57 protein-coding genes and 1 pseudogene are annotated in these 54824 nt (G+C 42.0%); 10 read left to right on the forward strand and 48 right to left on the reverse strand.

Annotation, left to right across the window (positions count from 1 at the left end):
• The 4 genes and pseudogenes from WR49_RS12490 to WR49_RS12505 all read right to left on the reverse strand — a co-directional run.
• A pseudogene (locus tag WR49_RS12490) lies at positions 1-287 on the reverse strand (site-specific DNA-methyltransferase); the annotation flags it as partial.
• Positions 288-384: 97 nt separating this feature from the next.
• On the reverse strand, positions 385-1296 hold the full coding sequence (locus WR49_RS12495) for a DUF4391 domain-containing protein (RefSeq protein ID WP_046224231.1): 912 nt from the start codon (positions 1294-1296) through the stop codon (positions 385-387).
• A gap of 10 nt (positions 1297-1306) precedes the next feature.
• Entirely contained in the window at positions 1307-4621 is a 3315-nt protein-coding gene (locus WR49_RS12500) for a helicase-related protein (RefSeq protein ID WP_046224232.1), read from the reverse strand.
• 5 nt (positions 4622-4626) lie between these two features.
• On the reverse strand, positions 4627-4863 hold the full coding sequence (locus WR49_RS12505) for an HTH-like domain-containing protein (protein ID WP_197078534.1): 237 nt from the start codon (positions 4861-4863) through the stop codon (positions 4627-4629).
• 514 nt (positions 4864-5377) lie between these two features.
• On the opposite strand from WR49_RS12505, the gene WR49_RS12510 reads away from it, so the two are divergent.
• Positions 5378-5680, forward strand: coding sequence for a hypothetical protein (locus WR49_RS12510; protein ID WP_014386665.1), 303 nt, complete (start codon positions 5378-5380; stop codon positions 5678-5680).
• A gap of 283 nt (positions 5681-5963) precedes the next feature.
• On the opposite strand, the gene WR49_RS12515 is transcribed toward WR49_RS12510, so the two are convergent.
• The 5 genes from WR49_RS12515 to WR49_RS12535 all read right to left on the reverse strand — a co-directional run bounded on the left by WR49_RS12515 (position 5964) and on the right by WR49_RS12535 (position 9138).
• On the reverse strand, positions 5964-6677 hold the full coding sequence (locus WR49_RS12515) for a tetratricopeptide repeat protein (RefSeq protein WP_165862957.1): 714 nt from the start codon (positions 6675-6677) through the stop codon (positions 5964-5966).
• Between the two features lie 285 nt (positions 6678-6962).
• Positions 6963-7685: an NYN domain-containing protein gene (locus tag WR49_RS12520; RefSeq protein WP_041154780.1), complete on the reverse strand. Its 723-nt coding sequence runs from the start codon at positions 7683-7685 to the stop codon at positions 6963-6965.
• 62 nt (positions 7686-7747) lie between these two features.
• Positions 7748-8467: a hypothetical protein gene (locus WR49_RS12525; protein WP_032073007.1), complete on the reverse strand. Its 720-nt coding sequence runs from the start codon at positions 8465-8467 to the stop codon at positions 7748-7750.
• A 145-nt stretch (positions 8468-8612) separates the two neighbouring features.
• Positions 8613-8873 (reverse strand): hypothetical protein, encoded by a 261-nt coding sequence (locus WR49_RS12530; RefSeq protein ID WP_046224235.1) that lies wholly within the window; start codon positions 8871-8873, stop codon positions 8613-8615.
• Between the two features lie 19 nt (positions 8874-8892).
• A complete protein-coding gene (locus WR49_RS12535) occupies positions 8893-9138 on the reverse strand; it encodes a hypothetical protein (protein ID WP_046224236.1) in 246 nt (81 codons plus the stop codon).
• A 231-nt stretch (positions 9139-9369) separates the two neighbouring features.
• Between WR49_RS12535 and WR49_RS12540 the strand changes: the two genes are divergently transcribed.
• A complete protein-coding gene (locus tag WR49_RS12540) occupies positions 9370-10464 on the forward strand; it encodes a hypothetical protein (protein ID WP_046224237.1) in 1095 nt (364 codons plus the stop codon).
• A 36-nt stretch (positions 10465-10500) separates the two neighbouring features.
• On the opposite strand, the gene WR49_RS12545 is transcribed toward WR49_RS12540, so the two are convergent.
• The 11 genes from WR49_RS12545 to WR49_RS12610 form a co-directional block, all read right to left on the reverse strand.
• On the reverse strand, positions 10501-10776 hold the full coding sequence (locus WR49_RS12545; RefSeq protein ID WP_014386655.1) for a hypothetical protein: 276 nt from the start codon (positions 10774-10776) through the stop codon (positions 10501-10503).
• Between the two features lie 208 nt (positions 10777-10984).
• Positions 10985-11311 (reverse strand): hypothetical protein, encoded by a 327-nt coding sequence (locus WR49_RS12550; protein WP_226977600.1) that lies wholly within the window; start codon positions 11309-11311, stop codon positions 10985-10987.
• A gap of 83 nt (positions 11312-11394) precedes the next feature.
• Positions 11395-12027 (reverse strand): hypothetical protein, encoded by a 633-nt coding sequence (locus WR49_RS12555; RefSeq protein WP_128740502.1) that lies wholly within the window; start codon positions 12025-12027, stop codon positions 11395-11397.
• A gap of 303 nt (positions 12028-12330) precedes the next feature.
• Positions 12331-12630 (reverse strand): hypothetical protein, encoded by a 300-nt coding sequence (locus WR49_RS12565; protein WP_046224239.1) that lies wholly within the window; start codon positions 12628-12630, stop codon positions 12331-12333.
• A 360-nt stretch (positions 12631-12990) separates the two neighbouring features.
• Positions 12991-13245 (reverse strand): hypothetical protein, encoded by a 255-nt coding sequence (locus WR49_RS12575; RefSeq protein ID WP_046224241.1) that lies wholly within the window; start codon positions 13243-13245, stop codon positions 12991-12993.
• A 215-nt stretch (positions 13246-13460) separates the two neighbouring features.
• Positions 13461-13880 carry a hypothetical protein gene (locus tag WR49_RS12580; protein ID WP_342749707.1) on the reverse strand — a complete coding sequence of 140 codons (420 nt, stop codon included), beginning with the start codon at positions 13878-13880 and terminating at the stop codon, positions 13461-13463.
• Complete coding sequence (locus tag WR49_RS12585) at positions 13858-14142, reverse strand: hypothetical protein (RefSeq protein ID WP_104975143.1); 285 nt, start codon at positions 14140-14142, stop codon at positions 13858-13860. Before WR49_RS12585 ends, WR49_RS12580 begins: the two co-directional genes overlap by 23 nt.
• Complete coding sequence (locus WR49_RS12590) at positions 14135-14962, reverse strand: RHS repeat-associated core domain-containing protein (RefSeq protein WP_231574709.1); 828 nt, start codon at positions 14960-14962, stop codon at positions 14135-14137. The genes WR49_RS12585 and WR49_RS12590 overlap by 8 nt, the downstream gene beginning before the upstream one ends.
• A gap of 410 nt (positions 14963-15372) precedes the next feature.
• Positions 15373-19521 carry an RHS repeat-associated core domain-containing protein gene (locus WR49_RS12600; protein ID WP_052715034.1) on the reverse strand — a complete coding sequence of 1383 codons (4149 nt, stop codon included), beginning with the start codon at positions 19519-19521 and terminating at the stop codon, positions 15373-15375.
• A gap of 535 nt (positions 19522-20056) precedes the next feature.
• On the reverse strand, positions 20057-21142 hold the full coding sequence (locus WR49_RS12605) for an AAA family ATPase (RefSeq protein ID WP_046224244.1): 1086 nt from the start codon (positions 21140-21142) through the stop codon (positions 20057-20059).
• The gene (locus WR49_RS12610; protein ID WP_046224245.1) at positions 21139-22248 is read right to left on the reverse strand and encodes a hypothetical protein; all 1110 of its coding nucleotides are present in this window, start codon (positions 22246-22248) and stop codon (positions 21139-21141) included. The genes WR49_RS12605 and WR49_RS12610 overlap by 4 nt, the downstream gene beginning before the upstream one ends.
• Positions 22249-22597: 349 nt before the next feature.
• On the opposite strand from WR49_RS12610, the gene WR49_RS12615 reads away from it, so the two are divergent.
• Positions 22598-22972: a hypothetical protein gene (locus WR49_RS12615; RefSeq protein ID WP_052715035.1), complete on the forward strand. Its 375-nt coding sequence runs from the start codon at positions 22598-22600 to the stop codon at positions 22970-22972.
• Positions 22973-23611: 639 nt separating this feature from the next.
• Here WR49_RS12615 and WR49_RS12630 read toward each other — a convergent pair.
• From WR49_RS12630 to WR49_RS21635, 3 genes are read right to left on the reverse strand one after another with little or no spacing between them, the layout of a single operon-like run.
• Complete coding sequence (locus WR49_RS12630; protein WP_014386860.1) at positions 23612-23854, reverse strand: hypothetical protein; 243 nt, start codon at positions 23852-23854, stop codon at positions 23612-23614.
• A gap of 25 nt (positions 23855-23879) precedes the next feature.
• Entirely contained in the window at positions 23880-24830 is a 951-nt protein-coding gene (locus tag WR49_RS12635) for a DNA-methyltransferase (RefSeq protein ID WP_046224247.1), read from the reverse strand.
• A 39-nt stretch (positions 24831-24869) separates the two neighbouring features.
• Entirely contained in the window at positions 24870-25133 is a 264-nt protein-coding gene (locus WR49_RS21635) for a hypothetical protein (RefSeq protein ID WP_226977602.1), read from the reverse strand.
• 379 nt (positions 25134-25512) lie between these two features.
• On the opposite strand from WR49_RS21635, the gene WR49_RS12645 reads away from it, so the two are divergent.
• Positions 25513-25788 (forward strand): hypothetical protein, encoded by a 276-nt coding sequence (locus WR49_RS12645; protein ID WP_014386858.1) that lies wholly within the window; start codon positions 25513-25515, stop codon positions 25786-25788.
• A 4-nt stretch (positions 25789-25792) separates the two neighbouring features.
• Here the strand turns inward: WR49_RS12645 and WR49_RS12650 are convergent, their stop codons facing one another.
• The 12 genes from WR49_RS12650 to WR49_RS12710 all read right to left on the reverse strand — a co-directional run bounded on the left by WR49_RS12650 (position 25793) and on the right by WR49_RS12710 (position 35258).
• The gene (locus WR49_RS12650) at positions 25793-26308 is read right to left on the reverse strand and encodes a hypothetical protein (RefSeq protein ID WP_046224248.1); all 516 of its coding nucleotides are present in this window, start codon (positions 26306-26308) and stop codon (positions 25793-25795) included.
• The gene (locus WR49_RS12655) at positions 26305-26757 is read right to left on the reverse strand and encodes a thermonuclease family protein (protein WP_231574710.1); all 453 of its coding nucleotides are present in this window, start codon (positions 26755-26757) and stop codon (positions 26305-26307) included. The genes WR49_RS12650 and WR49_RS12655 overlap by 4 nt, the downstream gene beginning before the upstream one ends.
• Before the next feature lie 67 nt (positions 26758-26824).
• On the reverse strand, positions 26825-27235 hold the full coding sequence (locus tag WR49_RS12660; protein ID WP_131815226.1) for a hypothetical protein: 411 nt from the start codon (positions 27233-27235) through the stop codon (positions 26825-26827).
• A gap of 197 nt (positions 27236-27432) precedes the next feature.
• Positions 27433-29007 (reverse strand): hypothetical protein, encoded by a 1575-nt coding sequence (locus WR49_RS12665; protein ID WP_046224250.1) that lies wholly within the window; start codon positions 29005-29007, stop codon positions 27433-27435.
• A gap of 18 nt (positions 29008-29025) precedes the next feature.
• Positions 29026-29901, reverse strand: coding sequence for a DsbA family protein (locus WR49_RS12670; protein WP_032073044.1), 876 nt, complete (start codon positions 29899-29901; stop codon positions 29026-29028).
• Positions 29902-29913: 12 nt separating this feature from the next.
• Positions 29914-30876 carry a signal peptide peptidase SppA gene (gene sppA, locus WR49_RS12675; protein ID WP_014386852.1) on the reverse strand — a complete coding sequence of 321 codons (963 nt, stop codon included), beginning with the start codon at positions 30874-30876 and terminating at the stop codon, positions 29914-29916.
• Between the two features lie 2 nt (positions 30877-30878).
• Positions 30879-32015, reverse strand: coding sequence for a hypothetical protein (locus WR49_RS12680; RefSeq protein ID WP_146194536.1), 1137 nt, complete (start codon positions 32013-32015; stop codon positions 30879-30881).
• Positions 32015-32308, reverse strand: a complete 294-nt coding sequence (locus WR49_RS12685) for a hypothetical protein (protein WP_052715036.1) — start codon at positions 32306-32308, stop codon at positions 32015-32017. Before WR49_RS12685 ends, WR49_RS12680 begins: the two co-directional genes overlap by 1 nt.
• A 10-nt stretch (positions 32309-32318) precedes the next feature.
• Complete coding sequence (locus WR49_RS12690; RefSeq protein WP_014386849.1) at positions 32319-32792, reverse strand: hypothetical protein; 474 nt, start codon at positions 32790-32792, stop codon at positions 32319-32321.
• A 776-nt stretch (positions 32793-33568) separates the two neighbouring features.
• Positions 33569-33973 (reverse strand): hypothetical protein, encoded by a 405-nt coding sequence (locus WR49_RS12700; RefSeq protein ID WP_046224253.1) that lies wholly within the window; start codon positions 33971-33973, stop codon positions 33569-33571.
• On the reverse strand, positions 33963-34352 hold the full coding sequence (locus WR49_RS12705; protein ID WP_017086033.1) for a hypothetical protein: 390 nt from the start codon (positions 34350-34352) through the stop codon (positions 33963-33965). The genes WR49_RS12700 and WR49_RS12705 overlap by 11 nt, the downstream gene beginning before the upstream one ends.
• Before the next feature lie 54 nt (positions 34353-34406).
• Positions 34407-35258 carry a hypothetical protein gene (locus WR49_RS12710; protein WP_041154789.1) on the reverse strand — a complete coding sequence of 284 codons (852 nt, stop codon included), beginning with the start codon at positions 35256-35258 and terminating at the stop codon, positions 34407-34409.
• A 361-nt stretch (positions 35259-35619) separates the two neighbouring features.
• On the opposite strand from WR49_RS12710, the gene WR49_RS12715 reads away from it, so the two are divergent.
• Positions 35620-36081, forward strand: a complete 462-nt coding sequence (locus WR49_RS12715; protein ID WP_014386844.1) for a hypothetical protein — start codon at positions 35620-35622, stop codon at positions 36079-36081.
• Between the two features lie 857 nt (positions 36082-36938).
• Here the strand turns inward: WR49_RS12715 and WR49_RS12720 are convergent.
• Positions 36939-37229: a hypothetical protein gene (locus WR49_RS12720; protein ID WP_041154790.1), complete on the reverse strand. Its 291-nt coding sequence runs from the start codon at positions 37227-37229 to the stop codon at positions 36939-36941.
• 24 nt (positions 37230-37253) lie between these two features.
• A complete protein-coding gene (mobI, locus tag WR49_RS12725; protein ID WP_046224254.1) occupies positions 37254-37808 on the reverse strand; it encodes a conjugative transfer protein MobI(A/C) in 555 nt (184 codons plus the stop codon).
• Positions 37809-38279: 471 nt separating this feature from the next.
• Here mobI and WR49_RS12730 point away from each other — a divergent pair, with 471 nt between their 5' ends.
• Complete coding sequence (locus tag WR49_RS12730; protein ID WP_017086038.1) at positions 38280-39257, forward strand: ParM/StbA family protein; 978 nt, start codon at positions 38280-38282, stop codon at positions 39255-39257.
• Positions 39258-39270: 13 nt separating this feature from the next.
• Positions 39271-39546, forward strand: coding sequence for a hypothetical protein (locus WR49_RS12735; RefSeq protein ID WP_041154791.1), 276 nt, complete (start codon positions 39271-39273; stop codon positions 39544-39546).
• Between the two features lie 74 nt (positions 39547-39620).
• Here WR49_RS12735 and WR49_RS12740 read toward each other — a convergent pair whose 3' ends face one another.
• The 5 genes from WR49_RS12740 to WR49_RS21340 all read right to left on the reverse strand — a co-directional run bounded on the left by WR49_RS12740 (position 39621) and on the right by WR49_RS21340 (position 42015).
• Positions 39621-40148 (reverse strand): FlhC family transcriptional regulator, encoded by a 528-nt coding sequence (locus tag WR49_RS12740; RefSeq protein ID WP_082082774.1) that lies wholly within the window; start codon positions 40146-40148, stop codon positions 39621-39623.
• 37 nt (positions 40149-40185) lie between these two features.
• Complete coding sequence (locus tag WR49_RS12745) at positions 40186-40791, reverse strand: hypothetical protein (RefSeq protein WP_231574711.1); 606 nt, start codon at positions 40789-40791, stop codon at positions 40186-40188.
• 1 nt (position 40792) lies between these two features.
• The gene (locus tag WR49_RS12750; RefSeq protein ID WP_228209269.1) at positions 40793-41293 is read right to left on the reverse strand and encodes a transglycosylase SLT domain-containing protein; all 501 of its coding nucleotides are present in this window, start codon (positions 41291-41293) and stop codon (positions 40793-40795) included.
• A gap of 87 nt (positions 41294-41380) precedes the next feature.
• A complete protein-coding gene (locus tag WR49_RS12755; protein WP_032073043.1) occupies positions 41381-41638 on the reverse strand; it encodes a helix-turn-helix domain-containing protein in 258 nt (85 codons plus the stop codon).
• Positions 41639-41823: 185 nt separating this feature from the next.
• Complete coding sequence (locus tag WR49_RS21340) at positions 41824-42015, reverse strand: hypothetical protein (protein ID WP_140111251.1); 192 nt, start codon at positions 42013-42015, stop codon at positions 41824-41826.
• 323 nt (positions 42016-42338) lie between these two features.
• Between WR49_RS21340 and WR49_RS20815 the strand changes: the two genes are divergently transcribed.
• Positions 42339-42719 (forward strand): permease, encoded by a 381-nt coding sequence (locus tag WR49_RS20815; RefSeq protein WP_140111253.1) that lies wholly within the window; start codon positions 42339-42341, stop codon positions 42717-42719.
• Between the two features lie 53 nt (positions 42720-42772).
• Here WR49_RS20815 and WR49_RS12765 read toward each other — a convergent pair whose 3' ends face one another.
• The 6 genes from WR49_RS12765 to WR49_RS12790 all read right to left on the reverse strand — a co-directional run bounded on the left by WR49_RS12765 (position 42773) and on the right by WR49_RS12790 (position 52742).
• Positions 42773-46411, reverse strand: a complete 3639-nt coding sequence (locus tag WR49_RS12765) for a conjugal transfer protein TraG N-terminal domain-containing protein (protein ID WP_046224257.1) — start codon at positions 46409-46411, stop codon at positions 42773-42775.
• A 6-nt stretch (positions 46412-46417) separates the two neighbouring features.
• Complete coding sequence (locus WR49_RS12770; RefSeq protein WP_014386833.1) at positions 46418-47857, reverse strand: conjugal transfer protein TraH; 1440 nt, start codon at positions 47855-47857, stop codon at positions 46418-46420.
• Between the two features lies 1 nt (position 47858).
• Complete coding sequence (traF, locus tag WR49_RS12775) at positions 47859-48863, reverse strand: conjugal transfer protein TraF (protein WP_220769851.1); 1005 nt, start codon at positions 48861-48863, stop codon at positions 47859-47861.
• 119 nt (positions 48864-48982) lie between these two features.
• Complete coding sequence (locus WR49_RS12780; protein WP_046224258.1) at positions 48983-50497, reverse strand: UvrD-helicase domain-containing protein; 1515 nt, start codon at positions 50495-50497, stop codon at positions 48983-48985.
• 56 nt (positions 50498-50553) lie between these two features.
• Positions 50554-51105 carry an Lcl C-terminal domain-containing protein gene (locus tag WR49_RS12785; protein ID WP_014386830.1) on the reverse strand — a complete coding sequence of 184 codons (552 nt, stop codon included), beginning with the start codon at positions 51103-51105 and terminating at the stop codon, positions 50554-50556.
• Positions 51105-52742, reverse strand: a complete 1638-nt coding sequence (locus WR49_RS12790) for an Lcl C-terminal domain-containing protein (RefSeq protein ID WP_046224259.1) — start codon at positions 52740-52742, stop codon at positions 51105-51107. The genes WR49_RS12785 and WR49_RS12790 overlap by 1 nt, the downstream gene beginning before the upstream one ends.
• Before the next feature lie 350 nt (positions 52743-53092).
• Here WR49_RS12790 and WR49_RS12795 point away from each other — a divergent pair, with 350 nt between their 5' ends.
• Together WR49_RS12795 and WR49_RS12805 are read left to right on the forward strand one after the other, a co-directional pair.
• Entirely contained in the window at positions 53093-53908 is an 816-nt protein-coding gene (locus WR49_RS12795; protein ID WP_032073040.1) for a hypothetical protein, read from the forward strand.
• A gap of 385 nt (positions 53909-54293) precedes the next feature.
• A complete protein-coding gene (locus WR49_RS12805; protein WP_046224260.1) occupies positions 54294-54803 on the forward strand; it encodes a hypothetical protein in 510 nt (169 codons plus the stop codon).
• Positions 54804-54824 lie beyond the last annotated feature (21 nt).

The raw sequence follows: 54824 nt of genomic DNA on the forward strand, positions 1-54824 counted from the left end.
AACAAGTTCTCGGTCGTATCCCAATTGACACTTTCATCTTTGCAAGGACGAAGCGTACCTGTAGATGGAGTTTGAGCGATTTGTCGAGCTTTAGTTTTACCATTCCAAGTAAAGTTGTAGCGTTCTTCTGAATCGTCAATCTCTTCTCCTAACACTGCTCTTAGTGCTTCAAAGTCGATTTTTCCCTCAGAAAACACATCAGGGAAAAGCTGTTTTAGTTGGTCGATGTTTTGGTTAGTAATGTCTAAGCTTTTTGCTTCTGGACTACTGCCCGTGATTTTTTCCATTTCGCTCATTATTATAATTACCTATTTACAGTCGGGGATGATGCTAATCTGCTCTTCCACCTGAAATTTTCTTCAATCTTATGCGAATCAGCTCTTCTTATGCCAACTGAGAAGTGATTGCTGAAATCGCTTGTTTAACTTTTCTTGCTTGTACGTTGAGACGCATTTTCTCATTCATTTGCACCTCTTTCTTTAACTTGTTTCTAATATTGGTCAATTCAGCCTCAAGAGTAGCTAACTCTTTCAAGAGATGAGATTTTTCTTCATTACTCATCTCATTAAACGTTTCGTGTGAAATGGAATCATCAGAGTGATATACATTTTCCTCTTGTGATGAACCAAATTCACTTTTTGCTACGTTGCTGTTTCGGCGGCTTTTGGTTGAATATGAGCCTGAAATGTTACTCGCCTCCAATGCGAGTAACATTGAAATGAAATCTTGATACAGTTCGTAATAGTTGACGTTTGAAACATTTTTGAGCGTAAAGTCGTTCAAGAAATCTTTCTCATTGCGCTTCAAACCGACAACTGAAAACCATTGGCTATTGTAGTAATGTTCAATAACCAGTTTTGAACTATCAGACTGATTGATTCGCTTATCCGCTAGACTGATCGCTAACTGTCCATCTAGCTCAATCATTAATATAACGGGATAAGGGATTAAGGTATGAAATAGCTTCGCCGTGTTCTTTAACTTACCAAGATTTGAACCGTCAGCTTTTAAAGTGACTTTGAGTACCGCTACCTCGGTGTACTCAACCATTTCAGTAACATACGTAGGAATGTTCAACGTATCACGCTTAAGCGTGTTAACCCACTCTACTGATTGAACAACTTCATTGACCAACTTTTTGTCACTTGATGATAAATCGTTGTTCTCTAGGATCATCTTTTTGGTGATTCGAGTACCAAGATACGTTGAATCAGGCAAAGCTAAATGTTCATATACAACGTCAAACAGGGCTTCGCTGTTTGCATCAATTGAGTCAAAATCAATAACATTACTCATTGGTACGCCTCTACAGAATGACCATATAACTAACTACTTCAAAATCATTCACGTTTTGAGAGCTAGAAGCTGATAAAACAGTACCACCACGGCTAAACAGACTCGTTGCACCAATTTCTTCACTCTTTCCTGCGATGTTCTCTACCGCTTTGCTAAGAAGATTCTGGTAATGGTTCATCTTCATTCCCTTTTGAGTTCTCTTCTCAAACACCTGATATGCTTGAGAAGAATGTTCAATATCTTTGAACTCAGAGCCTAGTTTCTTGTATAGATCGAGTATCTGTTTTGACTGACTGAATGAAAGTAATACTTCCTCTTCGTCAGATACATAAACGAGGTAATAAGGCGCAAGTGAATAGCTCTCTTCTACCTGTACTTTGCCTTTAATGTCTTTCAGGCAGAAAATCCCCCCTGATTGAATTTCGTCTTTCAAACCTGAAAATTGACTTGATTCTGATTCAAATGAATCTTTACTGATAATGACAGGGGAAAACAAACCGTAAGGTGTTTGTTCTAAGGTTTCGGTATTACTTTTTGACTTGTCACTTAAGAAGCTTGATAAGTCCATTCTGAAATCATTCAATGTCAGATCGGTTATAGAAACCCCACCTGATATTTCTTCAAGATCCACAACAGCATTTTGCAGTTGTTCAAGCTGTTTTCTTCGGTACTCTAAATCGTTCATTCCTTTGTTGACTTTCGGATCTTGCTCTATGACGTTTTCTTCACCCGTAGCTGAAATATCGAGCAGTACCATCCGCCCACTTACTCTTGCTTCAAGGTTGATATATTCGTCTAGCTCCATATTGGGCCAGAAGTTAACAAGTTGAATGGTATCGTTGGTTGAACCTAAACGGTCTATTCGTCCGAATCGTTGAATGATACGAACGGGATTCCAGTGAATATCGTAGTTAATAAGATAATCACAATCCTGTAGGTTTTGACCTTCCGAGATACAGTCAGTAGCAATGAGAATGTCTACTTCTTCTTTAAAATCAGGATAGACCTTATCTCGCTCTTTAGAGCGTGGTGAGAAATGAGTCAACAAACTGTTCAGGTCAGTTTTGAACTTATTACCATCAGTACCACGTAAAGTCGTATCCGTTCGTTGCCCTGTAATAAGAGCTGAATGCAGCCCCAATTGCTTTGAAGCCCAATCAGACAAATTCTTGTATAGGTATTCTGCTGTATCAGCGAAAGCCGTAAAGATAATCACTTTCTTGTTATTACCATTAAACGGGTTTTGGCACTTATCAAGATAAGCCTGTTTTAGCATATCTAGCTTCGCATCTCGTACAGCGTCAATACTTTTCGAAACTCTAACAATTTCTTGAAGAAAAACTCTGTCTGCTTCAAGATCTTGAGCAAACCTCACTAGGTCTAAGTCTTGAATCCTTACTTTTGTTTTGTTGCCAATTAGGTAAGGTGCAAGCTCTGGTGATTCAAACTCAAGATCATCAATCTCTTCAATCGGTGGCGCAACAAACTCTTCTGTTAGATCACTTGTCAAAGTTGGTTTGATATTGGCGTTAAAGTTATGAATTTTTGATAGTAATCCTTCAACTTGAGCCAAAACCTTTTCTGACGTAAGAGCAAACGAGTGAATAGAACTTTCCATTCGTTTAAGTAAGTTAATACGAATAAGATGGATCAGACTCTCTTCACGATCCACTTGCTTGAATACACTCTTACCGCCCTTAACTTCTTGGTCATAGCGTCTAGCGTATTCGGCTTTCTTATCCATTCGCACGTATTTCATTGGTGAGTAAAACGCCAGTGAAAGCCTACGAATGGTCTTGTTCACTTCTTCCAATGGTGGAAACTGATCTTGTAGGTCGATTGATGATTTTAAGTTAATTGGTAAGAGTCGTGTCGGGAACTTACCAATATCTTCTGTACCATAATACTTCTCGATATGCTTACGAGAACGAGCTATTGTATAAATATCCAGTAGTTTAAAATAATCGAAGTTCATCGAGTCCAAAAGGTCTTTAGAAGTTCGTACATCTGGATCTTGTTCAGCCCAACGAGAAAAGCGTGATTGAGCTTGTCTTAACGTACTTTCGATGCTGTTAATACCGTGATCGATTAACGCTTGGTCATTCGCTTCTGTAATGAATGCGACTTGGTTTTTCATATCGTTCAAACGGTTATTTACGGGTGTAGCAGAAAGCATCAATACCTTCGTTTTAACCCCTGCTTGAATAATATCTTCTAGTAGGCGTTGGTAGCGGTTACGTCCATCTTTCTTTGGATTGTTGTTGCGGAAGTTGTGTGACTCATCGATCACAACGAGGTCATAGTTGCCCCAATTGATAGTCTCTAGATTGATATCACCTGAAAATCCGCTGTTTCGGCTCATATCAGTGTGATTCAACACATCGTAGTTGAAACGATCATTTGCTAATAAATTACGCTTATCGTTCTGAGTGTAGATAAGCCAGTTATCACGTAGCTTTTTAGGACAAAGTACAAGAACCTTGTCATTACGAAGTTCGTAGTATTTGATTACAGCTAGGGCTTCAAACGTCTTACCTAAACCAACACTATCAGCAATGATACAGCCGTTAAAATGCTCTAGCTTGTCGATTGCACCAAGTACACCATCACGTTGAAACTTATACAGTTTGTTCCAAACGATTGTGTCTTTAAAACCCGTTTTGGTTTTTAAGATACTCTCTTCTTGTAGATCGCCTACAAAGTCTTTAAAAATATTATATAACGTGATGAAGTAGATGAACTGAGGTGTATTATCTGCGGTAAGCTTTGAAAGTTCAGATTTTAATTGCTCTTTAGCATCAACTACTTGTCCTTTGCTTCTCCATACACGGTTAAAGAATCCAAGTAGCTCTTTAGCTTGATCAGAGTTAGCAAGACTTATCATATCAAAGCCATTTGTCTCAGTTAGACCAATGCCTTGCCCATTGAACTGAGCACCATTTATCGCTATTGAGTCCGAAGCTGACGAAACGTGCGTGATGTGTTGGTGAACTGCACCTGCTTGTTGCACCAATCTAACCGAAGCTTTCTCTTCCAACCAAAGAGAAAATTCCTTCGCAATCGCTTTTTGATTTAACTGATTTCTAAACTTGTTTTCTAACTCTGAACCATTGAGTGATCCGAATGGTGATGCTACATCTACCGAATCAAAGCCTTTTGCTTGCGAGAAGAGAATTCGAGCTGAATCGACTTTGCTCAAAGACTCTTTCAAATGGTCAAAAGCATAGATAGAGAAAAGCCCTGTCAATACAGAGAGCTTATCATTCATTTGAATCGTATCAGATAGCGTATCAGAAACTTTCGTTGTTACATTATCAATGAGCATAGTGATTAGATTTTCTCCGTGACTAAACCAGCAGCTTTCAGGCGGGTTGTTAGATTTCTCATCTTACTAAACTCTGTTCCATAGCTTGGTTTCAGACCTAGCTCTTCACAAAATTCTCTCGCTGTAATGTTGCTCAATTCATCGGCATACTTAATTGACTGCAAATGTAATTCAGCCATGAAGCCATTCCTTGGAGCTGAGGAAAGTGCTTGCTTGATTTTTTCTCTAATCACTTTGTCCATAATTTAATCAACCACATTCATATTATTTACGAGAGATTCTAGCAAAATTAGCTAAAATAGCTAATTGAAGATAGGGATCTTATGATCTTATTGTATTGAATAACTATGCGTACTAGCAGGAAGCTATAATCTGGTGTAGACAGCTAATAAAGGGGCATTTTTGAGTTGGAAAATGCCACGGGTAAAAATTCATCCGGTGAAGGTTTTGGACAGAAATGCGTTAGCAATTTTTCGTTTTAAGTAACTTATGGATTACTTCGTGCATAGAAAAGTCACCTAGCTAGCGCCACACCACTAATTATGAAAACATAACGAACTCACCAAAATTGAATCTAGCACTTGGATAACTAGGCTCAATGATTATTGAACGGGTGTAACAGCACAAAGCTACTTGGTAAGAATACTTCTAATGAAGGTCACACTGTTAGTAATTGAAAAGCACTAATGCCATGTTCCGTGTGTTAAGCTGATAATTCTACAGTTTATAGATGCTTACTTATAGAATGGGGATGATATGTTATTTAAAGCATTTAAGAATGCCAGACAACAAGTAATGTTAGACAAGTTAGAAGCAAGATGTGTCGAACTTGGTGTTATCAGATTTTCTTTGATTTTGGGTTGCCCTTGGTTTGAGGAGTCTTATCTTCCAAGTCGTTTCAATTTAATTAGAGACGATTTAGGATATGTAGTAGGAATCAATCCTAAGCCTATTAATGATAGAGATTATACTGATATTACTCATAGTGTTGTTACCTTTAACAATGAGCATGAAATATCACATCAAACGCACAAAGGTTGGGTGATTAGTAAGATATAATTACAACGTTCTTATTTATAAAAGTATATCAACAGGATAGAACTAAGTAGTTTATGAAACTACTTAGAGATAATTAAGATCCTGTAAATGATTCTACTTATTGTTTTCAGGGTGGGTTTTAATGGCTTTTATCATTACATACAAAGCAGCGCCGATAGCATATATAGGCCAAAATATACTAACTCCGAGAGCCTTTAAGACTCCATAACGTAATTGCGATAAAAGTATAATAACTGCCACGACCATATAAATATATATCACTATAAGCTTCCAGTGTAATTAATTAAAAAAGACCAAATAATTTCTTTTTCTTGGACTTTATATGCTTAACAAGCTTACTCGCTTCACTATCTCCTTTCTTCATTGCTTTTTCTGCATAATAAAGCGCTAGGTCATGGTTTTTTTCTGTACCAAAACCATTAAAATACATTAGTGCAGTTGTGTACAATGCATCAGGATAATTATTATCTGCTGCTAATTTTGAATAATGCAATGCCATTGCTTCATTTTTAGGAGTTCCCTTACCATCAAGTAAAAGTGCAGAATACCTAAATTGTGACTTCGCATCCCCTGACTTAGCAGCTCCTTCTAAGAAATGAGCTGATTTATTGAAGTCTTGTTTCACATTGAAAGGTGAAGTTACAAATCCTCCATATAAATGCCCTAGAAACGACTGTGCTAGTATATTTCCAGAATTTGCACTTTTTGTTAACCATTTTAAGGCATTGGTGGCATCCCCTCTATTTCCGTATTCGTATCCAGTCTCATACATACCAGCATCAATCCCATTTTTTGCAGATTGTTCATGCCAATAAAAAGCAGCATCTAAATCTTGTTTAGTACCAACACCCTTATAGAACATCTGGCCTAAATTGTATTGAGACTTACTGTGTCCTTGAGTAGCTGCCTGTTCGAAAAAAATAAAAGCATCATTAAATGCAGGAGGCTGCTTTTGGAAAGCCTCTACACCTTGTAAGTATATTTTTTCTAAATCCATGAAATACATCCATAAAACAATAATATTAGACGTGTCAACTAGCTTAGCCAGTATTTCCTTCATTTTGTCACTTGTCATCTTATGAGGTAAGAATATCACCTCTAACTAGGTGGCCAAATTCACCGTACCACTACAATACTGACACCAAATCAATAGACACTTTGTAGCATAAGAAAAAATAGGTCAAATAACCCAATATCGAAATGAGACACAGAGCAGATCTAGCTTAGAATGGGGCATTTTTGAGTTACCCGATTGCAGTATGTCGTCAGCGAAGGCAGCACATCATTTTTGTTTGCTTGCCTTTGTTATCAGCTGAAACTCCATACCAGTGCGTTTAGTGTTACGGGTTCTATAGCGCGTTGGATATTTATCAAAAAAGTCAGATAACTTCTTCAACCCGTAGTTTCGAGGGTCAAAATCTGGCTTCAGTCTCTTTAAGTACTTGCCTATTTCACCTAGTTTTGCCCAGCCCGATTCATCTCGATAGTTCTGCCAAGCTTGATGCATTAATCGCCATAATTCGCGTTCTGAGTCTTGATTAGAGCTTGGTTGTGCCTCCCCAAGATCAACATCAGCGTTTAAGTTCTCTATCGCTACAAAGTCATCACAAGCGTTTTTAAACGAAGTCGGAGTCATCGCTTTTCCTACACCGATGACGTGTATCTCCGACTCTCTTAATCTCGTAGCAAGACTTGTAAAGTCACTATCACTGGATATCAAAGCAAAAGCATCAAACCTTTGGCTGTACAAGAGATCCATTGCATCAATAATCATTAAAGAGTCTGTCGAGTTTTTTCCAGATGTATAGGCAAATTGCTGCTTAGCTTGAATCGCTAACTCATTCAAAGGCTGCTTCCAGTTTTTTAGTTGTTCAGCAGAAAAATCGCCATATGCACGTTTAACGATGATCTGCCCAAAACTAGAAAGCTCTTCAATAATCAGGTTTAGCTTTGAGTGTGGAGTGTTTTCTGAATCAATTAATACAGCGATTTTTCTGTTACCCATAATCCGTGCGTGACCATCCTTTATGTAGTTAGTTGCACTATCCAATTTTATTCCTTCCAAGGTTATTGTTCGCGCTCAAAAACAGTTACTAAGGTGCGACGCCCATTATCGTTAACAATAAGGTATGTGAATTTGGAAGTTGGATGCCCCCAAGCTTCTACATTGTCGGCAGTACCGTATTTTTTCGCTTTATGGGCCAAAACATTTGCAGGCAAATTTCGAATTCTCAACTCAGGATGTTTAAGTCGATTGACTAAACTCGCCCAGGGCTTTTTGGGATCTCCAGTGCTCAATCGCTCTTTATACTGTTCAACAGCGTGAGCGGTAACATAAACGGTCCCCATTGCTGGTGTTTCAACGGCATCATGCGTATTTGCATATTCCTGGCGATTTGCATCTAAGAGCACTGTTACACATGATTTTGGGTCGGCCATGAACTCACGACTTTGTGATACCTCTATTTGCACTCCAGCCATTCGGTTTTGAAGAAATGCTGCAAACTTTTGTGCATGTTTTTTCGTAGATTTACCACGGGCAAGCTTTTTGATTGCTCCCTTTGACACAACGAGTTTGTAGCCAGAACCAGAACCCGGCTCTCGACCCATTACTTTTTCTTCAAAGAGTAGGTATTGAATGGCTGATAATTCTGAAATCAAATCAGAATCTTCATGGGAAAAGTCGATTTTTACATCAAGAATTCCACTGCGTTTAGTGCCCACACGCCAGAATACTCGGCTCGTTTGGTCATCTAGTTTTTCAGAAAGAGTGGTTAGAATCATCATAGTCTTATCTCCGGTATTTAAGATCCCTTCCGGCATCGCCGTAAGGACCTCATTTAGTTAATATTCATACTTACTTTATCATGCTTTTTGAAAACGCAACCCCTCCCCTCCACTTTCACATGTGAAAGTCTAAGTAGAAATCCAGCTAGTACGCCCAACTGTCAAAATCTGTATGGGTGAGAATTTCACCGTCTTTGGCCGGACGAACATAAACACTTCCATAACCCCCTTCTGTTCCAATCGCGTAACACGCAATAGAAAATGCAATTTGAGGGTTAGGTATAGTGGCAACTATTTCTTCATTGATTGTTACGACAGAACAATGACCCGTGTACGAATCTGGCAACTCAGAAATTGCGGTTGCTGCATCGAGCGTTTCACTTCCATCCGATATCAGAATGCTCATATTTAGCTACCAAACTGTACTAAAATCCAAAGAAACTACCACCACCAGCAAGTCCTGCCGAATCGCCAACAACAGCAGCATAAATGGCAGCAGCTATTGCCGCAACGATGACAAACTTAACGATGGCAAAGCCAAAAGAGAACAGCCTCCATATTAAAAAGAACCCAATCACAGCAGCAATCCAGCGCCAATCAAAGGGTATATCACCTAAAGAACTATCAAGGGCTCTCTGAACTTCATATAGCCAGCCGTTTATCATATCCATAAGATCAATCTCCAGAGCATCATGCTCTTAGTGTACCGACATGACATTTTTTTAAGAGATGAGAACTTGCCCTTTTTTGTGCAAATTGAGGGACATGACAAAGAGCTACTTAGTAAAAGAGTGATCTGCTTTAGGATGGCAATCCTATTTGTGGTAAGTTGTGTTAAATAATCTACCACAATTCTATTTTGTGGTATCATTGATAACACAATTTACCAAAGGAGCACGACAATGGATATCTGGCACTATCCTCGTACACAGCTTGCTACGTTTATCCTTAACGGGATGGACAAAGGTCTTCTTCAACGTGTTTCAATCTTCGCTCCACGTAAGCGAGGAAAAACTCAATTCATTCAAAAAGATATCATTCCTATGGCTCGTGAACTTGGTGTCTTACCTATCTATGTAGATTTTTGGATGCAAAAAGACGACCCAGAAGGCATCTTCATTAAATCCGTCATTGATGCTTGTGAAAGGAATGAAGGATTTCTACATAAGCTTGGCAAAGCTCTCAACTTCAAAAAGTTAGGTTTTAGTGCAGCTGGTGGCAAAGTTGAAGTAGAGCGTTCTCAGGGAGAACTGAGAGCTGACTTGTTCGCTGTATTTCAACGCTTAAACGAGCTGGATATGCCTGTTTTACTGTTGCTTGACGAAGTTCAACATTTGGCTACTCGCAAAGAATTTGACTCGTTTACGGCAGCTCTACGCAGTTTTGTAGTGAACAGAGAGGATAACAACGTCAAATGCATCTTCACAGGTTCAAGTAGAGAGGGGTTAAGTCGCTTATTCAAAGACAACAAGGCTCCATTCTACAACTCCAGCCAAACCCAGATATTTGAAGAGCTGGATATGGATTTCGTTGAATTCGAGTTGGCCGCATTCAAAAATGTCACTGGTGGTGTCGAACTCGACAAACACAAAGCCCTAGAAATCTTAATCAAACAAAATCGCGCTCCCGCTCGGTTTGTTGAAATGTTAAAGAATATGGCCCTGAACATGGTTCATGACCTAGATATTGGTGTCCATCGTTATGACGTTGATCGTATCGAGTCAGAGGACCACTTTTCAAAAACATACGAACAACTGAAACCTATCGAAGTGGCGATCCTAAAGCTTGTTGCTGCCAATGAGTCAAAAGGTCTTTATACCAAAGCAGGACTAGACAAAGTAAAAGCTTTCACTGGCGACCCAGAAACAGACGTTACAAAATGGTCGGTGAAAAATGCAGTCACACGATTGAAGTCGCTTGAGCTAATTTACAGCCCAGAGCGTGGGAAGTTGGAAATTGAGAACCACGATTTTCGTGATTATATTCTTGAAAAATAAGTGCCTTTCGGCATGTTAAGACTATTAGCCCATGCTTCATGCGTGGGTTTTGTTTATGAGTTGTACTTCTATATTCTCAAACCCCATGTCTCTAACCTGATTTACCAGGATATCAAGCCTCCACACTCTCAAGTCACTGGTTCTTCCATGTCTAATTGCATACGCGATTCCTTTACCACTATCAATCCCAACCAAATGAAACTTGTTAGGATGCAGTTTAGATTCCTGCGCAATTAGTTTGGTCATTGTTCGAGTCTCCGCGAGACGGCGGAACTCACCTTCTTTTACTTGATGAAAAACGACTCCAGACATACATATCACCATTATGTTGACTACATATGCTCATTATGTCGATTTAAAGGGGGAAATCAAAGAGGTTTTATTGCTGGGGCACGATAAGTAATAAGCTGAGGTTCGAAGCAGAAACGCCATCAGCCAGGTCAGTGATGTAATTTTGCACAAACTTTAACTAATTGTCCAAAGTCTCAAACACATCCCCCAGCAATATAGCACAATTAGTTCAACTGACAATATTAGCCCCTACCAGTTGAAGCGTGTCAGTGAGGGAACCACCACTAGCATCAAGCCCTAAGCGGTCAACGGTTTCACTACTAACAAGAGCTTGTACAACATTGGCAAAGTCGCGTGAGCTTAATTGTTCAATACTAAGCTTTGTCTTACAGCTACTTTCCACTGCGGCCTTGTATTGAATGGTGTATTTCGCGTTAACTGGGGCCATAGAGTGCATCGCCATTAGATACGCATCAACTTCTGTTTTAGGGAAAACATCCGCTTGAGCTGAAAATGCAGTTAACGTCGCTAGCAGTAGTCCAATTTTCTTCATCATTCTTGTTCCTGTTACATTGTTCAAAGTGGCATTATTTACTCGACTGATTTTCAAGCTAAATATTACATTCAGTCAAGCACTTATCACTTTTCGAACATGGGTAGTAATTCCTGAACGCTTTTTTCACAAGCGGCTTGTCTACGGCCACTTTCGTAAAAGTAAGCCCATAGACTTTGTGGCATCCCCTCAAGAAACTCGATAGGAAAAGGATTAGGTGTTTTAGCCCAATAGTTTTGCTTCTGGTCAGAATAACCTTGTCGTTGCGCATCTTGCTGAAATAACGTGTACAACGCTTTTAGTTCATCATCATTATAGAAACAATGATAATTACCACCAACTAGTTGGTTAGTCCCTAGTTCTATCCATAGAGGATACCGGGAAGAACTACCGAAACAAATTAACTGATACTGTGGCTTCGATTGTCTTACCTCATCTTCACAAAGCTCTACTTTGCTGGTGGTAAATGTGTCTTTCCCTATTAAAAATGGATTGTATTGATACTGACTAGCCATTTTATCTCCTTGATATTCATATTCGCGCTGGGTTTGCCCGGTTCCGGCATCCACCTCGGCCAATAACTCGCCATCGAGGCCGTAAACATAGAGCACATCTACGCCACCAGCTGGCTTAACCCGCCTTATGTTCCAGCGAAGAACCTCATCACTTCCGCTGGGTAATGGAATAGGTGCCCACCCTTGTCGAAGAACAAGAACCAAATAGAAGCTGCCACACAGAGTACCCCCGCAAGAATCATTTCTATTGATGTTCTCGAATAAATAGTAAGCCTGCTCCTATTATCGAATTTAATCACCCTGTGTTTAAATAAAGCCACACACCCAACATATATACATCTTATCCCTGTAGGAAACGCAATAAACACAACGCCAACCGTCATAAATGTATATAAAAACATATCTACCCAGTTATTGATTTCCATAAGCTGTCCCCAAAGCCGCGCTAATAAATCGCCATCTAGGCCATAAAGATAGAGCACATCCACGCCACCAGCGTCACCCGCCTTATGTTCCAGCGAAGAACCTCATCACTTCCGCTGGGTAATGGAATAGGTGCCCACCTTTGTCGAAGAACAAGAACCAAATAGAGAACGCGATTGCAAAAACTCCCACACCTACAATCTCAAAAACATTCTTGCCAAGACGATAAATGTCTGTCCCTTTGTCATACTTGATTTTTTTATGCTTTATCACACCTGCGATACCCACATAAGTAAAATTTATTCCCAACGGAATAAGAACCACAATTACCCCTATGAAGTAGGCTGTATATAGGTAAAAATCTACCCAATTATTGATTTCCAAAAGCTGCTCCTCTTACCGCCCACCTCGCTTAGCGAAATACCCTAGCTTTTTCAGGCCAGGCAGATATTTTCTTTTAAACATCAGCGCTCCTGGAACAATGGATAATGCGTAGCAGACAAAAAAGTAGACGAAGTATATGTCGTCGGCTTTAACCATGTTACGAAATTCGCTTGTGAAATCTGCGCTCCAAAACAATGGCGATACAAGAAGTGCAGCAAAAAATAAGTATGCCGACCCTCCTCCTATCACCCTAACTACCTTTGCAGATCTTCCTGTCATAGAAAGGATACCGGCATAAGCAATAAATCCAGCGACAAACACCAGCGAGTACGTCAAAAAAAAGCGCGGTATTAAGCCAGATCATTTCCTGGCACCATTCTTTTTCTGTCTGATGAATTGGAATAGAGCTTGGATTCCACCAACTCCGCCCATGACAGCCCCTATAATAAAAAACGCCCAAAAAACCATTTCGTACTTAGATTCGTTCTCATATAGCTCAAATATCTGCGCAAGCCATTGCGCGATAAATCCTCCAATTGACCCAATCCCCACTCCTATAAGAAAGATGGGAACAACAAATATCAAAATGAATGTTGTAATGCTTCTATTTTTCATAGCTGAAACCCTTATGGTAGATTGGCAATCACATTACTTGCTACGTTCCCGGATGTAACACCCAGCGCGACCCATTAGGCCATAAAGATAGAGCACATCTACACCACCAGCAGGCTTAACCCGCTGGTGGGCCAGTCAGCTAAAGAGAAATCCGACACCAACACTTACCAATATCAAACTGCCGTTGGAACAATGCCAGAGCCTGAACCACACCATCAACTGCCTAAAAAAAATGTCATTACTTCCATTGGATAGAGAAATAAATTTCCGCCTTTAGCAAAAAACAAATACCAAACAGAAAAAATAGCGGAACCCCCCCCAGCAATACATACTTCAAGTACGTTTCTTGCAAAGAAATACTTGTAGTGCTTTCTTTCATATTTAGGTAGTCTCATTTTTATTAGGTTCTTCAATGTTAACCAAAGAAAAATAGCCCCTACAGGTAGGATAATCACCACCACCCCAAAAAAATAAATTGTGTATATAATAAAATCGAACCAACTATTGATTTCCATAAACAGTCCCCAAAGCCGCGCCAATAACTCGCCATCTAGGCCATAAAGATAGAGCACATCCACGCCACCAGCAGGCTTAACCCCGCTGGTGGGCCAGTCAGCCAAAGAAAAATCCGACACCAACACTTCCCAATAAAAGAAGAGAAAAAACAAACTGAAACAAGGTTATCTTGTTCCGGAGATAGTTATTTACAAGCAAAGGAATTGGTGTCACAACCAAAATAAACACGCCTGCTTTAGCTATCAGGGACATTATATCCCCAACTCCATTGTTAACCTCGTTAACATAGAGCAATGCACCAATAGCAAAGACAACAATCAAAGCTATCAGGCTATATGCACCAAATATCACAATCTTCTGAAAAAACTTTTCACTATTCACCTGAACACCCACATTTATCTTTTGATCCAAACGATGCCGCAATCCCACCAGTGACACCACCCGCTACAACACTTCCTGTTATTGCCCTGCCATCAGCATTGAAGACCTCTTGTGTTTTTTTGTGCTTATACAGGAACAATGTGTACCATCTGCGCTCTGTCACAGTAATGTATTTACTTGGGAACAAGGATTTACCTAAGACTTGTCCGGCCTTACCAGATAGCGCAGCTATTCCGCCAGCCATCCCCATACTTGAGTAGCTAAACTCATCTCCAACGAAATATTGCTCTGCAACATTACCCGCTAAAGCAATTAAGGCTCCGTCGATTACAGATGCTCCAGAGCTAATCGCACCAGCACCAGCACCTATAGCGATAGAAGCTAGATATTCAGCTCCTGAAATACTTCCACATTTATATTTTTCCCAGTAACTAAAAGCAGAAACCCCTCCACCAGCAATAAATCCCGCTAACTGTGGAACAAACTGCCCGGTGGGATCACTCCATACCAAAGGATTTCCACGCACATACCCATAGGTATCCATTCCATCGAACAAGCCAAGGCGGTCTGATTGCAGGTAACGCCCCAGAGACGGGTCATAGTACCGATGCCAGTTGTAGTGAAGCCCAGTCTCTGCGTCGTAATACTGGCCGGGGAAACGTAAGTTGAATTTGATTTGTTCTGTCGTGACAGTCGCTTTGCCGAACGGAGAGTAACTGGCTTTCCATACCGTGGCCCCTGTTTCATCGGTCAATGCTTGCGGCGTACCCAAATGATCGTTATGGACGTGATAAACAGTGCCATCCACCAGGTAAGCCACCAGCTGGCCGTCAAGCCAAACATATTCGCGCTGGGTTTGCCCGGTTCCGGCATCCACCTCAGCCAATAACTCGCCATCGAGGCCGTAAACATAAAGCACATCCACACCACCAGCGTAACCTGCCTTATGTTCCAGCGAAGAACCTCATCACTTCCGGAAGGTAATGTAAGAGGTGGCCACCTTTATCGAAGAACAGAAACCAAATAGAAGCTCCAATACAGAAAATACCTAAAAGAACTAGCTCTATAGATGTGTTTGCATACACTGACACATTGCTATCTTTTTTGAATTTCACAATCTTGTATTTAAATAGTGCAACAAGACCTACATAAAGGCATCTTATCCCTAATGGAATTGCTATAAGCAACCCACCTAAAGTCATGAATGTGTACAAAACAAAGTCAAGCCAATTATTGATTTCCAATTGTTGTTCCCCCAGCAGAACCTATAGCCGAACCATACGATTCGTAGTTAAAACTAACCCTTTTTTTCAAATCCACCCCGATTATGTCTCGTGGTCTCAAAATATTTTTGCCTAATATTCCCCCTCCAAAACCAACTGCTCCACCAAACGAGCCAAGAATTGCACTTCTTCCTACCTGATATAAATCAAGGCTCTTTTGATACCTTTGATCACAACCAGAAGACTTTTCAGTTAACTGAATATACATATTGCCAATAGCGCCTGATGATGCACCAAAAAATACAGCTCTCCTTAGAGTGCTTCCAAACCCTCCAAGTGTCCCCGTAGCACCAGCCACAAGAAGTCGCCCCGCATCAAACGAACCAGTTTGATATTGTCTGTATCCTTCAAAGCCTATGTTAACCATTGCCCCAATAATTTGCGGAACCCATAAACCAGTAGGATCGGTGTAAATAGCAGGATTATTCAATGCATAGGCATAGGTGTTAATCCCACCAGCCAGCCCTATTGGGTCACTGGTGATATACATCCCTGTATTCGGGTCATAGTAGCGATGCCAGTTGTAGTGAAGCCCAGTCTCAGCGTCGTAATATTGGCCGGGGAAACGTAAGTTGAACTTGATTTGTTCTGTCGTGACAGTCGCTTTGCCGAACGGAGAGTAACTGGCTTTCCATACCGTGGCTCCGGTCTCATCGGTCAATGCTTGCGGCGTACCCAAATGATCGTTATGGACGTGGTAGACGGTGCCATCGACTAGGTAAGCCACCAGCTGGCCGTCAAGCCAAACATATTCGCGCTGGGTTTGCCCGGTTCCGGCATCCACCTCAGCCAATAACTCGCCATCGAGGCCGTAAACATAAAGCACATCCACGCCACCAGCTGACTTCCTCACTCGTTGATGAGCACTGTTATAGTGATAGATTGATGTTTCGCCATTGACCGTAGCCTCAGTCAATCTATTGAAAGCATCATAGACAAAGACATCCGTTCCTCGGCCAATCGTGTTTCCGTTTGCATCATAGCTGTAGGTGATCGAGCCAATACTTGTTTTGGTTAGGCGATTGCTATTGAACACAATGCTGTACGAATCTTTCACGCCGTCGCGGTAGATAGCCGTCCGGTTGCCGTTGTAGTTGTAGGTGTACTCTCGGGTCCCGTAACCACCAGTAGCCTCAATCAAGCGGCTCAGCTTGTCGTAATTGAAAGTTTGGCTATAGCTACTATCCATTAAGTCTGTAATTGAATCGACATTGCTATTGGCCGTATAGAGATAACTGCGGTGCATTGCACCAGCAACCTGTACAGACTCCAATTGATAGTTCATGTCGTAATGGCGCTCTTCCCAAAGCCCATTTCCATGAGTCAGATCAGTTACAGGCCCAAAAGGTTTCCGTACCAAGTCAGAGACTAATGTTCTGCTGTTAACACCATTCTTCAATGTAACGCCAATGACCTCACCAGCTACATTTCGCTGATATACCGCTTTGCGGCCACTCGGGTACTCGATACTCACCAACTGCCCTGCACCATCATAGGTGTAATTGGTTAACAAGGTGCGGCCATCCACAATTAGTTCTTGGCTGGCTATCTCACCACTGGCTGTGTAACTGTATTTTGATACGCCAGAAGCGTCTGTAATGGAAGTAAGCTGCCCTACCCCATACAGCGCTTCTGGCTCATCGTAGCGGAATGTCACACTAGCATTAGGTTGACCATCCACAGTGATTGAAGAAAGGCGATTAAGCGCGTCGTAGTGATAAGTGAAAACCTGACCTTTGGCATCTGTTTTACCGATCAGGTTTCCAGCCTTGTCATAAGTGTAATGAGCCGTGCCTGTGTCTGGGCTTTGTACTGAGAGAACATCGCCATATCCGTTGTATGAATAGTAAGTTCTCCGCCCTCTTGGATCAGTGACTCTCGTTACTAAGGCATTATCGTTATACTGCATTGCAGTGGCGCGGTTAACAGGGTCAATTGATTGGAGCAGGTTGCTAAAACCATCATAGCGGTAGGCATAAGCATTTCCAGAAGGATCAACTTTGCCAGTCAGGTTGGCTGTCTTGTCATAGGAATAGGTATAAACATTGCCCGTTCCATTTGTTGTTGACGAAAGCCAACCATTCAAAGTGTAACTATGCAGTTGCTTCCAGTGAGCAATACCACTGTTATCTTTCAGCTCAACTTGCTCAATATTTCCTAGTAAATCTCGATTAATGCTTTGTCTATTTCCATTTGCATCAATCACGGCCATAAGCTGCTGAGCTGCATCGTACTCATAAGTGAAAGTGCTGTTGGTTGGTAAGGTGATAGATACCAAGAGTCCTGATTCATCGTAAGAGTACAATGTAGTTCCGTCTGGACCAGTAGAAGAAATCAATTGACCTAACGTGTTGTAGTTAAGCGAGTAGCTTACTCCATTGGCATCTGTGACGCTCTGAGCCCTTCCATGAGCATCGTAATTGTCAAATGACACTACGTGCCCAAGAGAGTTGATAACTCGGCTTAGGTTGGCTTGAGCGTCGTATTCAAAGCGCGTTACATCATCAACATCCACCCGAGGACCATCCACTGATTTCAGTTGTCCAGGAACACCGAGAGAGTCTGGATAATATTCAAATGTCCACTGCCTGACATCTGAGTTGGTTCGGTCAATCAATTTAAGCGTTAACAGCCGCTGGTGGTCGTCATAGGTAAATTCTTGGACCAAGTATGACGATGTAATTTTGGTTGGTTTTGGGAACTCTGAATGCCATTGTGTTGTGATCGTATCACCAGTCGAGCTTGTCCTCGAAATTTCAAGTCCTCTTTGGTCATATTGGTAAGAGAATGATTGGCCTTCTTCATTGATAATAGACTTCAACTCACCGTTGGCATCGTAGCCAAACGACTTCGTACCACCAGCAAAACCAGTACATGCAGCACCCTGTATACTGTCAGGCTTTAGTTTTCCGTTATAACGACTAAACAGATAATGTTGTTCGTGACCTAGAGCATTCGTTACCGTAACCGAGCCATCAGGGTTGTATGTAACACTTGTCCTATCAACACCACTGCTATGTTCGCTAAGAACAGCGCGACCCGAAGGATCATAAGACCACGTAGCAAATCTGCTTCCCTTTTCATCCGTAAGGCCAGTCAAAAGGCTTGGGTTTAAACTGTCTTCATAGTGGTAACGTCGCTGATTGGCATCCGGTTTATGCACTGCAACTAACAATTCATTCGAATAATCGTAAGAGAAGATTTGTCCAGCAGGGTCGATCATCTTTATGATCTTCCCTTGATCATAACTAAACCTTAAAGTCCGGCCAAAACTGTCAGAAACAGAGTCTAACTTACCGTTGGTATAATTCAGATCCAGCTCATTTCCCGATGGATGAACAATACGTATCAACTGACCATTACTATCATATAGTTCGACAACACCATCAGCTCTCTGATATCTCCAACCAGAATCTTTGTATAACCGATCATCACTTTTCCATGTTGTCATCCAAACCGCATTTGTCCGGTAGAATGCTAACTCTTTCCCATCTGGCCGATGCAAGACAACCATATTCTCTCCGTGACTTTCTTTGTCAAAAATCACTTTGTTTGAATAGTTGTGGCTCCATCCAATACCAACATCGCTTTGTTTACCACTCAACGCTAACTGGCTGTTGTAATGTCTTGTGAATACAAGAGGCTCCATACCAGCGCTTACATAATCGGTTTCTTGCTGATATTTATTACCAGTAGCTAGGTTGATAGGGTTTCCAACGCACAATTCTGTCTCTGGTTTACCAAGATCTCTATTGAGAAGTGGAGAATCAGTCATCTCCCCAGGAATTATGAATTTTGTCAGTGTAGTTCCAGAGAGAGCTCCAAAGTAACAAGTGTCAGGGTCATAACTACCTGGAGCATCACTACGATGCATACACAGCCATGAGATTAGTCTTCCATCACTATACGTTTCACTCGGGTATAGCTTTTCACTCACATAGCTGTGTGTGCTTGCGAGCTCGTTAATTCTATAGTCCCTTAAAAATTCATGCGCTTGCTCTGGGAGATCAAATCTCATTGCATCAATTTCTGAACTACCACTGGCATTGATACGCCACTGAGCAGAAACAGCACTAGGAACTATAAGTGCTAACAAACAAGCTCTTGCAATTAAGTTAGTATGAAAATGATCCACTGGTTTCTAAAGTCCATTAATTACCTTCTACACGGACTCTATTATCAACTTAATCAAAGAGATTAACTTCATGCTTAACTGCCCTATACGGGCGCATACAGACATGAAACAATGGCTAATATGGAAGCGGGTTTTAATTGAATCGCTCGACTTTGTTTTACTGCTCATAGCAGTGAAACGAAGTTGAGTGATCAGCGAAGCCGCATCAGCGGTGAACGCTACTGATCATATATAGATCCATAGGATCATAAGATCATGCAGCGTGTTAGGTAGCTTAATATCAGGAAATTTCCTAACTTTAAGCTTTGTTTCTGTAAGCTAAAGCTTAATATTAGGAAATTGAAGCTTAATATTAGGAAGTTCATCTCTATCACATAGCTTAATATTAGGAAACACACCTATATCTAAGCTTAAAATGAGGAAACGCCTTAATCCGTATATATAGCTTAATTTTAGGAAAAAGGCGTTAAGCAATAGCTTAATTTAAGGAATTGGATTACTTGGAGGACTTACCAGTACGAAGTTCGGAGAGCTCTGATGCCATGCCACCACCAAATGGGCCATGACTGGTTTGTTGGGCCAAGCGCTTCGATTCCTCAGATAGAAGGGAGTCATCTCTGTGTATCAATCCTGGCTCTTCTGAAAGACGCGATAACCGTCTTTTAACTGGTTTATCTGCTCCTGGCTTTTTCTCATTATCACTATCACCGTCTAATTGATCATTTCTAAGTTGGATAACGACTTCTTGATCAACGTGCAATAGTGAATTGTTACTCCAGTGCAGCCTTATCGGTTTTCTCCACTGCTGGTCAAAAGGCACATAGTTAGCTTTGATATGACGCAAACGAGTCTCTTGTACCGTTCCATCTTTCTTGTCTATCAACTGATCTAAATACAGATGAAGTTTTGACTTTGAGAGAGTGGAAGATAAACCAGAGCCAGAGACGCTGTTGATTATCTCCTTTCCTCTGCTCACATCTTTTGTCGGATGGTGAACAACAAGAACCGCGACATTCGCTTCATTGGCAAGCCTCTCCAAAGCAATTCTGATGTAATAGTCATCATCTACTACGTCAGCTGAGCCAATTGCATCACGCAATGTATCTATAACTACCAAGTCGTACCCTTTGGCCGTGGCAATAAGTTTTTCCAGTGCACTGGATGCTTCTTCCCACTCTTTAGTATGTTTAGATGAGCCTGAACTACAAATTGGATCAGAATGCTTGTATATCCCAATGCTCGATTTTAATCGGTCTTTGATGCTGGTGGAGAACTCAGTCAAATGTGCTTTGATACGCGGAAGTGTTCCGGGCAAGGAATCTTCGATCGGCCATATCAAAGTTCTAAGCACTTTGTTTTCCTCATCCCGTACACCAATTAATGGGTACTCTGGCAAAGCCATCTCATAAGCTATTGATAAAGACAAATAGCTCTTACCAGAATCAGGTGGAGCGATCAGAAATCCGACACTGCCTCGAAACAAACCTTTCAAAATCTGTTCTTTGTTGGAATTGGCTAAACTTTCATTAATGTCTTCTTCGCTTAGAGCGATAACATCCTCATTGTGGAGTGTTGTTGTCATGTCGTTACCTCTTCTTTCTCTTCATCGCCCAGGTACAACAGCATAATATCTTGCTTACCATCGTCACGTACTTTCTCTTGGAGTAGCAATCGGAAATCTCGCAATAACACATCCTTTTTCAAAATGACTTCGGCCATAGTGTTATTGATATGGCGACTCAGATGCTGTTTAGACACTCTAACCTTGTTGGCATAGTAATCTTTAATAAGGTGACTCAGATACTTACCATGTACATATTCACGCTTATGAGCATCAATATATTTACAGAAGTCAGTAACAGCATGTTTGCCCGTTAGCTGCGGGTAGACTTTTAAAAAACGTTTCCGGCTAATAGCTCCCTCTTGTCGCAAAGACGCAGTGAAAGTCTTATGCACTCCAACTATGAAGTGAGTGATCGTATCTGCCCTGATAGATCCTTTATTTTTAATCCCATCCAGAACCAGCAATGGAATGTAGTTGCTGTCCACCAGCTTCATTCGCGTGTGGTAGTGAGGTAGCGTTTCACCATCCTTCTCGTAATCCAAGACCAGTAACATTTGTGATAGCCTTTGAAGTCTTGTCATTACTGTGTTCTTGTTGGCCTTTTGATTTTTCAGGTTCAAGAACTCAAACAGTGTTGTGAAGTCACAAAGGAAGTAGTCGTATACCCCACTAAACATTTTTGTATCGAGAAGGTTGTGGTATTGGTGTGACAACTTATCCAGTTCGACATTAATCTGCGCGAGCTCAATAGCCTGGCGAAGCGTTAAGCCAGATAGGTCTACGTACATCCCCCCTACACTAACGATCCCTTCCAGTAGATGTCTGTCATCGGCCAAGCAGACAGCACTGTATACGTCGATTCTAACGGCATCGAATTCACGTTTATTAGTCCCCTTCTTCCAGTATGGCTTTGACAAGCTGGTGGATAGAAGAGGCTTTTGTGCCAGTAGCTGTTGCTCAAGTTCAGCCTTGTTACCACTGATCCTTGTAATTAAGTCTCGCGGAATTCTACCTGGCAAAAAGATGCAATCCATTAACGTAGTAGTCGATGGCCTGCTGCCAAATGCCTCGTTGACTATCTCAGCAGGGAAATACCCTTCTAAATTGTCTGTGTTACTACTCATTTTTTAATACCGTAATGTTTTTTTGAAGCATACCACATACCTTAAAAAGAGGAAAACAAGCCAAATAGATGTGATTTATACCTTAAAAAAGGACAATAGAACGCTTTACATTTCACGTTATAGCTTAATTTTAGGAAATGTTCGACCATACCTTAATTTTAGGAAAAGCCAGATCACGCTCTTAGGCATTGCTACATAAGACTTTCACATGTGAAAGTGGGCTAAGCGTGTTTCTGGGTCACGGTTGCATTTTTTAATTCCATGATATTATGGAAGTGTAAGTTGAATTGAATGAGGGCTTGACGGTGATGCCGAGATAGCTTTCCAGAGTCAATTAAGGAGACGAAAAATGAGACACATACTTAACCTAGTTGCTTTAGCAGTGATTCTTCTTGGCGTTGCTATGATTGAAACTAACGATAATCAATGGGGTTTGGCTGTAATCAGCGTAGCGGTTGTTTTCTGGTTGATGCCTCTGCTTAGGCTTGTTCATAAAAATGCAGTAGTAATGGTCGTCTTTTGGTCTGGCGTAGCTTACTTTTCATGGCAGGTTGCCGTAGTTGCTCTTTTGGCGTTTGTTGTTTTTTCGGCCACAGCTTCAATCAAGCGCGTTCCAAATACTCCTGCTATTAAAAAGCAACGGTTTATAGTTAATCCTTCTTCTGGTCTGGTGATGAAGAACAAACACTTTGATATCGCTGGCAATGGATTTGCCATTCTCTAGGAGCCATCCTTGCCTCCTAGAGCCCTTAGCAATCTACTTCCACTGAGCCGAGATTGGCAATCTCAATTCTCGTATGACTTTTCCCGTTTGCACTAACAGCTGATATGAGTATATGAGCTGACAATTCAGCTGACTCGTCCATAGTTAAGCCTTGCTCAATACAACTCTGAATGAACATTTCCGCAAGCTCTTTCTTTTTAGGGTCCATTCTATTTGTTCTCCGTGATAGTAATTGCCATAGTTAGATGCTGATTTTCGCTCTCTGGCGCACCTTTTTTAAAAGGAATGATATAGCCGGATTCTGGAAAACCTTCGGCTACCGTGTAAACAGTATCGCTCCCCCTCTTCTGTTGGCTTTTGGGCAAATAAAGCTAAAGCTTGCCCTTGATGCTCTTCGTTTAGTAGCCAGAAGGATTGGTTTTCATGTGTGTGTAGCTCTCCATTTGGATGACGCACAAGATATTGTTCAGAGCCATATGCGTCACGCTTCTCTCGTACTTGAACGATATAACCAACAGCATGGTCGAAATCATACTCACTACACATATGTACGACAGGCCCTTTGCTGAACCTGTCGAACATCCTGGTTATTGCACCAACGGCTTAGTCCTGCTTTATCACATTGCTCTGGCATTCTTGCTATCCCAGATTTTTTTGATGTTGCAGAGTATTGAAACGCAACTTGCTTTTAACCAAGCAAAATGTGGCACCTAAGATGGTGCTTGCGGCTAAATAAGCAACGGAGATAAGCGTGATGCGATCCCAATCTAAAGGTGAAGTAGAACCAGTAAAATGGGTTACAGCAGCAAACTCCAGAGCCAGGACTAAAATACAAAGCATGGATACAACCAGTGTGCTTGGTGTGTTTGAAGGTTTGTTCATAATGTACTCTCCAGTAATCACGAGTTTATTTAACACTTCGACCGACACAGGCCAAAGCAGGATTCATCCAAAAGCCAGCAAACGAGCTAAACAACTCAGCTTGTGTTCGCACGTACTCTAAAATTAAGTCACATGCAACCCAACGTCGCCCCGCTCTCTCCGCTGCCAGTCCGGTTTTATTGCTACCAGAAAAGAGATCAACCACCAGCTCATCTTCATTGGTTAGGAACTCAATAGCGAATGATGGAATGTCTGTAGGAAACATTGCAGGGTGTGGTGGTAAACCCAATTCCTTGGCTATCTTCCTTACTGCTGATGTATCAGCACAACGATGACCTCGTTGGATTATGTTTTTAGGGATCTTGCCTTGCGTTTTATTGGAAAAGGCATTCCCTCTTAATCGGTAAGCACCATCACCGTAAGTAGCGATACGACTATCGCCCCCTTGTTCGAGTAATTTCTTATGTTGCTCAGTGTGCTCTACCAAAACTCTTCGGTTATCAGAGCGAACTCGGTCTGGATCGTTCGTAAACCAGTAAACAGGTTCCCACGCGGAACAAAGCTGCATACGGTTAACGCAAGCCCATTGGGTTGGAGCTGGTGGCTTGGATGTGTTTATCCAGGGCCAACGGTCCATTAATGAAAGCCCTAATCGATCATTTAGAGCTAAGACCATACGTTCAAGGTAAGTTGAACGCGAAGGGCGTTTACTTTCAAAAATGTCGTTACTCACGTTGAGTACCACAGAACCCCCTGGCACCAAGTTTTCTACAATTGGTTCCAAAGACTCGGTGATAAAGTCCACCCATGCCTGTTCACTAACATTCCCATACCCGCGCTCGATTTTTAAAGGATACGGAGGGGATGTCACACAAAGGTGGATCGGTTCTCCAAGCTCTGTGAATACCTTTTTGCTATTTCCCCAAATAGCGATGCCTAGATTTGTTGAATATGCGACAAGCTTTACTTCGCCCATTGCTTCATGAAGCCCTTTTTTATTTTTGTTTGCCAGCTTCTATACGCCACGCTCACCGTCCACTTTTTGGATGATATTCATGGACTTTAATGTTTGCTGAAACCAACGAATTTTTCTTTTGATAGGGCTGTGTTGTGCCTTGGCTTTGCCGATTTCGGCTTTAGTATTGATTTCAGCCTCTGATAGCCCGGCTATACTTGCTACCTTCGCATATAGCTCGGCATTGGTCATTGGACCATCAGCTTGTGCATAAGCTTCTTCCACATGGAAAAGCTCCAGCTGCCCCTGCATGTTTGGTTTCATTTATGCTCCAGACCAATATTAATAATTCATAGAATCATTTTATAGTTCTTTAAATGAAATGGCAATATCTAAATCCTGTAGAGATGTCGGTATATCTCTTCGATGGAATTGAACTAATTGGATAATGGGAGCTCTTTAAAGTGATTCATTGTTGAGTTTATGGCGACTTAGCTAGGGTAACGTTTTGTAAAATATGAGATTCCTGCCAACTTATGCCACAGACTTTCACATGTGAAAGTGCGAGTTGGATCTTCTTTATCTATAATGAGATCCTTGCGATGTTCTGACAGAACATTTTATGTTCATTGATAAGATCTACTATATTAACTATTACTTATCGTGAACCTTTGAAAGCAACTTATTTATTGGGTAAATATTAGTGTTTAAATTAAATACACTGCACGAAGCTGTGCCTGGCGTGGATCTAGATAGCCTGCCAGACATTAAAGCAGTAATAGGCCAAGCAGAACCGCTTGAAGCAAGTATGATGACGGTAATTGCATATCGTGAAATGCATAACGCCAACATTTTGATCCTTAGCGAGCGAGAGCGATTTTTTTTGAGTATGTCTTTGATGAAATGCTTTGTGGAGAAAGGGCTTCTATCGTCAGGTGATATGATGAAGTACCGACTTTCACATGTGAAAGTCGGCTGAGGATTTAGTGGATTTGTGTCGGTTGCTGGCACATTGGACAAACGTTACCGCGATAGTTAGGCAATACCAACACTCTACTTGCCACGTTAACTAAGATTTTGTAGAGCAACATTCTCGCCGTTACCAAACCAACTGCAAAACACCCACCGTAACCAACAACTCTATTTTGAGCAGCTTTTAAGTACTCTTGCCCTATGAGTTCTTCTGCTTTCTCGTAGTTTGTAAGTTCGGCCATAGTTGTTAGATAGACACCTCTAATCTCTTGGGCAAGGAATGCCGCAACACAAAAGATAATGATGGTACACAGTATTCTTACATGGGTTAAGCGGGATATCCCCGCTTTAAACTCATAGTAGATATTGAATACAAGGGAGAACATAAGAGCAAAAAGTAGTGGCTCTGGAAGCGTCAGCTGGTGGAGGTATATCCGGATCAGGCTGATATAGACAAAAATACCAAATACATTCAAAGCCAATGTGCTTACATCCCTACCCAGTTGGTTGTTAATGGATAGTTTCACTTTTTACGTCTCCATTCCCAAGGTGGCATTCTTTCTGCTTCCGGCAATGCCCATAAGCCTACCCCATTCTGTTTTGCCTCTTGCTCGTAAGAGAACAGTTCAGTGCTTTTTGCATACCGCCTGTATACCCATGCGTTACCCGTTTTTACCAGTTGTCCGTTTACCCACAAATCATCGACGTAGATATGACCAACAATGCGGCCATAACGATCAACGTCGGTTTGTTCTACACGAACGACTTTCCCACCCACTATAGAAAGAAGGGCTTGTTTTGCTTTCTTTCCCCAGGGTTGTTTCGACTCGGGTGTGTCGATTTCTGCAAGTCTAATACGGTGTTCTTTTTTACCATCGGTACACTGAAAGGTGCCAGTGCATGAGGCATCTGTGAGGACTTTTATAGTGTCACCATCGCTGACTCGTACCACCTTCCCATAAAAGGTTTCAGCCATAATTGGTGCATTAAAAACGAAGTAGAGAAGGGTGGTAGTTAGAATTTTTTTAAGCATGATTAATTCCTTACTGTTGTCCTGATAGAGCATTCCACATTTGTTTGTGTAATGCCGAAATAGCGGTATAGGCCCCTTTCATTTCTGGTCGCTCCAGTTCCTTCAAGAACCAAAGAGACCCTAAGAGAATCGCTAAACATCCACCAGCCAGCATTAGATCATTGAACGTCATGAATAGGCTGTACCCAGACAAGCAGACATTGCACAGCATCCAAATTTTAGTGAAGAGCAATCCAGTTGAGTGATAGGTTACAAGCAAGTACGAAATGAAAGATGCGCATACTAGAACTAAAATTGGACCTCCCAACCACGTCGTCCATGTTTGAGTACCAAGAGGCGAGGGTAGTTCTAGTAACCATACTCCAGCACTCCAAATTACAGCTGATGCCATCATGTAGGCTGCTGCCATTTTTATCATCATTTGTGGTTTCATTTTCACTCCTTACCTATTCCACTTTCACATGTGAAAGTTGTTTTTAGGTTGTTTTTTCATTTAATTCCGATCCATAGCTGTGACGGATACTGTCATCGTTGAACCAGAAGCCCTTTTTGGATGGGGACTTAGTAGTCTCCAATCAAAAAGGCCCCAATTGCTGGGGCCGCTTTCACATGTGAAAGTCAATTTGTGCTGATAGAGATAAATACTGACTTTGTGCCATTTACATCTTTCAGCCATGACATTGCACCATAATCTCCATCGACCATCGCGCTGTACCGTTCCCGCACACCTAGACCACACAAGAGGTCATCAATCGCTGTTGTTGGGTCACAGGATGGACGATATGTTTCTTGCCAATGGATATCTCCAGATTCGATGTATGCCTCTTTGATATGGAAGTACTCGCCATTCCAAGTTGTATATAACTTGTCGTCATTTCCAGAAAACAAACGTGGATATATAGCACCGTTTGAATTGAGCTCTGTGACGTTACTTGCTATGGATTGTTCTAATGTGGCAAACATTAGCTTCTCTGTTCTGATGGTATTGCCAACAACATTGTCGCGTTGACGCCACACAGCATGAACATCTCCATTGGTACTGGTTAAGCTAGCTTGCCCTGCATCGGCACTTATATTGGGAATGCCTGAGATAGGAGAGTAACCATTGTTGTCACTACGCCATGTTACGCCGATTAGGTCAGAAGAACCCGACCCTCGGCTTTCAGACCATAGCGCATAGCTAGTAAGGTTAGTGTTGATAGATGCTAAACCACTCTTGACTCCATCATCATCAATAACGCTGCGTTCCACTACAGGCGTATTGAATGGACCAAGTTTGACGGTATGTTTGGCTAGGACATCATTTTCATCATCAGCGCCCTTTTCGATACTTAGGATTTCAAGTACGCCAGGAGAAGTTTCTACTGAATGTATCGAGATAGCACTTTTAACTTCACCGTCACTGTTTGTTTTTATATTTCTCGAAAGTTCTGTCGTTGCAATGATATTGGCTTTTGTGCCGTCGTTGCTTAACCAGGCTATTGCCAATGCATTTGTATCGGAGCCAAAAATCGGAGTTTGCCAGATAACGATGCTTTGTCCTGACGGGTCAGTGAAGAGAGTGTTGTCGGTGATTTTTACTCGACTTTCCTCATTCGTAGCTGCCGCGTCAGTCATAAGTACATGATCAACTTCTAATGGTGGGGACCATTCTTGTGTTGTTGCGTCGTAATAGGAAACGTTCAGTTTCTGGTTGTTACTATTGTCTCTCTGTACCCATGTAATATAGGCATTACCATGATTTGAAAGGCTCATTTGAACAGAGCTCTTGTAGTGGTTTTCATCGACAATGAATGGTTGCCAGTCTGATCTTAGTATTTCACCAATATCGGCACTTATCTTGACTTTGTTAGGTACATTGCCATTCGCATAGTCTTCGATAGGGGCTACAGAAGCATATAGCTCATCCGGTTTGTCATTGTTGGCTTCTTCGACCCAGGCACTGTATAGAACAGCCGAACCATTTTCGTTTTGTAGCTGGATGACAGGAAGTGTTGCATCTCTTGTTGGAGAGCTCAGTAACACTTCTTTTTGCCATTCTCGCTTAGCGACCGTTGTTGTTTCTGTTGAGTTGTCTTGGTTATTGCTTTCACTACCATTGCCATTGGAAGTAGTTCCAGTGCCTCCACTGGAACCACCACATCCTGCCAACACTGATAGTAGAGCAGCTGCTAAAGCTGTTCTTCTTAACATCAATTACATCCTCTGTTGTTAGTTGTTTTCGGATTCAATCATCATTTTTCGAATGATGGCCGCGATAGCTTGTGATGGCTGTGCCCCACGAATAAGCTGAGTTTTCCCAGTTTGGTTATCTACGATGAAAGTCGCTGGTGTACCTGAAATGCCATTTTCAGTAGCTTGCTTCACATCTGCTGCTATTTTCAGGTCGTAACGGCCAGAAGCTAAACACTCTCGAACTAGGGAAGCATCGGCACCAACACTCTCAATAACTTCTGCCAAATTAGGCACTCCACCACCATTGCCTTGTGATTTGGCAAATACTTCGTCTAAGAACACCCAGAATCCACGGTTGCCTTTTTGTTCAGCAACACATTCCGCTGCTAACGCTTCTTTTTCTGCCGCTGGGTTATGAAAACTCAATGGCAGATGTTTCCATTGCCAGTTGATATTCCCGTTACTTGCATCCACCACTTCTTTTGGTGTGTCGTGGAATTTTTTGCAGAACGGACACTCCAGGTCAGAAAATTCCACCAGCGTGAATCGAGCGTTCAGGTTTCCATATATGCGTTTATCGTCAGGCACTTGTTCGGGAGCTGATTCGTATTTTGCGTATTTAGCCTGAATATCCTGTTCGCGTTTCTGTTGAACGAAATGTTCCAGTGCTTTTTGAACTGCATTGTTAAAGCGCTCTTCTGATTTAAAGCGATAGTCACTTTCTAGTTGAGTAATCTTCGACTGGAGAGAATCGCGCTCTTGAATGAGCAACTCTTTGGTCTGGTAAATTTGATATCCCACTGTAGCGACAGACGCTCCCAAAATTAGGGTCATAGCAGCACCAACGGCCAGTAGCTTTTTCTGCATTGGACTGAATGATTTTTGTTGTTGTGGTGTGGTTTGTTCTGACATTACATTTTGTCCTTAGTAAACTTTTACAGTTGCCAATTCATGAATCAGGGTTGAAGCTTCCATTTTTGCGCGTTGTGTTAAGCGCTTAACGATGTCTTCACTTGGTGAGTAATCAACGAGGTTTGTTTCTTCTATAACATTGCGAGAAATAGAGTGTAGGCTTCCTAAACCATCAATTAACCCAATCTCAAGTGCTTGCTCTCCATTCCAGATCAATCCAGAGAACACTTTTGGATCGGCTTTGAGTCGTTCACCACGGCTCTCTTTTACTCGCTCGATGAACTGCTGGTGGGTTTTCGATAGCACTTCCTTCCAGAAGCTAGTTATCTCTTCTGAAAGAGGGGAGAATGGGTCTAACAAAGCTTTGTTTTCACCAGATGTTATAGCTCGTCTTTCAATACCCAATTTTTCCATGAGCCCGGTAAATCCGAAGCCAGAACTGATGACACCAATAGAGCCAACCATACTTGCTTTGTCCGCATAAATTTTGTCTGCGGCCACGGCGATGTAATAGCCACCAGATGCACCGATATCATCAATTACAGCGATAACTTGTTTTTCTGGGTATTCTGCTTTTTGAGCTTGAATCTCTTCGTATATTCGACCTGCTTGCACAGGGCTTCCACCAGGACTGTTTATTCGTAGAACGACAGCTTTTGCATGGGGATTTTTGAAAGCAGCCTGAATGGAAGGTATTAGATGATCTTCATCTGCAAGTGAACCCGCAGCGATTTCTCCTTTGATATTAATGAATGCAACATGTGGAGTGTCAGCTTTGGATGTCTGCCAAGGTAGTCCTCCTGGATTTGAAGCTACGGTTAGAAATGCAACTATCATAAGGACAAAGCCAAGGGAGCGAATCAACTGAATCCCTCTTCGCCATCTTCTGTCTTTTACCTGTTCCTTATGGAGGGTAAAGACCAGATCTTTAATCATGTCTTTTTCCCATGCTTCTGGTTTATTGTTTTCACTCATGTTTATTCCTTAGTTGTGGTTTGTTTTCGACCTGGGTGAGGTGGAACCAGAAACAGCTCCCATTCTTCCTCGGTTAATTTGTTCTCTTTCGCTAATTCAAGTTTGTCGGCTTGTTTTAACCTCTCTGATAACGTGGATTCCGCTAACCCGAAATTAGTAGCGACTGCCGCAACGGAAGGGTATCCCTTGCCATTTATCACAATTTCAACATCGGCTTTTCGATTAGGGGGAATAGCGTTGAGTACCTTTTCCCAGTCCATATCTGAAAGCTCGTTACATCGTGCCTTTTCCAATAATTCTCGATGTCGAAGTCTCTGGTAGAGAGCCGAGTACGTTAAGTTAGCGGCTTCGGCTAGATGGTTTAACGTGGGGTAGGAATCACCTTTATAGGTGATAGGTTTGTTGGCCGCCTTTGGGCCCTTGTTTGGAGCTGGTGGTTCAGATAAGACTGAGTTCCAGTTCTCATCTGTCATAGTGTTGGTTTGGTAGGCTTTTAATAGCCCTTTATCCCTAATCCTTGAATAGAGAGTCCTTTCTGCTTTACCAGTTTGTTGGGCCAGTTCGGTTAAACTAGCGTAGGGTTTTCCTTTGACGTAAATAGGTGAACTCTTTCTTCGCCTTGCTTTACGTTTTTTAGTCTTTTTTTCTGGGCAAAATGTGCCAGCTTCTCTTTGTTCTATGAAGACAGAGCTAGTTTCTGCGTTGAAGAACTCATCCGCTATTCTATTTTTAAGCTCCGTTGCCCTGGCTATGACGACATCAAGCATTCGATCAACAGCCACAGCATTTGCTGCACTATACGGAACCAGCTTTCCTTCGCGGTTGCGTTTAAGGCTAAGTGCTTCTGCTTCTCGGCAAAGCTCTGTACATTGAATAGCGAAATGTCCGGTATCTTTCATTAGGTATGATGAAATGATGCCGCTCATTTTCCTCGTGAATCTTGAAGTCATATATTGAACATGCCCATCCATCAATTCCTGGCTTTCTATACCAAGCTTTCTGGACAGCTCTTCAATATCTTTTTGTTTATAACGGAAAGCCGAGTGTTTTAAGCTTTGTGCATTACGAATAAGCTCTTGACTCGCGCCATGTCTCTCCAAGTCGGATATTAGGAATGGGGCCAATAGATCCATGCGCACTACACTCCAACTCCAATGACCTTCAAGACAAATAGGCATAGCATTGAATAGAAGGGGGTTAGCAGTAGAGATGCCATGACCATACCGAATACTCGTGCTGGCATTTTTTTAGCGTACATAACCATCCAAGACATCATTGCACATAAGGCAGCGATCATTGCTCCACCAGCGCCAAGCTCAGGGAAAAGCACTGATTGGATAAGGATAAACAGGCATTGAGCATAGCCAGCTTGATTCAATGGCTTGTTACTAAGGTTTTCTTCACTTTTTTCTGGTGTTTGAGTTCTTTCCACATTTCGCTCCTTACGCCAACTCTGGTTCACCGAAGTATTGACGGTATAAGTCGTGATCATTCGCTAACAGACGCTTGACTGTGCTTTCATCAATCTCATTAATTGCCATGATTAGGATTTGGTCTTTCCCAATCACACTCATATCTACAGTGAACCAAGTGCCTCTGACCGATTTAGCAAGAATTTGTAGGTTCCAAGGCACTTTTATCTCGTTGGCCGCAGTGATGTTTGAAACCTTAACAACCGTTGCATCCTTCCCGAGCCAGCGTTTGTTATCAATGACAAGATCCATATTGTCGAACGCTGATTTGGCTGCTTTTTTGCGGATTTCTATGATGGAGTTTGAGCCTCCATTCTTGGCCGCAAGCCAAAGAACTACCCCTAATGCTGTACAGGCGACGATAGGTTTACCTGCAAGACCAGCAATTACTCCGCCGATAGATATCAGCAACATCATTGCTTTATTGATTCTTGTTAATGGCATAAGCCCTCCTTTGCCATGAGAGTAACGGATAAACAGCAAAAGCTTCTCACGGCAACATGCCCAATAAGGGCAACTGAGAACTCAATGAAACAATCCCTCACACGAACAGGACGTCTTTATTAGTCCTTGCCTAATAGCCTGATATTTGTAGTAGAGAGAGACGACTTTTTTTTCATTCAGTAACTTTGTTCTGATGTAACGAACCTTGTTCTTTCCGTCGGGCTGTGGGACAACCGTTCTAACGTACCCGTAATCGGATACCTCTAAGTTGTATTGATTTTTAAGAATCACTCGGTATACAGATAGCTGGATTACATCCGATTCAAAGATCCTGTTATCTTTCCTTAACTTGGTATCCAGAGGGATAAGGACTTTCTTTTTTGATAAAAAAACTTGATCGACTCTTCCATGCAGAGGTACAGGTAGTGTTGTTGCCACATCTTCTTCACAAAGAAACAGAGTTGCGTTTCTCAACTCTTTTGGCATGTTTTCTTCACTCCACCAGCTGAGCACCTCATGCAAATGCTTTTTCCGCCATAGGTCTACTTTGGCAATTAGAAATGGAGCGACAATCAGTGAAACTAACAACAAGACTATATTCATAAGATACTCTCGATTACTTTATAGTGTCATTATATAGCCCTTTAAATATTTGTCACGTAGCCACTTAGGAAGTACTAAGCATTTAGGTTCGGTATGAGGGAAGGGGTAGCGTGAAAGACTTTTAGGGCAGGGAAGAGCCCCGTGTAGAAGGGGCTATTGCAGCTGGTGGAGCACTAGTGAAGCAAAGAGGGGACTTTCACATGTGAAAGTCTACCGTCAGACATCATATCTAAGGTGTCTACATCTAAATTTGAGCCTCTTAGCCCTTTTCCTTCGTAGACGATATCTGGTGTGCAGCTTGATTTAAATACGCCGTGGGGAATATGATCGAAATCCCCAAGCCACATTCTAAGTCTGAGATCAACGATGTAGTCTCCTGGCAATGTAATCCAGCAATGAGGGGTTACTACGTCTCCTGACGACTTTTCTGTTACATAGCCGAACATGCAACAGTGTTCAACGTTGGCTTGTTTCAGAAGATGGCTTACTAGATAAGTCATTCCATCACAGTCAACCTGACAGTCCTCCAACACAAACAGAACTGTTTCTAACTCAGAAAACCATTCCTCATTGATCATTTGAAATTTCCTTTGTATTTATCTCATTCTCAAAAGGGTACGGCTTTCTTCTTTCCGCCAATTCAATGTCTGCTCCGCACTGTTTACATAACCCCTGTTCCTTTGCACAGCTGTCGCAGACTGCATCAGTAGCAGTTGAGCCGAACTGCATTGTTTCTTCGCAAACACCACAAGGTTTTGATGTTATCGCAGCTCCTCCTATTCGTTGAGAACGAGCGTAATAGCAACATAAACACAAATGCATGGACTCTCGTTTTTCCTTTTCGACGTCAGAGGTAATCCTTTCGGCAAGTTGGAGTATGTGCTGGATTTGTTCTTTAGCTCTTTTGTTTCTATATGAAATTGTTGAGCGTGTAATTTGTTCTTTCTGCTGCTGCATGTCTACCTCCTGAAAAAGGCAATCTCCCTAAGCAAAATGCTTGGGGAGAGCTAATTAGTTCTCTGGGTGTATGAACAATAGAGGTTCGCCATTGTCGAGTATATAAGGCGTTTTAACTTTAGATTCACCTACCTGTATGTTCCCAGATGCTACGTAAACATAAGCCCAAGAGGGAAGTTTTCCGCTTACAAGTGAATATATTTTGTCGCTTGGGACATGGCTACCTTTACCGGGAGTAACTCGGAATCGGTTGTAGTAAACACTGTGGTTTGATTCAAAAGCATACGAATCAATTTCATCGACTCCGACAAAGCTAGGGGCCTTTGCTTCGCGGGGCTCAAAGACTTCGGTTGCTATGTAGCAGAGATCTACATTTGTCATGCCTGGTTTGTATATGGGGCAACCGTATTCTTCACTGTGAAAGTAGAACTCTACTTTGCGTTCGGAATTGCCATTTGTTGCTTCATACTCTAATCCCATTTCTTCTAGCGTTGACTCAATGGCCGTTTTCATTTCAAACAAAAGTTTTTCTTGAGCATTTTTGGTGGATGACGCTTCGGACTTTGGCATCCATGCAATTACGCTGTTTCTGGATGCTGTGTCGGGCTGCTCTAAAAGAGAGGTGACAAGCCCCAATCCCAACCCTGATGTTAAATCTAGGTTCGCGCCGAAGGAGGAGGTAAACAAAAGAGAGTTTGTCGCAGCGCTGCCTGCAAATTGCAAAGACTCGTAATTCTCTCTTGGGACGTATTTGTCACTTACATCGTACAATCCACCAGCCTGCGCGATGTTATATGCGCGACTGTGTGATTCATCGTATGACACTGGTTGGGAGGTTGACGCACAACCAGTCATTATTACCGACATTATTGACACGCCTAAACCTATTAGTTTTCCATTTATCATTACCTAACTCCTAAGTTGTTTTTAGGTTGCTTTTGTGTTCCTTTAGTGAACAATGCAACTTTACCTTATCTATCAAAACACTACCTTAAAGGCACTTTGCTTTTCTTGACGGCATTCAATCTATTTTTATGCATACCCATCATTCAATCTAAATGTTGTCTTTGGGTTGCTTTTCGATATCTCACGTTGAAAAGCCAAGTCCGTTTTCGGTTTACCTTTTAAGCTCATTATATGACCTTATAAAGATGATGCAATACACTAATTCACGGCTGGTTAAAGTAAATGTCAGTACGGTCGATTAAAGAAAATCAGTGTCCTATGCTTTTTATTGGACGCTCAGAATTGGCTTGGAGAGCCTTGTATGGAATTTGTCGTTATTACTTTCTTTGGATTAGCTATATCCACGCTGGTGGTGCAATACACTTCTCGGCGTACTAACGGAACAACGCTAAGTTATTCCCAGTCTTTTAAGGTCGTCTTAATTCGCAGTGGAGTGGCTGTGGGGGCTGGGTTTTTGATTGGTAGATTGTTCTCAGTAGCGATTTCAAAAGGCTTTCTGAATAAGGATGTTTTGATAGAACAACCTCTGGTTGTTGCAGGTATAGTTGCGTTTTGCGGCCTAGCTTCGTTCCTGGCATTTCAGTGGGGTTACTCAAAGATTTCCGGCAAACAGGTCTCTCTGTTGTCAGCTCTCAAGTTCGCAGTCAAAGAGATAGGGTACTTTATGTTACTGCTTGCTGGAGTGTTTGTTCTTTCGTTAGCTCTGTTTGGTATTGTGGAGGTTATGGCGAGTAATGGTTCTGAGTTGTCTATCCGGTCTTGATTCGATGTGTGATGTTATTTCGGTGCTCGGAAACATCACCAAACCGGGTTCTAATTCATTGATTAGCCTCTAGTGCTATTTATCTTCTTTGCTTTCACCAAAACAGTTCCTATGGACCGAAGGAAACACAACTAGGTAGTACCAAGCATTACATAAAGCCTTCGGTATATTCAAGACATTCATATCTGCATGATTTTTTATGACGTTCATCGTATGGCGATAGTGAGCTGGATACCACGTTTGCAAAGGTAATAAAGCTCGCAATGCTTGAGAATCGGACTTCTGAACTGGCCGCAAGGCAAGTATACACATTGATTTTCTGGATTAACGCAAGACCAGCAAGTAGTTTCGTTTATTCTAGGACCTGCACTGTTGGAGTATTTAGGTTGCTAATTGGTAGAGCTCCCTAATTTGGTTTTGGGGTAGGTTTGATACTGATTCATAGACATAAGGTGTGATCGGTTAACTGATCGGGTTTGTATGTTAATTGGATTGGTGTGTTCTGGTGCGTCATTTGCGTTTTATCACGCTATGTTCTGGTGCGTCATTGTTAATGCTCTCGTTCGAATTTTACCTGGCAATCATGTTTGGTATCCGATTGGTGATTTGTAGAGGGCAGAGTTGTGTTTGGTGGTGATCACCTAATGGAGGCAAGCTGATAGGCTGTAAGTCATTATTTCGACTCTGACATTAAAGCCTTTGCTGTGTCTCAATGCGGCTCTTAACAACGTGCAAATTCTGTGTATCAGTAAGGTTTGTTGTGAGGTGACAAATGATGTTTTTATCCACAGAAAAAGTGGATAAGTTTTGTACGAACGCCAATTGCTCTGTGTCTTGTGAGTGCAAATTATCCTTGCTTAACTTGCGTATAAAGCTACTAGTGATAGCAATCCCATAGCGAACGCACCGCTTAAACATAGTTGCAGCACACGACGGCATTTAACTTGTTTGTCTGTCATAAAGCGCTGTGTGGCACTCTCATAGGAGAAGTGAGCAAATTCACCTCGCAATGTATCACTGGTTCCGTTAAAAGCGTTAGAGAGCTTTCTAGGCACTCTCTCGTTGATCCTTTTACTCACTCGTGATCGTTTGATCATTTTTTCACATTTGCCTAATTTTGCCATTTCAGTAGCTGATACAGAATTCATGTTGGTCTCCTTGGTTCATTGTTCTTATAGTTCAACCTTTCGCTTATCAATAAGTTTTTCGTAGTCATTCAGAAGCCTACGGATCTTCATTAGTACATTTGAGCGTTGCCTTAGCACTGCGTAGTATTCTTCGGTCATTTTTATGGACTTGAACTCATCGTCAGTAGCTTTTTTGAATGCTGACAAGTCGTATTGATTGCCTGTCCCTTTCTTGAGGTATGTTGAATACACTTGGGATTTACCCCCCTTTGGATCTGGCTTGAAACGGTTTAAAAACCATTCGGCAGATAGGCTTCTTCCATTCATTCTTGCCCTCGTTCCGAATCGCCATTGATTATTTTCGTCCTCTTCTTCTCTGGCTATTCTGTTTGATGCCCAATGTACGTCTGCTCTTTTCTTTGCTTCAACAATAAGAACTTTCATCTCTTGCTCTAGTGCGGTTTGTATCTCTAGAACAAAGTCTCTTGATATTGCTTCAATGTCATCAAGGTACAGTTCAGATCTTTCATCCTCATTTTTGGGATCTAACAAAAGATCCCAGTCTATATTTGCCTTCTTACTGATTTTATCCGTACTCATTTCTTAGGCTCCTGAGCTGGCTTTAGCGTGGCTAATAGCAAAATTCCTAACCAATTCCTATCCAAATATCTATCTATCTGGAGGATTTAACTCTTTTATCCAGATAGATAAGTACTCTCTTACGATAGCTCGTGAATTAATTTTGTCAACGCTCTATCTATCTGGATAATTGGCTATCAATATCCTAGATATTGCACTCTTTGTGATTATGTATCAGTTTTATCCAGATAGATATAGGATTTCTACTCATAAATATTTCACTATACACCAGCGAAGTTATTAAAGGGTCTTGAGCAAATGCTTCGATTGTTGCTTTTTTTTCGTTTTTTAATCGAAAAGCAATCTAAACGCCCCTTTTGGGCAATTGTGGAGGCGGTCTTGGTAAATGTAGTGATGTAAATTGTCTCTCATCGGCTGAATTGCATCTAAAAGCCATCTTGTGATTACTTTTTGATTTAATAGGAGTGGGGCATGTTTGTTCTTGGTCTAGATATTGGATACTCAAACTTAAAACTTGCATACGGAGAGAAGGGTGAAGAGCCTAAGGTTGAAGTTCTGCCTGTAGGCGCTGGGCCAGCAGAGCTTATGCCTCAGCAGTTAATGGGAGGCGCGTCTAATTGTATCCTGGTGGACATAGACGGAGAAAAATGGGTCGCTGGGGTAGAGCCAGATCGATTGCAGGGATGGGAAAGAGAGTTACATGGTGATTATCCCTCAACCAAATCGTATAAGGCTTTATTTTTAGCTGGCTTACTTTTGAGCGGACGTTCAGAGATTGATGTTCTTGTAACTGGTCTTCCTGTTGATCAGTTTATGGATAAGTCTAAGAGAGATGCACTTGTTGAACGTCTCACTGGTGAGCATCAAATTTCACCTAAAAGAAAGGTGCTGGTGAAATCAGTTGTAGTGGTGCCTCAGCCTGCCGGAGCGTATATGGATGTGGTTAGTTCTTGCGATGATGAGGAACTGTTAGAAATCATAAATGAAGGTCGGACAGTTGTTATTGACCCTGGGTTTTTTAGTGTTGATTGGGTCGCTCTCGAAGAGGGGGAAGTGCGTTATCAATCTTCTGGTACGTCTCTGAAAGCTATGTCTATGCTTCTACAGGAACTAAATAGACTAATACAAGAGGACTATGGTACGGGACCTGGATTAGAAAAAATCGAAAAAGCTATCCGCTCGAATAAGAAAGAATTGCTTCTACACGGTTCGAAAGTTCCTCTTGGTGAGTACTTCGATAAGGCTGCGTCCAAGGTTGCTCCAAATGCATTAACGCCTATGAAGAAGTCTATGCGTGAAGAAGGTATGGCTGCTGATGCTGTGTTGCTTGCTGGTGGAGGAGCTTCGGCTTACAAAGAAGCTGCAAAAGAACTGTTCCCTCATTCAAAGGTTGTGGTTCCTTCCAACGCAGTGGCATCGAATGCTCGTGGTTTTTGGTTCTGCGGCTAGTTAAGGGGGACATATGGCTAGTAGTGATTGGGATGGGAAAATTAGTAATTTCAAAGTCTCAGAGCAGGCATTTCCCGAGCTTTATCAAGAGCTATCTCAAATGCATCATAAGGAACGTTGTGACCGTCTTAGATGTTTAGCTATGTTAGGTATGTATGCTCTTAGAGGTGGGGCAATGACTACAGTCCAACACTCTAGCCCTCCACTTGAAGAGCAGGTTGAAGAGAAAAATAATAAGTTAGACAAAGCTAGGAATGGGTTGAAAGGTAAATTGCTGCAAAGTGTATGACGCAGATTGTAAATAGAGCGTTGTTCCAATAGAAAAGGGGTGAGAAATCACCCCTTTTCTAATCAATGAGCAAATCAAGCATAAGAATAGTTGCTTTCATGGGGGAGCGATTCTTCTTCATTTTTTCCGCTACATGCTTGGTTTTTACAGAAAGGACAATCCACACTTGTTCTTTGATTAACTGATGTGAAGTAGTTGCACTTGCAGCTATGACAAGTTTCTATCATAGCTTCACCAGAACGCAGCTCTTGGGCTAAACACCACGCATCGGTGATGTCGAGCATCTGCCAACGAGTTCCTTTCATTCCAGGCGTCTCATTTCTAATAGCGCAATACATTTGGTAAGCCACATGGAGTGCATCAATGTTTATTGAACGAAGGGCCGCTTCGCAAGCTATATTGTAATAAAGCTGCATCAATAGAGACGCTTCAATCTTTGATGTATGGCTATGAATCAAAGTTGCACCGCCACGTGCAGTTCTACTCTTCCTGCAAATTTCAAGACCTTCATCTTCTAGCTCTTTGTACATTCTACGTACTTGCTTGTAGGTAAGCCCTGTTTCTACCATGATAATCTTGGTAATGTATCCAGCCAAAGCCATGTTCCTAGCCGATATCCATCGGGCCAAAGAGTTTGAATTACAACTCATTGCCGCCTCCCGTTGTAGTTATAGATTGTTGATGCTTCTTTAAAATAAGATGTGTAACCCTTTGTTCGTCACTTTCCAGAATTTCTCTCACCAGCTCAGATGAAAACCTGATCGAAAATGGCATGTCCTGGCTACATGCTAAGTTTCTTAGTTGATTATCAGAGGCTTGAGATACGATTTTTGTAAGGTTGACTGAGACCCCGAAAGTTTGCGCTGCAATATTAATGTCTTGCTGTGATACTTTTCCCATAAGCAACCAATATGCAGTCCCAAATCCTGAGTCAGAAGAAGGCGTCAAACAAGTTTGATCGAAGGATTGCTCCAAGTGTGAGATATAGGTTTTTTCTGGCGAGGAAAGCTTAAAAGAAAGGATCACGCCTGATGATAAGATCTCTAATTGGTACTTTGTAGCATCCGCAAGTGCTTCCACTGTTTCCAGTGGAAGAGAAAATTGCTCTGAGACTTCTCGTGGGTGGATTTCTGCTAGGTGCTTCAACAATGTCCATAAAGATAGATCAAATTCGTAAACATTTCTATCAGCCTGGGATTCACTAAGAGAGGCAATATTCATATTGTAAGAACATGAGTAGTCCATCCTAAATGCCCTCAGTATCCAAGTTTCTATAAATGGCGAGGATTCGACTGCCGTAATTTCTTGCTCTAGCTTCATCAGACCAGGTGTAATAACGACCGATGCCTAGCTCCAAATCTCCAGGAGCGGACGAAATACACTGGGCTAAGTAACCAGCTCCGACGTCAACGTTTTTAGCAGGGTCCAAGAGCTCATCTGGAGAACTTACTTTATCTCCATGCCAACGCAGATTGATTTGCATCATACCTACGTCAACATTTTTTCCGTGCTGAGCGAGAAGTGCATCGAGTTTTAACTTGGCTGATTCGAGAGAAGTCTCGTAATGAGGACCACCTTTGAGTGTCCTTAATGCCCAAGGCCAAGGGCTAATGTTTCCATCACCTCGACCTGTAGCTGACTCAGCCAACGCAACAGAGTACAAAAGCTTCGCTTCTACACCGTGTTTTATTGCTGCCTTTTCGAATACTGTACCAGTTAAGTCAATCGCGTTTGCTACGCTAGACATCCCGAGCAACGTAATTGCTATAAACTTCTTGACCCTTGCCATATATGAAAACCCTATTTTCCTAGCCAGTCCTTCGGGGTGATCCCATTAAACTTTCAATTTTTCTTTTGGTAATCCGTCTTCGTATCTTTCCGGCCATATCTCAGTAGGCTTTTTGTTTAATGCTTGTGCGATAACGTACTCCCAGCGCGGGGACGGTTCGTACAAAGTGTTAGAAAGTACTTGTCGAGATGTTTTGTGCTCCCTTGCCAGGGATGCCAGGGATTTCCCTTGTATCTTTAATTGATACTTTATCCAACTGCGTTTCTGTTCTTCGTTTTGGGGAATTTCGCTATTCAAATACATCCTTTGTCTCTCTATTACCAAACTCTTTTTAAAGTTGCTTTCTTGTCGTTTGTTGACATTTCTTGACGTATTGTGACCTTATTTATAGGTCTATAAAGTGAGCCTGTCAACAGAAAAAAAACTTTAAAAACAGTTTTATCTTGCGTGGTAACGTTTTTTGCAGTGAGCGAATTGAAATTTGAAGTTTAATTTTTATGAAGGTGCTTTTGACCTGCTAGAATTTTATGCCCAGTTGGGTTGGAGTCATGGGCTATAGGCGTACCATTCGGGGGAGCGGTACGAAGAGGCAGAGTACCAAAAGGAATGTACTCTACGTGTGTGTAGTAAGCTAAATAAGGTTTAGGAACCGAGCGGGCGCTGGTTTCTAATAAATTCACAACTAGCCCTAAGGGGATATCTCTTAATACTCTGACTTGCAGATGGGATCAGATGCAATTGCAACCATTACATTTGACCGAATAGGGTGTATTTTAACCACTAACAAAATTCTAATCAACTGATTTCATAAATGGAACTATATTAAATTTAACGTATCCATCACATTTTTACTGAGTAAAAGTCACATTTCTACCATTTTTTAGGTGTAGAGTGTGAAGTAGGCACTTTCACATGTGAAAGTGAGTAGTAAAACCTATGGTCATGGTTGCATTATTTGATTCTGTGATATACTGGATATATGAAATTCATTGAGGTCGTAAGTATGAAGCATGTGATTAATGTTTTCGGTTTGTTTCTTTTGTTGCTAGGTTTTGTTATGGCGGCAGATACGGCTTGGGGCTGGGCTTTGATGTCAGTTCCTATAGTCTATTGGGCTATGAGTTTTCTCGTATTGGTACATAGAAGCCATTTTGCAGCCATAGTTTTTTGGGCTGCGCTAGCTTATATGAATTGGCAAATTGCAGTGGTTTCAATATCTGCATATTTATTATTCTCTATTGTTAAGGCTGTTATTGTTCATCAACAAACCCCAATTAGTAAGCGCTATTCTACGAAAAAGAAAAGTAGGACATTAGGTCTAGGCTTAGACATGAAAGGTCTAGGCTTAGACATGAAAGAAGACCTGTATCGCATTGGCGATTAGCCAATTAGAAAGGAACCCGAAGGTTCCTTTTATTATTTTTTGTTTTTGAAAGATCATTCAAACTGTTTATTGGCGATGTTATATCCACGAATAGCGGTTAAGTAACTACCAGACCTGTCTCCGGCGTCGCCAGCATTTTGAAGGACATTTACAAGTTGATCTGTAAATTCCTGATTTTCTTTCGATAGCACAGGGCTACCGTCAGGATTCATTATTGCTGCTCCATTAGCATCAGTTTCAGCGTATTGCATTTTCAAATTATTAACAGCTTGGTCCATTCTCTCTTGATTGGTATCAAAAGATTCAGCATAAACAGCCGCTTGTTCGTTTGTTAAACCGTATCTTGATGTTCCGAGTTCAGCCATAGTTTGCTTGAATTCATCTCCATATTGTTCCATGAAGTTAGCTGCTGCACTGCCACCAGCTTCCGCTGCCGACGCTGCTGCTGCTGCGTAGAATGCCCCTCGTTGTTCTAAGCTCATTCCTTTCGCTGCTTCTGAGAGATCCGACTCTCCCGTTAGCCACTCTTTAGCTGCGTTGTAACCGCTAGCTGCTGCGCCAATAACATTACGACCTAATTTAGCTGCTGCAACTGCCATTTCTCCGCCAAAGCCGTACTCTTCGGAAATATAGTCGTCACCACGTTGAGTTGCCTCGATAAACTGGTCCCTTTGTTCTGGTGTCATAGTACGCAACTGATCCATTGCATTTGAAAAATCGCTCGCTGTCGCCTGTCCACCAGCTACAGCTGCACCACCAACTTGCTCAGCTCTTCTAGCCAACCAGTCGCCAGTGTTGTCTACTGCCCCCCAAGTGGAAGCGCTCCATGACATATCCGGCAAAGCATTGAGCATATTATTTCTTGCTTTTTGCTCTTCTGGGCTAGAAACAGCTCGGTTGGTCTGATTTGCAAGACTGCCTAATTGTTGGAGGTTTGCATCATGTTCGCTAGTTACCGGAGTAACAGGAGGTGTTGGTGGAGTTTCTGTTACCGGAGCTGTGCCAGACGTACTGATTGTGTTCTCCCTAAAATTGGAAGGTAAAACAGGACCGTTTCCAACGTTGCTGCCTACGGTCTGTCCTAAATTCTCTGGTACAGTTGGAGGAGTGAGGCCGCTGTACTGTAGAGGGTCGCTTTCAAATCCGCTATTTCTCCCGGTAGCCAAGTTGATAGCACTAACAGCTGCTTGGAAACCTCCAACTTGTTGCCCTGGTTGGTAGTTGTTGGTATTTGTCATAGCTGTCAGTCTAGCTGCCGCTTTGGCTACACTTGGGTCCATTCCATAACCACGATATCTTTGTTCGAGATTTGCCGCTTCTTTTCGAACTGAATCCGGTGCATTTTGAAAATGTTGGTTGAGGTAATCCATTGCCTCTGGCGAGCGAGCCACTTCTCCACCCAATGTTTTAAAGTCGCTATTTGTCATCGAACCCATAGAGTTTTGCAATTGATCCATTGTTGTATAGGCATTAGTTGCAGAAACAAGCTCTTGTGCAGACTTAGATAGATTTTGAGATAAATTATCGCCCCATGACTGTTTAAAGGACTCGCCCCCTTGTCTATTTATTCCATGAGCTAATTGATTGGTAAGTGCCTGAGAATCAGTTTTACCCCATGAAACATTTTTCATGAATTGCGATACATCACTGGCAGACCACGTTGATGTGTCGCTTGTTGTAGAATCAGTTTTACCTATAGCGTCGGCTCTGAGACCGACTACATCATTACCACCTTTATTTCCATCCCCTTGAGGCGGAATTGTTGCGACCCCCGTACCTTTTGAGGGGCCTGTTATTGCTCGTTTAGCTGCTGCTCTCGCGGTTCCCATCAGTGGCATCATCATGGCCGCAGCTTCTTTTACATCTAAGGAGCCAACGGCTTGCATACCAAAAGCACCTTTTACAGCATCGGCATGTTGATCATCAATTTGAAACTTATCCATGAAGCTTTTAGCTTGTTGATTAACCAACTGGCTTTGTTGAGTGTTTTGTGAACCTATAGTTCGGCCAATGCTAGAAAGACGAGAGTATGCTTGGTCTTGCGATACGCCATGAGAAAAACCTCGGCCAAGGGTGTCTGAGAATGCTTCTGACTTCTGGCTTTGTACTGCCCTTGCTGAGCTAACCCCGCTTCCAATAGATGAGCCAAGAGAAAATGAACTGATCATGCTTTCTGCTCCTGTTGCCATCGTCCCACTAAATTGGTTGTGGTTATATGCAGGTTGACTGTTCATTACTGGGCCTTGATTCAAAGCGTCAGGCGACTGAATTTTCTCATTGACATGATCAGAACCGTTAACTCTGTTAGCAAGACTGGTAAATGCGTATGTTGATCCTGTCACTATGAACAGTGAAATAATAGGAGTGGCTGCTGCTAACATTCCCCCCGTAGCAATCCAGTTCTGTAGAATGTCTCCTGTTGAGGATAATGCATACATTGAGTTTAAGCCTGGTGTAGATAGACTTGCCATTTCATTAGTCGCTGCGGTATGAATGAATAGGTTTGTTATAGATAGAACTGGCATCCATAGCTGTATCCAGAGAACCGTTTGGAAGTATTTTCCTGCCAACGTCATTCCCATTGAACCCATAACGATGATAAAGCCCATTATAGGAGTTATCGCGTAAACAAAACCTTCAAAGAACGTTAACATCGGTCTGACGACTGACATGAACATAGATTGCTCTGCTGCCCATTGAGTGTTTCGCTGTTGAATCGCTTGGTTAATCATCAATGCAGAACCATAGTCTTGAAGGTCCTGGTATCGTCCGGCAGCTGCTTCATAATACAAAGGCTCTAGTAGAGCGACTTTTGTATATTCTACTGCTGAGGTGGAAATTGCTCCTACTGCTTGTAATGAGTCAGCTATCTTTGTTAGAGCATTTACACCTGTATAGGTAGGATCTACACCAAGTAGATTGTTTAAAGCGTTATTTACATTGGACCCACTTAGGTTATTTAATGCCCCAACAATACCAACCCCCTCAGCTGTAGACCATGCTTCACTACAAGTAAAATCACCACCATCGGGATTCGATGCGTTTAGATATACACGAGTTCCGTATAGTGAAGAATTGAATTGTAAGGCTTGATCTAAAGGGAGTGTTAGAAGCTCATCTAAGCTCATCAGGTTGAGATCTACTTTTGTTAGCGTACATTCTCTAATGTAATTAGAAACTGAGCGACGAACATCAACATATCCACCACCTTGCTCTTGGTTTAGGGCTGTAAAAATAGCGCTATCGTACACACCGCGTCTTACATCATTCAGTAGCTTGAGTGTTTCAGAAAAGTGAGTTTCAGTAACATTGGGTACGATAATGCCGTAACCAGTCTCAAATAATTTTGTTAGGGTGTAGCCAACATTCGATATAACACCTCCGGCAAAGCCTATGCCAATCGGCACGTTTGCCACAGGACGAACTTGCCCGGTGTAAGCATCTTCAATCTTGACTAATGAAGTCGGTACGAAGAAGCAGGCGTATAGTAGCCACCCCATAAAAATTTGCTGAATATTGATCTGTTTTGCCCCTTGGAAAACAGATTGAACGGTTATCATCACTACACCAATAAGCAACCCAACACTGACCATCTTGGTGAAGTCATTGGTCCCCGTGATCATGGCTACAGCAATTAATATCTGCTCAAGAAATGCTGAGTCGCCAATGGAGTAAATAGTAAATTCAGGCATGAAGTTTTACTCCTTTGTTCTTGGTGCTTTAGTTAGCGTCGATAACATATATTTTTGCTTTCGAACGTTATTTAGGAGGTTGTTGTACTTTTCGATTTGAGAAGAGAGATCTCCATATTGAGCTGTAAGAATTGAGTATTCGGCTCTCATGTTGGCTTGAGATTCACGTAATACTTCCAACGCTTGCTGTTTATAAGGACTATCACTGTTTGATATAGCAATAAATGCAGCTCTGAAAAGCTCATTGGTAAATGAATACATCATTGCTAGAGAAATCGCTCCAGACGACTCTGAGGCAAATAGCATTGCAGAGTCTTTAGATAGAACAGAAAGATTTCGGATGATTGCACCTATACCAACAGGTAAGCTAGCTAAAAAGTTTTGCTCACTAGTTGATAGTGTTCCAGCATTACTAGCAAACTTGAAAATAATACCTGTAGATGTACTTGAACCAATAAGCATATCTTCAATTTGGCTCTTTATGCCTGTGATGTTGACGGTTTTAACACCGCCACCAGTTGCCCCAGCGCTTAGGCAATTTTCAGTATCTGAACCACATGAGTATATTTCAACGTTACTACCAGTGATTAGATCTGAAATTTGGATTTTATTGCCAGGTAAAGTGGTGATTGGTGTCGTTTTTTCCGTAATACTTGCGTGTGAATCATTAACAATATCACCGATTATTACTGTTCCCGTCACAGACATTATGGCTTCTAGTAATGTGTTGTCTCCGTATGTGAACCATGCGTTTGCATTATTTTTCTTCAATTGCTTCCAGATGATATTACCAATCATTTTCTTGTACTCATCTGGGTTGTTTGATTTCAATTGTTCGAGTGGTGTAGAACCGCCTTGCTCTTGCTTAGATGAGAATACATCGTCAAACAGACCCGTTGTGGTAGCTGTAATGGAAGCGTCAGTTTTGTGTTTAACATCGAATGAAGAGGTAGCGTCATTTACGATACCTTGTGCTAGTTGACAAGAATTACCCAAATATTGGTTTAATTGTTGTATTTTCTTTTGGAAGTTTTCTATCCATTTTGCACCATCAGGAAAGACGTTATCCAATGCTAATTGGAATGCATATCCCTTTGCATTTGCAGCTACCGAACGCAGCAAAGTGACGATTTGTTCTGCGTTAACAAAGCTCAATGAGCCCCCAAATAGGTCAACACCACCACAACCAGCTTTCCATGATGGAGGTGTGAATGACACTAGGTTTTCATTAAATATGCGTGTTTTCGTGGTGTATCGACCACCAGCCAGAACCCCTCGACGCTGTGTTTCAAATACACCTGGTTGAGTGACATTGCTCATTTCATTGAAAAGGGCGTCCATTTCAGACTTTAAGCCGTTAGCTGTAGATATACTCGGTACTGTCCACAGAACGGATGCTACGCAAATAGCGAGAGCTTTCTTCCGCAGCTTGTTCTTTCTGAACATCTTATTTCTCCTTAATTTTTTCGCGGATGAAGTCCATCAATTGTTCCGGCGGGATATAGTTCCCTTTATCATCCGTCATGATTTCTTCTAAGGAAGCCTCACCTGTTTTATCGGTAAGAATTTCCGCAATGTTGTTGTCGGTATTAACCAGTGCTCTTGTTTTGTTGAATTCGTCATCACTGATCCAACCTGCTCGGCGAGCAGTAACTAGAATTCGATTGGCTGTATCTGGAAGTGACATTACCCCTTGCCCAACAGGAGCAAAACTCCCATCTGGTGAAGCTAAGAATAAAGCTGGGTAGGTGACGACACCTAGCTGTTCGGCATGGCCGTTATCTACTTTGAACTCGGGGAAAATGTTTCCTGGGAAAGGGGTGCCGTCAGAAGATACTGCCACGACAGTAAATCCATATCCTTGCTCAAGCATTTTGACTATTGGAGCCTGTATTTCGCACATTTCGCAGTTTGGCTGGTAGAAGAAAAATAGACCCACACGACTTGCTACAGTCCCAAGTAATGTCTGCCTTTCCTTCCCAGCCTTACTATCTACTTGCTGAGATGCGAATGTGGCATAAGGTCTTCTGGACACTTCATCAAGATAAGGATCACCTAAAATAGCCAGTTCATATGCATCTTGCGCTTGTTCTGAACGATCCATTGCGAACCGCTGCATGTAAGCAAAAGCTTTAGCGTTCTCAATGGTTGGGTTATCCCACCAAGCATCTTTGTATTTAGGTAAGTTCTCTCTAAACCACGCAGCAGAAAAATATTCAGGTCCTTCACTCTGGGCCATCTGTTCTTGCTCAGGAGGAGGTGGGGGAGGTTGTACTGCTACTGGCTTAGGTTTAGGTACTTCTTTTTCTTCTGGCTCGACTTCATAGAAAAACCATCCTTCCGCCTTTCTATCGTAAAAGCCGGGCCTACTGTCTTCTGCTACGGAGATATTTGGCATTGAGGCTATCAATGCCAGCGCTAAAGTAGCTTTCTTTAAAGTCTTGTTGTTCATGTCACCACACATATTTTCCCATTCAGGCATATGGTAACGGGGGGGAGGATTAAGGAATGCATCTGAAACCTCCCATTTAGGGCAATTAGGGGAGGTTTTATTGTTGTATTTTTGGTCGATTAGGCTGTTTTTATGTGTTCTGACTGATTGTTAGTTGCTTCTTCCTGCTGAATCTTTTCAAGTTGACGCTTATGGGTGATGTACCTGATCACCATTTCCACTGAAGCGTTAAGCGCAAGTGCTCGCATGGCTCTCGTGCTTGCAACGTAAAGTAGATTGATCTCATCATCCCGTGCCTCAGGTTCTAGCTCGGGGTCCAAAACGTCAGGGAAGTCATCAAATAGTTGGACATAATCCCACTCCAGTCCCTTTGCTCTATGACTGGTAGACACAGTGACATTTGCAACCAATTCGTCTTTTACGGTGTTAAGGCGTAATATCGCAAGATGTTCAGGAAGATCTTCGTAGGCTTCGATAATTGCCATCGCTCTAAACATCTCGTTGTCTTGAGTCGCACGAGCTATCTCGGTGAACTCTTGATAGTCCTCATAATCATTAAGTATCTGCTTGTTTCTGACACGTTCTCTTTCTTCACGTGAGAACCAAAAGATATCTTCCAGATAGTCGATTTGGTAAGACTCTATACCACCAGCCCAGAAAACTTTATGTCCCGCACCTGTGTAGCCCAAAGCAGTTTGAATAACTCCCATTACCGTGCGGTGTAACACAGCATGATGCCCGATATTTTGAGGTAGCATCATAAGAACCTGATCTTTAGCTCCGAGCCCAATTACCGGCTTGGTCTCTCCTTTTAGTTCGAGAAGGGCATTAGCAACCATCGCTACATTAGGCCCAAATCGGAAACTATGTGTGAGGTAGAGTTGATCTGCGTTCGAGAAGCGGGGGTTATTCATCGCATCATTTGCACCTCTGAAACGATAGATTTGCTGGTGGACGTCTCCAACAAGAATAGTCCTTGAGCGCTGCCTAATTACAATGTCACTAGTTACTGGGTTAGCGTCCTGTGCTTCATCAAAGAGGATTACCTGGTATCTCAATGATAAATTGGGGTGAGATAATTGGTACAGCTTTAAGTATCCATCATGAACCATAGGGAAAGGATCTTGAGGTTCACACATCCTCTTCCAAATATCTTCTGCACTTTGAACGACTTCTATTACGTATCTCTCTTGCTTTGTTGTTAGTAGTAATCCAGTATCTGCTCTTTCGAAATGGTCATACAGAATTTGGTCATCTGCGCTGCACATAAATGCATTTAGCGTATCCAGGCAGTCTCTTGCAAGAGTCCAGTTTTTTGTGTTTAACGCTTGTGCTATATCGGTCAGGCGAATGTTTCCCACTAATTTGTGCGCAAACATACGTCCAACAGATGCGAATGCTAGTTGATGAGAGGTTTTGCACGTAACATTTCGGGGAAACTTTTCCGCAGCTTCATCTCTTATCGCTCGGTTGTACGCGATATACAGCATTCTTAGGCGAGGATTAGCAAGAGCATATTTGATGAGGGTTGTTGTCTTTCCCGTGCCAGCATAGGCCCTAACTATCAGTTGGTTTCCTTGATAGTTGGTGATTCGGGCTTGCTCTGGGGTATCAGGTGGTAATGTTTTGTTCATCGCGTGTACTTCACTATGGGAACGCCCCAGAATAAAATCCGGGGCTTACGATGGAATTAGTTGGACGTTTCTTTAAGGTCACGAACTAGCCGCAGATATATATTAGATTGTGCTAACGATGCGAACTCAGTTCCTTCATTGAAATCAATAACTCGCGCTTTCAACTGAGGGTTAACCTTGCTGTCAGGAGTGTTTGACCAATAAAGTACTTTTGGGGTGCTTTTGAATACCTCCAATCTGATCGCAGGAGCTGAGCATGACCTTTCGACAATGGAACCAAGCTCTTTAATGTTGGGTAGTCTCCAGTCAGAGTACCCTAGTAAATTGCTGCTGTTAGCGTCGTCCACAGCTAGTAACGCATCAGACCAAGTAGGAAATGATTTTAGAGTTCCAATGCAGTTATCGGCACTATATCTTTGTCCCATAGTGCAAGTGGTCCACATCAAGCCTGTTGCGGCGTCAGTAACTGTGCCGTCTTTATGTACTGTAAATTGCTCTATATTGGTGGTGGGAGCGATAATATCTGACTTACAAGTCTGTGCGTAAGTTTGAGTTGATATCCCTACAAGACAAAGAATGCTTGCCGCAACGGTTAGTTTGGACTTCATCACTGTTTCCCTCCTCTTGCTAAACGAATGCTCGCCGAGTTGCTTTGTTTATGACACAACTTAGCTTGTCCATTGCTTGAGTCCATGCACCATGCTGTACCTTCACCATTTGAACTCGGGGTTCCAGACCAAATCGGTGCGCCACCTTCGTAGTTATAGAAATAGTCGGTATCGAGCAGTGTTTGACTGTTTTCATAATTGGCAATAGAACGTAGCTCTTCAATGGAAGGTAATCGCCAATCTTTATAGCCACAAACGGCTAGCTCGTTGGCCGCACGAATGTAGTCATCGGTACTACATGATGTGACTTTTACATAGCCAGCGTTATCTGTCGTAGGGAACGCGCATTGTGCCTTATCGTGAACAGGAGCATTACGGTTTTGGAATTCTAGTGAAGCGCCACCAGCACTGCCACCGTCATTAGTTCTATCTTTGCTGTACCAGGTGTATAGGTAGTTTTTAGCTTGCCAGTTTTGATGCCAGTGATAATAAGGGTAAGGAACATAATCCTTTGAGCTTGGGTTTCTGCTGGCACGCCAAGCATCATTTACTAGGGCTTTGAATTCTGCTTCCGAAAGTGAAGATGGAATATCAGTAATTGCATCACCTTTGTTTTCCCAGACGATCCCTGTTCGGTTATCCAAGACACATGACCATGCCGTCGCTGTATGAGGAAGGTGGTTTCCGGAAACGTCTAATTTTGTAAAAGAGAAACCTGCATAACCATCTAAGTAGTTTGGTGAGTCAGTATCAGCGCCAAATTCAGCATCTTGCCCAGGAAGATCATTAGGTGCGCCTTGGGCATCGAAGTCATTCCCATTTACATATCTGGTGACGCCAGTATCGTTTAACACTAAGTCTCCAAGGATAATAACACTGGTCTCAAACTGTTTGCTGAGTGTGGCATTGTTAGCCTCGGTAAGTTTAATTTTTATTGTTTCACCGCCTTCGGGAACGTCATCTTGAACAATATTTAACTCAAGAAACTGCTCAGTAGTTCCAGCCGGGAAAACAATAGTGCTGTCACTGATGACACTATAATCTTGGCCGTTAATAGCTAATCCACTGAGTTCGTAACTGACGCTTACATCTTTTCCTGATGAAGTGTTTAGTTGTAGCGGAATTTTAACGCGACCACTTCCTTCTGATGTGGTTCTGATTTCTGAGGTAAATGATATTTCTGGAGAGGAGTCATCATTGGTGATTGTTACGGTAGCAGTATCTCTCTCTATGCTGGAGGCACCAGAAACATCGAAAATTTGAACGGAGAATGTTTCATCATATTCATCCTTTACATCACCAATGATAGGGATGATCAAATCAACCCGAGTAACGCCATCTTGAAGCTCAAATTCTCCAACAGTTTCCAGGTAATCTTGATCTGATAATGCAGTTCCAGGGGTAGTTCGGTATTTACCTTTAATTACACCATCTTTACCACCGCTACGAGTAACACGCACTTTGGCATCACTGTTACCTGAATTTCCTTCTTTTATCGAGATGTTATCAATTTTAATAGAGCCAGATTTTGTTCCTGGGTTGGTGTTTGTATTGGAACTACTTCCTCCATCTTCTCCACCGGAACCACATCCGCTTAATGCTGCAATCAAAGCAATTGCCAATGCTGAACGTTTCATTAATGTATTGCCCTCTTTAATTAGACCTGTTTGAGGTTTCCAGTCTAATAGGGTAGGTGCATAGATTATGACTCTGTATCAGCCCATTTTGGGCAAATACGTCGCAAAGGTTAGAGACTTCGTGTAATGGTCCATTTTGGGCAGTTTGGGAGTGGAAAAATGGAGTAACGAAAAGGAAAATCTAATCGTCAATTTGGTTTCGCGCTGAAAGATGCTCAAATCTCTGACCAGTCCTTCGACTAGACCGCCCTGTGAAAAAGGTGTTTTTATCTAAACCAATATGTTTCGTGTAAACCGGAGCGATGTTAGGTAATCAGGGCATCCTATAAACTCGCTCTATTGGAGTTGACATGAAAAACCTATCTAATGACGTAACTTTTGCCTCTAAAGAGGCTGCAAATTCATTTGCTGATAACCTTTCCTCAGTTTTGAAACAAGACCATAGCATCTCGCTCAAACCAATAAAACTGCTTCACGCCACGGCTAAATGTCTCGGGTATAAAAACTGGAATCACTGGTGTGGCTCTGCATTTAGCTCCAAATCTGATCTCATGTATTTATCAGGTGATAATGGGGATGATGAATTCTTTGTTTCTCATGAGGAGCGCACTCCAATTCAGTTCTTAGATGCGTCTTGTATTGATGAAGTTAGAGCTAACGATAGCGAAATAGCTTATTTATGTGGTAGTAAGGTGCTGTCTACACTAGAAAAAGCTATCGAGCATATGAGGCCGGATGACGAGTACGACTTCCATATCGAAAACTATGGAGGTGTGATCCATTCATTTGTTGTTGCCAAGCGTTTTATGATGACTCACGAAGAGATCGCGGAGCGAGCAAAGTTATCCATTTTATCGCAATTAAAGCGTGAACCTGATTCTTATGAACTGAAAAAACAATCTCAGCTTGATTATTTTGGGGTCTATGATAACCCTCGTCTTAATACACTTTACTACCGTCTCGATAATGCCATTGGTGCTTTTTTTAATGAGGAACTGGAGCACAGCATTGGCTTTCACTATTTTTCTCCCGTGGAGCAATTCGCTTACTTTGATAGTGAAGGCAATCATAAGGTAATGGATCGAGATGAGCTTATGGAATTTTTAAGTTCTATTGAAGGAAACATCCCTGTATTGGCTGGTGTTTACAGACCTCTCTTTGGATAGGCTCCACTATCAAATTGCGTAATTACCAACCATCCGGAAATTCCGGATGGTTGGATTTTGAACAGATGGATTTTGGTTCCCTCATCTATGAGGGAACCAAATTTATGTGTGTGAATGTATCAGTTCTCTGCCTGATTGCCCTCAACGGGCAGTTCTACAGTGTGTCATTTGATATGTACTTGCTATCATTCTGGGGTCATTACGATTTCGCGCTGAAATATGCTCAAGTCCTTGACCAGTCTTTTGACTAGACCGCCCTGTGAAACAGGTGATTTTATCTTTGCAAATGTCTAACCGTGTTAATGCAGATTCATTTAACTGGGGGCTTGGCAGGTAATCAGGGCAACCTTTCATAGATACCCCGTTAATTTGGAGTTGCTTTAATATGAAAACTACCACGATATCGTTTGGCTCGAAATCAAACGCTGAATATCTCGCAAGAAAACTGTCATCAACATTGAAAGATGATTTTAATGTTTCGCTGAAACCAATCAAACTCCTTCATGCACTAGCTAAGGCTCAGGGTTATAAAAATTGGAACCACTGGGCTGGGGCTGGGCTTTCTGAAAATACAGATCAAGCTTTAACTGAGCGACCACCTATCGCTTATGACTTAGATCTTCCTGTGCCTTTTTTAAAACGAGCTCCGGTTGATGCGAATCCTGACGCGGCAACATCCTATATAGTTGAAATATTGGATATTAATCTTTTTGACTCAGTACGAGTTATGTCAAACGAATTATCCGCCGAGCTTTGTGAGAGGAGAAGAAAAGCATACTCGGAAAACCCCAGCATCACAGCAGGTTCAATGACTGTGTACACAGTGGTTATAACAGGCAAACGCTACACTAATGGACGCGGAGGTTATTGGGGTTCTAGGGATTTTCCCCTCTAAAAAGACTTAATCCTCTGTAGA

The organism is Vibrio sp. ECSMB14106, assembly GCF_000972265.1.
Lineage (GTDB): Bacteria > Pseudomonadota > Gammaproteobacteria > Enterobacterales > Vibrionaceae > Vibrio > Vibrio kanaloae.

What these genes read in the sequence shown, in the direction of transcription:
- WR49_RS12495 (WP_046224231.1), bottom strand. Translation starts at nt 1,296, where the DNA reads ATGAGTAATGTTATTGATTTTGACTCAATTGATGCAAACAGCGAAGCC.
- WR49_RS12500 (WP_046224232.1), bottom strand. Translation starts at nt 4,621, where the DNA reads ATGCTCATTGATAATGTAACAACGAAAGTTTCTGATACGCTATCTGAT.
- WR49_RS12505 (WP_197078534.1), bottom strand. Translation starts at nt 4,863, where the DNA reads ATGGACAAAGTGATTAGAGAAAAAATCAAGCAAGCACTTTCCTCAGCT.
- WR49_RS12510 (WP_014386665.1), top strand. Translation starts at nt 5,378, where the DNA reads ATGTTATTTAAAGCATTTAAGAATGCCAGACAACAAGTAATGTTAGAC.
- WR49_RS12515 (WP_165862957.1), bottom strand. Translation starts at nt 6,677, where the DNA reads ATGGATTTAGAAAAAATATACTTACAAGGTGTAGAGGCTTTCCAAAAG.
- WR49_RS12520 (WP_041154780.1), bottom strand. Translation starts at nt 7,685, where the DNA reads ATGGGTAACAGAAAAATCGCTGTATTAATTGATTCAGAAAACACTCCA.
- WR49_RS12525 (WP_032073007.1), bottom strand. Translation starts at nt 8,467, where the DNA reads ATGATGATTCTAACCACTCTTTCTGAAAAACTAGATGACCAAACGAGC.
- WR49_RS12530 (WP_046224235.1), bottom strand. Translation starts at nt 8,873, where the DNA reads ATGAGCATTCTGATATCGGATGGAAGTGAAACGCTCGATGCAGCAACC.
- WR49_RS12535 (WP_046224236.1), bottom strand. Translation starts at nt 9,138, where the DNA reads ATGGATATGATAAACGGCTGGCTATATGAAGTTCAGAGAGCCCTTGAT.
- WR49_RS12540 (WP_046224237.1), top strand. Translation starts at nt 9,370, where the DNA reads ATGGATATCTGGCACTATCCTCGTACACAGCTTGCTACGTTTATCCTT.
- WR49_RS12545 (WP_014386655.1), bottom strand. Translation starts at nt 10,776, where the DNA reads ATGTCTGGAGTCGTTTTTCATCAAGTAAAAGAAGGTGAGTTCCGCCGT.
- WR49_RS12550 (WP_226977600.1), bottom strand. Translation starts at nt 11,311, where the DNA reads ATGATGAAGAAAATTGGACTACTGCTAGCGACGTTAACTGCATTTTCA.
- WR49_RS12575 (WP_046224241.1), bottom strand. Translation starts at nt 13,245, where the DNA reads ATGAAAAATAGAAGCATTACAACATTCATTTTGATATTTGTTGTTCCC.
- WR49_RS12605 (WP_046224244.1), bottom strand. Translation starts at nt 21,142, where the DNA reads ATGACAACAACACTCCACAATGAGGATGTTATCGCTCTAAGCGAAGAA.
- WR49_RS12610 (WP_046224245.1), bottom strand. Translation starts at nt 22,248, where the DNA reads ATGAGTAGTAACACAGACAATTTAGAAGGGTATTTCCCTGCTGAGATA.
- WR49_RS12615 (WP_052715035.1), top strand. Translation starts at nt 22,598, where the DNA reads ATGAGACACATACTTAACCTAGTTGCTTTAGCAGTGATTCTTCTTGGC.
- WR49_RS12630 (WP_014386860.1), bottom strand. Translation starts at nt 23,854, where the DNA reads ATGAACAAACCTTCAAACACACCAAGCACACTGGTTGTATCCATGCTT.
- WR49_RS12635 (WP_046224247.1), bottom strand. Translation starts at nt 24,830, where the DNA reads ATGGGCGAAGTAAAGCTTGTCGCATATTCAACAAATCTAGGCATCGCT.
- WR49_RS21635 (WP_226977602.1), bottom strand. Translation starts at nt 25,133, where the DNA reads ATGAAACCAAACATGCAGGGGCAGCTGGAGCTTTTCCATGTGGAAGAA.
- WR49_RS12655 (WP_231574710.1), bottom strand. Translation starts at nt 26,757, where the DNA reads ATGGCTGAAACCTTTTATGGGAAGGTGGTACGAGTCAGCGATGGTGAC.
- WR49_RS12660 (WP_131815226.1), bottom strand. Translation starts at nt 27,235, where the DNA reads ATGATGATAAAAATGGCAGCAGCCTACATGATGGCATCAGCTGTAATT.
- WR49_RS12665 (WP_046224250.1), bottom strand. Translation starts at nt 29,007, where the DNA reads ATGTTAAGAAGAACAGCTTTAGCAGCTGCTCTACTATCAGTGTTGGCA.
- WR49_RS12670 (WP_032073044.1), bottom strand. Translation starts at nt 29,901, where the DNA reads ATGTCAGAACAAACCACACCACAACAACAAAAATCATTCAGTCCAATG.
- sppA (WP_014386852.1), bottom strand. Translation starts at nt 30,876, where the DNA reads ATGAGTGAAAACAATAAACCAGAAGCATGGGAAAAAGACATGATTAAA.
- WR49_RS12690 (WP_014386849.1), bottom strand. Translation starts at nt 32,792, where the DNA reads ATGCCATTAACAAGAATCAATAAAGCAATGATGTTGCTGATATCTATC.
- WR49_RS12700 (WP_046224253.1), bottom strand. Translation starts at nt 33,973, where the DNA reads ATGATCAATGAGGAATGGTTTTCTGAGTTAGAAACAGTTCTGTTTGTG.
- WR49_RS12705 (WP_017086033.1), bottom strand. Translation starts at nt 34,352, where the DNA reads ATGCAGCAGCAGAAAGAACAAATTACACGCTCAACAATTTCATATAGA.
- WR49_RS12710 (WP_041154789.1), bottom strand. Translation starts at nt 35,258, where the DNA reads ATGATAAATGGAAAACTAATAGGTTTAGGCGTGTCAATAATGTCGGTA.
- WR49_RS12715 (WP_014386844.1), top strand. Translation starts at nt 35,620, where the DNA reads ATGGAATTTGTCGTTATTACTTTCTTTGGATTAGCTATATCCACGCTG.
- WR49_RS12720 (WP_041154790.1), bottom strand. Translation starts at nt 37,229, where the DNA reads ATGAATTCTGTATCAGCTACTGAAATGGCAAAATTAGGCAAATGTGAA.
- mobI (WP_046224254.1), bottom strand. Translation starts at nt 37,808, where the DNA reads ATGAGTACGGATAAAATCAGTAAGAAGGCAAATATAGACTGGGATCTT.
- WR49_RS12730 (WP_017086038.1), top strand. Translation starts at nt 38,280, where the DNA reads ATGTTTGTTCTTGGTCTAGATATTGGATACTCAAACTTAAAACTTGCA.
- WR49_RS12735 (WP_041154791.1), top strand. Translation starts at nt 39,271, where the DNA reads ATGGCTAGTAGTGATTGGGATGGGAAAATTAGTAATTTCAAAGTCTCA.
- WR49_RS12740 (WP_082082774.1), bottom strand. Translation starts at nt 40,148, where the DNA reads ATGGCTTTGGCTGGATACATTACCAAGATTATCATGGTAGAAACAGGG.
- WR49_RS12745 (WP_231574711.1), bottom strand. Translation starts at nt 40,791, where the DNA reads ATGGACTACTCATGTTCTTACAATATGAATATTGCCTCTCTTAGTGAA.
- WR49_RS12750 (WP_228209269.1), bottom strand. Translation starts at nt 41,293, where the DNA reads ATGTCTAGCGTAGCAAACGCGATTGACTTAACTGGTACAGTATTCGAA.
- WR49_RS12755 (WP_032073043.1), bottom strand. Translation starts at nt 41,638, where the DNA reads ATGTATTTGAATAGCGAAATTCCCCAAAACGAAGAACAGAAACGCAGT.
- WR49_RS20815 (WP_140111253.1), top strand. Translation starts at nt 42,339, where the DNA reads ATGAAGCATGTGATTAATGTTTTCGGTTTGTTTCTTTTGTTGCTAGGT.
- WR49_RS12765 (WP_046224257.1), bottom strand. Translation starts at nt 46,411, where the DNA reads ATGCCTGAATTTACTATTTACTCCATTGGCGACTCAGCATTTCTTGAG.
- WR49_RS12770 (WP_014386833.1), bottom strand. Translation starts at nt 47,857, where the DNA reads ATGTTCAGAAAGAACAAGCTGCGGAAGAAAGCTCTCGCTATTTGCGTA.
- traF (WP_220769851.1), bottom strand. Translation starts at nt 48,863, where the DNA reads ATGAACAACAAGACTTTAAAGAAAGCTACTTTAGCGCTGGCATTGATA.
- WR49_RS12780 (WP_046224258.1), bottom strand. Translation starts at nt 50,497, where the DNA reads ATGAACAAAACATTACCACCTGATACCCCAGAGCAAGCCCGAATCACC.
- WR49_RS12785 (WP_014386830.1), bottom strand. Translation starts at nt 51,105, where the DNA reads ATGAAGTCCAAACTAACCGTTGCGGCAAGCATTCTTTGTCTTGTAGGG.
- WR49_RS12790 (WP_046224259.1), bottom strand. Translation starts at nt 52,742, where the DNA reads ATGAAACGTTCAGCATTGGCAATTGCTTTGATTGCAGCATTAAGCGGA.
- WR49_RS12795 (WP_032073040.1), top strand. Translation starts at nt 53,093, where the DNA reads ATGAAAAACCTATCTAATGACGTAACTTTTGCCTCTAAAGAGGCTGCA.
- WR49_RS12805 (WP_046224260.1), top strand. Translation starts at nt 54,294, where the DNA reads ATGAAAACTACCACGATATCGTTTGGCTCGAAATCAAACGCTGAATAT.